The sequence below is a fragment of the Pseudomonas sp. NEEL19 genome (genome assembly GCF_028751975.1).
Lineage (GTDB): Bacteria > Pseudomonadota > Gammaproteobacteria > Pseudomonadales > Pseudomonadaceae > Aquipseudomonas > Aquipseudomonas juntendi.
In genome coordinates, this window is sequence record NZ_CP081491.1 from 3,355,001 (window position 1) to 3,411,667 (window position 56,667).

50 protein-coding genes, 1 rRNA gene and 1 pseudogene (2 of these 52 only partly in view) are annotated in these 56,667 nt (G+C 64.0%); 20 read left to right on the plus strand and 32 right to left on the minus strand.

The features are described 5' to 3' along the window. Window positions 1-778 (minus strand): 16S ribosomal RNA (locus K4A76_RS14935) (it extends 759 nt beyond the left edge of the window). A 539-nt stretch (window positions 779-1,317) separates the two neighbouring features. On the opposite strand from K4A76_RS14935, the gene rhtA reads away from it, so the two are divergent. Then, window positions 1,318-2,205: a threonine/homoserine exporter RhtA gene (rhtA, locus tag K4A76_RS14940; protein WP_054911752.1), complete on the plus strand. Its 888-nt coding sequence runs from the start codon at window positions 1,318-1,320 to the stop codon at window positions 2,203-2,205. Window positions 2,206-2,394: 189 nt separating this feature from the next. Continuing rightward, the gene (locus K4A76_RS14945; RefSeq protein ID WP_009684158.1) at window positions 2,395-2,676 is read left to right on the plus strand and encodes a hypothetical protein; all 282 of its coding nucleotides are present in this window, start codon (window positions 2,395-2,397) and stop codon (window positions 2,674-2,676) included. A 39-nt stretch (window positions 2,677-2,715) separates the two neighbouring features. Here the strand turns inward: K4A76_RS14945 and K4A76_RS14950 are convergent, their stop codons facing one another. Then, window positions 2,716-4,524: an aminopeptidase P family protein gene (locus K4A76_RS14950; protein ID WP_274410593.1), complete on the minus strand. Its 1,809-nt coding sequence runs from the start codon at window positions 4,522-4,524 to the stop codon at window positions 2,716-2,718. Window positions 4,525-4,710: 186 nt separating this feature from the next. Between K4A76_RS14950 and K4A76_RS14955 the strand changes: the two genes are divergently transcribed. Further along, window positions 4,711-5,823 (plus strand): DUF3182 family protein, encoded by a 1,113-nt coding sequence (locus K4A76_RS14955; RefSeq protein ID WP_274410594.1) that lies wholly within the window; start codon window positions 4,711-4,713, stop codon window positions 5,821-5,823. Then, on the plus strand, window positions 5,807-6,577 hold the full coding sequence (locus K4A76_RS14960) for an alpha/beta hydrolase family protein (RefSeq protein ID WP_009684161.1): 771 nt from the start codon (window positions 5,807-5,809) through the stop codon (window positions 6,575-6,577). The genes K4A76_RS14955 and K4A76_RS14960 overlap by 17 nt, the downstream gene beginning before the upstream one ends. Here K4A76_RS14960 and K4A76_RS14965 read toward each other — a convergent pair. Continuing rightward, the gene (locus K4A76_RS14965; protein ID WP_274410595.1) at window positions 6,556-6,936 is read right to left on the minus strand and encodes an antibiotic biosynthesis monooxygenase; all 381 of its coding nucleotides are present in this window, start codon (window positions 6,934-6,936) and stop codon (window positions 6,556-6,558) included. The two genes, K4A76_RS14960 and K4A76_RS14965, sit on opposite strands and share 22 nt — an antisense overlap. 74 nt (window positions 6,937-7,010) lie before the next feature. Between K4A76_RS14965 and K4A76_RS14970 the strand changes: the two are divergent. Next, window positions 7,011-7,199, plus strand: a pseudogene (locus K4A76_RS14970) (cysteine hydrolase); the annotation flags it as partial. A gap of 78 nt (window positions 7,200-7,277) precedes the next feature. Here the strand turns inward: K4A76_RS14970 and K4A76_RS14975 are convergent. Further along, window positions 7,278-7,841: a helix-turn-helix domain-containing protein gene (locus K4A76_RS14975; protein ID WP_009684164.1), complete on the minus strand. Its 564-nt coding sequence runs from the start codon at window positions 7,839-7,841 to the stop codon at window positions 7,278-7,280. An 84-nt stretch (window positions 7,842-7,925) separates the two neighbouring features. Here K4A76_RS14975 and K4A76_RS14980 point away from each other — a divergent pair, with 84 nt between their 5' ends. The 7 genes from K4A76_RS14980 (at window position 7,926) to K4A76_RS15010 (ending at window position 15,083) form a co-directional block, all read left to right on the plus strand. Further along, window positions 7,926-8,876, plus strand: a complete 951-nt coding sequence (locus K4A76_RS14980) for a DMT family transporter (protein ID WP_009684165.1) — start codon at window positions 7,926-7,928, stop codon at window positions 8,874-8,876. 149 nt (window positions 8,877-9,025) lie between these two features. Continuing rightward, window positions 9,026-11,941 (plus strand): monovalent cation/H+ antiporter subunit A, encoded by a 2,916-nt coding sequence (locus K4A76_RS14985; protein WP_047149842.1) that lies wholly within the window; start codon window positions 9,026-9,028, stop codon window positions 11,939-11,941. Further along, window positions 11,941-12,285 (plus strand): Na+/H+ antiporter subunit C, encoded by a 345-nt coding sequence (locus K4A76_RS14990; protein WP_003250128.1) that lies wholly within the window; start codon window positions 11,941-11,943, stop codon window positions 12,283-12,285. The genes K4A76_RS14985 and K4A76_RS14990 overlap by 1 nt, the downstream gene beginning before the upstream one ends. Beyond that, window positions 12,282-13,961: a monovalent cation/H+ antiporter subunit D gene (locus K4A76_RS14995; RefSeq protein ID WP_009684168.1), complete on the plus strand. Its 1,680-nt coding sequence runs from the start codon at window positions 12,282-12,284 to the stop codon at window positions 13,959-13,961. Before K4A76_RS14990 ends, K4A76_RS14995 begins: the two co-directional genes overlap by 4 nt. Further along, window positions 13,958-14,446 (plus strand): Na+/H+ antiporter subunit E, encoded by a 489-nt coding sequence (locus K4A76_RS15000; RefSeq protein WP_009684169.1) that lies wholly within the window; start codon window positions 13,958-13,960, stop codon window positions 14,444-14,446. The genes K4A76_RS14995 and K4A76_RS15000 overlap by 4 nt, the downstream gene beginning before the upstream one ends. Beyond that, window positions 14,443-14,721, plus strand: a complete 279-nt coding sequence (locus K4A76_RS15005) for a K+/H+ antiporter subunit F (protein WP_009684170.1) — start codon at window positions 14,443-14,445, stop codon at window positions 14,719-14,721. Before K4A76_RS15000 ends, K4A76_RS15005 begins: the two co-directional genes overlap by 4 nt. Next, entirely contained in the window at window positions 14,718-15,083 is a 366-nt protein-coding gene (locus K4A76_RS15010; protein WP_009684171.1) for a Na+/H+ antiporter subunit G, read from the plus strand. Before K4A76_RS15005 ends, K4A76_RS15010 begins: the two co-directional genes overlap by 4 nt. Before the next feature lie 12 nt (window positions 15,084-15,095). On the opposite strand, the gene K4A76_RS15015 is transcribed toward K4A76_RS15010, so the two are convergent. The 13 genes from K4A76_RS15015 to K4A76_RS15075 form a co-directional block, all read right to left on the minus strand. After that, a complete protein-coding gene (locus K4A76_RS15015; RefSeq protein WP_274410596.1) occupies window positions 15,096-15,308 on the minus strand; it encodes a hypothetical protein in 213 nt (70 codons plus the stop codon). Next, window positions 15,305-15,775 (minus strand): hypothetical protein, encoded by a 471-nt coding sequence (locus K4A76_RS15020; RefSeq protein WP_033744322.1) that lies wholly within the window; start codon window positions 15,773-15,775, stop codon window positions 15,305-15,307. The genes K4A76_RS15015 and K4A76_RS15020 overlap by 4 nt, the downstream gene beginning before the upstream one ends. 336 nt (window positions 15,776-16,111) lie before the next feature. Continuing rightward, window positions 16,112-16,306 (minus strand): hypothetical protein, encoded by a 195-nt coding sequence (locus tag K4A76_RS15025; RefSeq protein WP_054904896.1) that lies wholly within the window; start codon window positions 16,304-16,306, stop codon window positions 16,112-16,114. Window positions 16,307-16,483: 177 nt separating this feature from the next. Then, window positions 16,484-16,888, minus strand: coding sequence for a TraR/DksA family transcriptional regulator (locus tag K4A76_RS15030; RefSeq protein WP_003250099.1), 405 nt, complete (start codon window positions 16,886-16,888; stop codon window positions 16,484-16,486). Window positions 16,889-17,170: 282 nt separating this feature from the next. Further along, window positions 17,171-17,944, minus strand: a complete 774-nt coding sequence (locus K4A76_RS15035; protein WP_009684175.1) for an enoyl-CoA hydratase — start codon at window positions 17,942-17,944, stop codon at window positions 17,171-17,173. Between the two features lie 13 nt (window positions 17,945-17,957). After that, window positions 17,958-19,085, minus strand: coding sequence for an acyl-CoA dehydrogenase (locus K4A76_RS15040; protein ID WP_274410597.1), 1,128 nt, complete (start codon window positions 19,083-19,085; stop codon window positions 17,958-17,960). Window positions 19,086-19,093: 8 nt separating this feature from the next. Beyond that, a complete protein-coding gene (locus tag K4A76_RS15045) occupies window positions 19,094-20,287 on the minus strand; it encodes an acetyl-CoA C-acyltransferase (protein ID WP_274410598.1) in 1,194 nt (397 codons plus the stop codon). 11 nt (window positions 20,288-20,298) lie between these two features. Continuing rightward, entirely contained in the window at window positions 20,299-21,066 is a 768-nt protein-coding gene (locus K4A76_RS15050) for an SDR family NAD(P)-dependent oxidoreductase (RefSeq protein ID WP_054911762.1), read from the minus strand. Between the two features lie 14 nt (window positions 21,067-21,080). Further along, a complete protein-coding gene (locus tag K4A76_RS15055; protein WP_274410599.1) occupies window positions 21,081-22,727 on the minus strand; it encodes an AMP-binding protein in 1,647 nt (548 codons plus the stop codon). A gap of 157 nt (window positions 22,728-22,884) precedes the next feature. Further along, window positions 22,885-27,378: an NEL-type E3 ubiquitin ligase domain-containing protein gene (locus K4A76_RS15060; RefSeq protein WP_274410600.1), complete on the minus strand. Its 4,494-nt coding sequence runs from the start codon at window positions 27,376-27,378 to the stop codon at window positions 22,885-22,887. A 98-nt stretch (window positions 27,379-27,476) separates the two neighbouring features. Further along, on the minus strand, window positions 27,477-31,976 hold the full coding sequence (locus K4A76_RS15065) for an NEL-type E3 ubiquitin ligase domain-containing protein (RefSeq protein WP_274410601.1): 4,500 nt from the start codon (window positions 31,974-31,976) through the stop codon (window positions 27,477-27,479). Window positions 31,977-32,043: 67 nt separating this feature from the next. Further along, window positions 32,044-33,066, minus strand: a complete 1,023-nt coding sequence (locus tag K4A76_RS15070) for an AraC family transcriptional regulator (protein WP_236185863.1) — start codon at window positions 33,064-33,066, stop codon at window positions 32,044-32,046. A gap of 92 nt (window positions 33,067-33,158) precedes the next feature. Continuing rightward, entirely contained in the window at window positions 33,159-34,223 is a 1,065-nt protein-coding gene (locus tag K4A76_RS15075) for an AI-2E family transporter (protein WP_009684185.1), read from the minus strand. A 135-nt stretch (window positions 34,224-34,358) separates the two neighbouring features. Between K4A76_RS15075 and trhP the strand changes: the two genes are divergently transcribed. From trhP to K4A76_RS15095, 4 genes are all read left to right on the plus strand, one after another. Then, window positions 34,359-35,693, plus strand: coding sequence for a prephenate-dependent tRNA uridine(34) hydroxylase TrhP (gene trhP, locus K4A76_RS15080; protein WP_274410602.1), 1,335 nt, complete (start codon window positions 34,359-34,361; stop codon window positions 35,691-35,693). A 45-nt stretch (window positions 35,694-35,738) separates the two neighbouring features. Then, window positions 35,739-36,167 (plus strand): DUF411 domain-containing protein, encoded by a 429-nt coding sequence (locus K4A76_RS15085; protein ID WP_274410603.1) that lies wholly within the window; start codon window positions 35,739-35,741, stop codon window positions 36,165-36,167. Beyond that, a complete protein-coding gene (locus K4A76_RS15090; protein WP_009684188.1) occupies window positions 36,167-36,604 on the plus strand; it encodes a YqaA family protein in 438 nt (145 codons plus the stop codon). Before K4A76_RS15085 ends, K4A76_RS15090 begins: the two co-directional genes overlap by 1 nt. A 75-nt stretch (window positions 36,605-36,679) precedes the next feature. Continuing rightward, the gene (locus K4A76_RS15095) at window positions 36,680-37,678 is read left to right on the plus strand and encodes an alpha/beta fold hydrolase (RefSeq protein WP_009684189.1); all 999 of its coding nucleotides are present in this window, start codon (window positions 36,680-36,682) and stop codon (window positions 37,676-37,678) included. A gap of 13 nt (window positions 37,679-37,691) precedes the next feature. Here K4A76_RS15095 and zapE read toward each other — a convergent pair whose 3' ends face one another. The 5 genes from zapE to K4A76_RS15120 all read right to left on the minus strand — a co-directional run bounded on the left by zapE (window position 37,692) and on the right by K4A76_RS15120 (window position 42,546). Continuing rightward, entirely contained in the window at window positions 37,692-38,804 is a 1,113-nt protein-coding gene (zapE, locus tag K4A76_RS15100; protein ID WP_274410604.1) for a cell division protein ZapE, read from the minus strand. Between the two features lie 33 nt (window positions 38,805-38,837). Continuing rightward, window positions 38,838-39,989 carry a PQQ-dependent sugar dehydrogenase gene (locus K4A76_RS15105; protein WP_274410605.1) on the minus strand — a complete coding sequence of 384 codons (1,152 nt, stop codon included), beginning with the start codon at window positions 39,987-39,989 and terminating at the stop codon, window positions 38,838-38,840. 22 nt (window positions 39,990-40,011) lie between these two features. After that, window positions 40,012-40,329: a hypothetical protein gene (locus tag K4A76_RS15110; RefSeq protein WP_009684192.1), complete on the minus strand. Its 318-nt coding sequence runs from the start codon at window positions 40,327-40,329 to the stop codon at window positions 40,012-40,014. A gap of 147 nt (window positions 40,330-40,476) precedes the next feature. Next, window positions 40,477-41,442 carry an agmatinase gene (gene speB / locus K4A76_RS15115; RefSeq protein WP_274410606.1) on the minus strand — a complete coding sequence of 322 codons (966 nt, stop codon included), beginning with the start codon at window positions 41,440-41,442 and terminating at the stop codon, window positions 40,477-40,479. A gap of 24 nt (window positions 41,443-41,466) precedes the next feature. After that, the gene (locus tag K4A76_RS15120; RefSeq protein WP_274410607.1) at window positions 41,467-42,546 is read right to left on the minus strand and encodes an extracellular solute-binding protein; all 1,080 of its coding nucleotides are present in this window, start codon (window positions 42,544-42,546) and stop codon (window positions 41,467-41,469) included. A 102-nt stretch (window positions 42,547-42,648) separates the two neighbouring features. Here K4A76_RS15120 and K4A76_RS15125 point away from each other — a divergent pair, with 102 nt between their 5' ends. Beyond that, window positions 42,649-43,539 carry a LysR family transcriptional regulator gene (locus K4A76_RS15125; RefSeq protein ID WP_274410608.1) on the plus strand — a complete coding sequence of 297 codons (891 nt, stop codon included), beginning with the start codon at window positions 42,649-42,651 and terminating at the stop codon, window positions 43,537-43,539. Between the two features lie 121 nt (window positions 43,540-43,660). On the opposite strand, the gene K4A76_RS15130 is transcribed toward K4A76_RS15125, so the two are convergent. Continuing rightward, window positions 43,661-46,087, minus strand: coding sequence for a TonB-dependent receptor (locus tag K4A76_RS15130; protein ID WP_274412302.1), 2,427 nt, complete (start codon window positions 46,085-46,087; stop codon window positions 43,661-43,663). A gap of 124 nt (window positions 46,088-46,211) precedes the next feature. Then, a complete protein-coding gene (locus K4A76_RS15135) occupies window positions 46,212-47,336 on the minus strand; it encodes a sigma-70 family RNA polymerase sigma factor (protein WP_274410609.1) in 1,125 nt (374 codons plus the stop codon). Window positions 47,337-47,470: 134 nt separating this feature from the next. Between K4A76_RS15135 and K4A76_RS15140 the strand changes: the two genes are divergently transcribed. Next, window positions 47,471-47,953 (plus strand): LEA type 2 family protein, encoded by a 483-nt coding sequence (locus tag K4A76_RS15140; RefSeq protein ID WP_009684200.1) that lies wholly within the window; start codon window positions 47,471-47,473, stop codon window positions 47,951-47,953. 11 nt (window positions 47,954-47,964) lie between these two features. Here K4A76_RS15140 and K4A76_RS15145 read toward each other — a convergent pair whose 3' ends face one another. Further along, window positions 47,965-48,228, minus strand: coding sequence for a hypothetical protein (locus K4A76_RS15145; protein WP_009684201.1), 264 nt, complete (start codon window positions 48,226-48,228; stop codon window positions 47,965-47,967). A 122-nt stretch (window positions 48,229-48,350) separates the two neighbouring features. On the opposite strand from K4A76_RS15145, the gene K4A76_RS15150 reads away from it, so the two are divergent. Further along, the gene (locus tag K4A76_RS15150; protein ID WP_047149846.1) at window positions 48,351-48,671 is read left to right on the plus strand and encodes a DUF883 family protein; all 321 of its coding nucleotides are present in this window, start codon (window positions 48,351-48,353) and stop codon (window positions 48,669-48,671) included. Between the two features lie 26 nt (window positions 48,672-48,697). Here K4A76_RS15150 and K4A76_RS15155 read toward each other — a convergent pair whose 3' ends face one another. After that, window positions 48,698-49,315 (minus strand): tRNA-(ms[2]io[6]A)-hydroxylase, encoded by a 618-nt coding sequence (locus K4A76_RS15155; protein WP_009684203.1) that lies wholly within the window; start codon window positions 49,313-49,315, stop codon window positions 48,698-48,700. Between the two features lie 154 nt (window positions 49,316-49,469). Here K4A76_RS15155 and K4A76_RS15160 point away from each other — a divergent pair, with 154 nt between their 5' ends. Next, window positions 49,470-50,333 (plus strand): universal stress protein, encoded by an 864-nt coding sequence (locus K4A76_RS15160; RefSeq protein ID WP_274410610.1) that lies wholly within the window; start codon window positions 49,470-49,472, stop codon window positions 50,331-50,333. A 54-nt stretch (window positions 50,334-50,387) separates the two neighbouring features. On the opposite strand, the gene K4A76_RS15165 is transcribed toward K4A76_RS15160, so the two are convergent. The 6 genes from K4A76_RS15165 to K4A76_RS15190 all read right to left on the minus strand — a co-directional run. Then, entirely contained in the window at window positions 50,388-50,591 is a 204-nt protein-coding gene (locus tag K4A76_RS15165; protein ID WP_009684206.1) for a formate dehydrogenase subunit delta, read from the minus strand. Then, entirely contained in the window at window positions 50,588-53,458 is a 2,871-nt protein-coding gene (gene fdhF / locus K4A76_RS15170; protein WP_274410611.1) for a formate dehydrogenase subunit alpha, read from the minus strand. Before fdhF ends, K4A76_RS15165 begins: the two co-directional genes overlap by 4 nt. Beyond that, a complete protein-coding gene (locus tag K4A76_RS15175; protein WP_274410612.1) occupies window positions 53,455-55,014 on the minus strand; it encodes a formate dehydrogenase beta subunit in 1,560 nt (519 codons plus the stop codon). The genes fdhF and K4A76_RS15175 overlap by 4 nt, the downstream gene beginning before the upstream one ends. After that, entirely contained in the window at window positions 55,008-55,490 is a 483-nt protein-coding gene (locus K4A76_RS15180) for a formate dehydrogenase subunit gamma (RefSeq protein WP_029885286.1), read from the minus strand. The genes K4A76_RS15175 and K4A76_RS15180 overlap by 7 nt, the downstream gene beginning before the upstream one ends. A gap of 228 nt (window positions 55,491-55,718) precedes the next feature. Further along, window positions 55,719-56,216 carry a PaaI family thioesterase gene (locus K4A76_RS15185; RefSeq protein ID WP_029885287.1) on the minus strand — a complete coding sequence of 166 codons (498 nt, stop codon included), beginning with the start codon at window positions 56,214-56,216 and terminating at the stop codon, window positions 55,719-55,721. A 57-nt stretch (window positions 56,217-56,273) separates the two neighbouring features. Then, on the minus strand, window positions 56,274-56,667 hold the final stretch of the coding sequence (locus K4A76_RS15190) for an amino acid permease (RefSeq protein ID WP_110676809.1). 989 nt of this gene lie beyond the right edge of the window; 394 of the gene's 1,383 nt are visible here — the last part of the coding sequence; the start codon falls outside the window, past its right edge; it ends in the stop codon at window positions 56,274-56,276.

Here is a 56,667-nt window from a genome sequence, read left to right on the forward strand (position 1 = left end):
TGTTTGCTCCCCACGCTTTCGCACCTCAGTGTCAGTATCAGTCCAGGTGGTCGCCTTCGCCACTGGTGTTCCTTCCTATATCTACGCATTTCACCGCTACACAGGAAATTCCACCACCCTCTACCGTACTCTAGCTTGCCAGTTTTGGATGCAGTTCCCAGGTTGAGCCCGGGGCTTTCACATCCAACTTAACAAACCACCTACGCGCGCTTTACGCCCAGTAATTCCGATTAACGCTTGCACCCTCTGTATTACCGCGGCTGCTGGCACAGAGTTAGCCGGTGCTTATTCTGTCGGTAACGTCAAAACAGCAAGGTATTAACTTACTGCCCTTCCTCCCAACTTAAAGTGCTTTACAATCCGAAGACCTTCTTCACACACGCGGCATGGCTGGATCAGGCTTTCGCCCATTGTCCAATATTCCCCACTGCTGCCTCCCGTAGGAGTCTGGACCGTGTCTCAGTTCCAGTGTGACTGATCATCCTCTCAGACCAGTTACGGATCGTCGCCTTGGTGAGCCATTACCTCACCAACAAGCTAATCCGACCTAGGCTCATCTGATAGCGCAAGGCCCGAAGGTCCCCTGCTTTCTCCCGTAGGACGTATGCGGTATTAGCGTTCCTTTCGAAACGTTGTCCCCCACTACCAGGCAGATTCCTAGGCATTACTCACCCGTCCGCCGCTGAATCAAGGAGCAAGCTCCCGTCATCCGCTCGACTTGCATGTGTTAGGCCTGCCGCCAGCGTTCAATCTGAGCCATGATCAAACTCTTCAGTTCAATACTGCTTGGGTTTTTAAGAAACCCTAAACTTGGCTCAGCAATCTCAAATGACTATGTGATTTCTCGCATGGTCACTTGTGATGCTGATAATCTTTTTGACTATCAGTCCGTACTCACAAGCACCCACACGAATTGCTTGATTCGATTTGTTAAAGAGCGGTTGGTTAAGAGTGTTTTGTCTCAACCGAGGCGCGCATTCTACGCTTTCCTCATTTGCTGTCAAGCGTTTATTTTGAAGTTTTTTGCGAGAAACTCGTTTAGCTTCAAACACTTGACTCAACACAGTGGCTGGCAATGCCTGCTACCGCGTTGGAATGGTGCGCATTATAGGGCGGCGTTTTTGTAGGTCAACCTTTAATTTCAATAATTTAGGTTTTCCGCAGAATCCCGGCAGCCGAGCAACAGCGTGCTCGGCCTGCACCCTGCCCTGCACGCTAGCCAGCGCTACAAAACCTCTGTAGGGCACCTTGCCCACTACCCAGCTAATTGCGCACTATATTGCTCACCCCTCCCTCTCCAAGGAATGCCGCCCTTAAATGAACACCCAGCCCCGCAGCCTGGCCGCCACCCTCTTCCCGATAGGCTTGCTGCTGATTGCCATGGCATCGATCCAGTCAGGCGCTTCCTTGGCCAAGAGCATGTTCCCCATCGTTGGCGCACAAGGCACCACCACCCTGCGGCTGATCTTCGCCAGCATCATCATGCTGCTGATACTGCGCCCCTGGCGGGTTCGCCTGACCGCCAAAACCCTGCGCAACGTCATCATTTATGGCATGGCCCTGGGCGGCATGAATTTCCTCTTTTATATGGCACTGCAAACGGTGCCCATTGGCATTGCCGTGGCCCTTGAGTTCACCGGTCCGCTAGCCGTGGCGCTGCTGTCGTCGCGTCGACCCACCGACTTCCTTTGGATCGCATTGGCCATTGTTGGCTTGCTGCTCTTGCTGCCAGCCGGCCATGGCGGGCAAGCACTTGACCCTGTGGGCGCAGCCTATGCCCTGGGGGCGGGTGTATGCTGGGCACTGTATATCCTGTTCGGGCAACGCGCCGGCGCCGAGCATGGCATCCAGAGTGCCGCCCTGGGCGTTGTGGTAGCCGCCCTGTTCGTCGCACCTATCGGCATCGCCCATGCCGGCAGCGCACTGCTCACCCCGGCACTGATTCCCGTAGCGCTCGCCGTTGCAGTGCTGTCCACCGCCCTGCCCTACAGCCTGGAGATGGTTGCCCTGACGCGCATTCCGGCGCGCACTTTCGGCACCCTCATGAGCATCGAGCCTGCATTCGGGGCGCTGTCGGGCCTTTTGTTCCTTGGCGAAGTTCTGACAGTCACCCAATGGCTGGCGATCCTGGCGATCATTGCGGCCTCTGTGGGCACCACGCTGTCGATGCGAAAAGAAACCAGCCCACCCATCGCCGCCGACTGATATGAGAAATATTTTCATTTGAGACCGTATTAATGATTGTCGCGATCGGCCCCGCTGATTAAGCTGTCACAGCATCACGATCTTCACGCGCTCTACTGAAGCGAACATTGGCGCTGAGGAAATTCAGGAAGAACCGAAGCGATAACGACAGGGTCTGACATCGGATTCGCCCTGCATATAAGGACAGGAATGAAACGTATTTTTCTCATCCTGGCCATCTTGGCTATTGCTGGATGTGCCGCCACGGCCAAGACCGAGGTCAAGAAGGGCAAAAAGGGCCTGCATATCAATTGCTCCGGCCTTTCATCCTCGTGGGACAAGTGTTACAGCAAGGCGGCAAGCGCTTGCAGCACCCGCGGTTACCGGGTGGTCGCACGGTCTGGTGACAGCGACGAAGAAGACGGTGACTATTTGTTCGGCATCAACCCAGCGGGCTACACCAGCCGCAGCATGATCGTCATCTGCAAATAGCAGCAAGGGCAGCGCATCGGCTGCCCTCTTTGCCGCGCTTTATAGCGGCGCGGTGCGCGCTTCGAGCCAGCCAAGCGCCTCCCCTTTCAACAACGGGGCCAAACGCTCGCGCACGTGGGCATGATAGCCATTGAGCCACTCCAGTTCGCATTGGGTCAGTCGTTCGGGCAGGAGGCAGCGGGTGTCGATCGGGCACAGCGTCAAGGTCTCGAAGTTCAGGAAGTCACCGAAGGCGCTCGTGCCTGCTTCGCGGTTGACCACCAGATTCTCGATGCGTACCCCCCATTGCCCAGGCCTGTAGGTGCCCGGCTCGATCGAGCTGATCATGCCCGGCTGCATGGCCGTATGGGGCGCCGGTGCCGCCTGGTAGGCAATCACTTGCGGCCCCTCATGCACATTGAGGAAATAGCCCACCCCGTGCCCGGTCCCATGCCCGTAGTCGACCTGGTCAGCCCAGATCGGCGCGCGCGCAATGGCATCGAGCAGGGGCGACAGGATGCCACGGGGAAACGTGGCCCGCGACAGGGCGATCATGCCTTTGAGCACGCGGGTGCAGTCTTCCTTCTGCGCGTGGCTGGGAACACCCACCGGCACCATGCGAGTGATGTCAGTAGTCCCCCCCAGGTACTGCCCACCCGAATCGATCAGCAACAGCCCGTTGCCTTCGATGCGTGCATGCGACTGCTCGGTGGCGCGGTAATGCGGCATCGCACCATTGGCATTGAAGGCTGCAATGGTCGAAAAGCTCAGCGACACGAAATTCGCCCGCCGTGCACGTGCGGCACTCAATTGCTCGTCCACGGTCAGCTCGGTGACGACCTCTCGACCAAGGTTGGCTTCCAGCCAGGCGAAGAATTCGCACAATGCCGCCCCGTCTTCCTCCATGACCTGACGGATGTAGGGGAGATCAGCGTCACCCTTGCAGGCCTTGCTCAGGGTGGTGGGGTTCAGCCCCTCGACCAGCTCCATACCCACCGGCAAATTGGCCAACAGGCTGCAGGTGACGCGTGCCGGGTCCAGCAGCAGCCGGCTGCCTGCCGCCACGGCAGCCAGCGCCTGCCCTGCTTCGCTGTAGTCGCGCACTTCGACACCGTCGCTCGCCAGTACCTGGCGCAGGTGCGCATCCACCTTGCCCTGGCCAACGAACAGCATGGCCTGCTGCTGGCTGATCAAGGCGAAGGCCAGAAACACCGGGTTGTATGAGACGTCGCTACCGCGCAGATTGAACAGCCAAGCGATGTCATCGAGGGTGGCAATGAAGTGCCAATCGGCCCCCTTGGCCTGCATGGCCTGGCGCAACTGCGCGAGCTTTTGCGCCAGGCTCGTCGTGGCGTGCGGCTGCAAATGCTGATAGACCGGATTGCCAGGCAGCGCCGGGCGCCCGTCCCACACCTCGCCCAGCAGGTCCTGGTCGGTCACCAGCCGCGCCCCGCGCGCCTTCAGGCGCTCTGCCAATTGCCGCGCCGAGGCCAATGCCATGACGGCACCGTCGACTGCCACGGTGCCGTTGGGCTCAGCGTGCTCTCCCAGCCACTCCAGCGCGCCAGGCTTGCCCGGCGACAGCTTCATCAGCTCGATACCACTGCCGGCCAATTCATGCTCGGCCTGTTCCCAGTAGCGGCTATCGACCCATAGCCCGGCAAACGCCGAGGTCACCACCAGTGTACCCACCGAGCCATGAAACCCCGACAGCCACTGGCGCCCTTGCCAATAGCCGGGCAGGTATTCGGAGAGGTGCGGGTCGGATGAAGGCACCAGCAAGGCATCGATGTGCCTTGCCGCCATGGCCTGGCGCAGACGCATCAGGCGCTGTGGCACGCTGTATTCAAAGGGGGTCTGCACGTTCATGCGCTCTCCTGCGGCTACATCACGGTTGATCCAATAGGCGGATAATGGAGCAGGCGCCAAAGCCCTGCAATCGCCCAGGCGCGAACCGGAACCGTCCTACACAAGGACCGCCGATCAAGTATTGCTGAACTTCCCCAGGGTCACGGCTTCACACACTGTACATTCGCCACACACAGGCAGCAGACCATGCCCAGTGCCTGCCCCGCTAAAACTGCCGTCGTGCTGCTCGACACTCGGGAACATACACCCGAGCATGAGCGGGCCGTGCACCTGAAGCTCGCCGAGGGCCTGGCACGCTTGCTGGGCTGCCCCCATGTGCAGCCCACGCGACTGCCTGTCGCCACCGACAACTACTATTGCATCCCGACCGAAACCCTGACCGACACCGAGCAGGCTGCCAGCCTGGGCATTGTCAGTGAGTCCGATCTATTCGGCGGCTTGGTACCCTGCCCCTACATGGCCACCAAAGCCATTTCCCACCCGCTGCCTGCGGGAGCCTCCGGCCCTGAGGGCTGGACCGATGGCTTCGCCCGCCAGGCCGGCGACGCCTTGCTGCGCGGTTTTACGGTGTTCAGCAAACCCGATGCCCGCCATGCTGCAGGCTTGCTGTTGCGCGCTGGTCCTGTGCGGGTCAAGCCAGTACGGGCCAGAGCAGGCCGCGGGCAACAGGTGATCACAGAACTGGATCAGCTGACCCCTTTGCTGAACGGTATGGACGACCAGCAGTTGGCGGTATGGGGACTGGTGCTGGAAGAAGACCTGAGCCAAGTGCAGACCTTCAGCGTTGGTCAGGTCAGGGTGGCCGGCCTCACCTGCAGCTACCATGGCACCCAGCAACTCACCCGTGACCATCAGGGCTGCGAGGTGTACGGGGGATCTGACCTGATCGTAGTCCGTGGCGACTATCAGGCCCTGTTGCAACGCCCCCTTGAAGACCACCTGCGGCTGGCCGTGAACCAGGCCATGGTCTACGAACAGGCTGCCGAACGGCATTTTCCGGGCTTTGTGGCGTCGCGGCGCAACTACGATATCGCCCGCGGCACCACTGCCTCTGGCCAGCCATGCAGCGGGGTACTCGAACAATCCTGGCGCCTGGGCGGTGCCAGCAGCGCCGAGCTGCTGGCCCTGCAGGCATTTGCCGACGACCCGGCACTGCAGCAGGTACGAGCGTCCACCCATGAAGTGTTCGGCAGCGCCGACCTGCCCGCGGATGCCACCCTTTTCTACCAAGGAAACGACAGTGAACTCGGACAACTCAGTAAATTTGCGCGGATTCGCGAGCATGACCATTCAGAGTGAAACCGTCGAACTGCAGGTCGAGAACGACCGCATCGCCGGGACCTTGGTCAGCCCTGGCAGCAAGATGCCAGGTATTCTCTTCGTCCACGGCTGGGGTGGCAGCCAGCAACGTGACCTGGCTCGCGCCCGACACATCACCGGCCTGGGCTGCGTGTGCATGACCTTCGACCTGCGCGGCCATGAAAAAACCCAAAGCCAGCGCCTGACCGTCACCCGTGAGCAGAACCTGCAAGACCTGCTGGTGGCTTACGACCGCCTGATCAGCCACCCGGCGGTCGACAGCAACGCCATCGCCATCATCGGCAGCAGCTATGGCGGCTACCTGGCCACCTTGCTGACCCGCGAACGCCCGGTGAAATGGCTGGCCCTGCGGGTACCGGCCATGTACTGGGACGAAGAATGGGACAGCCCCAAGCAAGCCCTTGATCGTCAGCGCTTGAACGCCTACCGCCAGCGCCCCCTGGGGCCGGCCGACAACCGCGCCCTGGCCGCCTGCGCCGAGTTCGTCGGTGATGTGCTGCTGGTGGAGTCCGAACAGGACGACTATGTACCGCATAGCACCCTGATGAGCTACCGCTCGGCATTTGTCAGCGCCCACTCCCTGACCCACCGCATGGTCGACGGCGCCGACCACGCGTTATCCAGTGAAGAAAGCCAGAAAGCCTACAGCTCGATTCTGGCGGCATGGATCAGCGAAATGGTCATCGGTGCCCGCCTGGACCGGTACCCACACTACGCACCGTGGTACGCCTGACCCTCCCCTACCTGGCAATGCAGGCCGCCATCGGCGCTGCGCACCAGGCTGCGCAAGGTCTGGTAGGCCGCAAAATTGACACCCCGTGCCTGGTGCCGGCGCAACAGGTCGAGGAAGGGTTCCTCATTGAAATACTCGGCCGCCGCCGACCAGGCCTGGCGTGACTGCCATTGCAGGTACTGCAGCACCCGGCTGCCATCGTCGCTTGCCTGAATGCTGACGCCTTGCAGGCCTTCGCAGCGCGCTGCCAACACTTCGCTGCGCACCACCAGCGCTTGAGCCAACGCCTGCTGGCACGGGCTTGGCACTTCATATTCGATCATCTGGGTGAACCACAGGGCTTGAGGGTTTGCCGACATCGACAGTCTCCTGGCTACGGGCGCATGCAGCGCGATGCCGAGCAGGGTAAAACCTCAAGTTAAGTCAAGGTCAAGCGGTTTGTGCACGCGCCGACCTGGGCTTTGAAGTGACCTTGGTGCACGATGCCTGCGCGACCCTGGCACTGATGTTCGACGGCAAGCAGGTGCCAGCGGCCCAGGTACAGGATGCGACCATGGCAGCGTTGGCCTTCGCCTACGCCAAAGTCGTGAAGACGAGCGAAATGGTGGCCGCACAGGCTTGAGGTGCTCGGGGCGCTTTGCGCCCCATCCCGCCGGCAGATCACTTGCAAACCACCACGGGGCGTCGAACCTGCGGGGCCTCAGATCACCACATTACGCACAAACCGCACCGGCACGGCGCCATCGTTCCGGTAGGCGTACCGGCAATTGCTGGGGAATACCTGGAACTGCCCCACTTGCAAGCGATGTTCCATCCCCTCGATGATCAGGGTAAGTTGCCCTGCGCATACATAGATCTGCTCACTCCAACCCTCGGCATCGGCCTCGCTGGCATAACGCTCGCCCGGCGCCAGCGTCCACTCCCACAGCTCGACCTCGCGCCGCGCCGCGCTGGTGCCCAGCAAAACCGCCCGGCTCTGGGGGTGCTCGCCCGCCCAGGCCAGCTCTTCGATACGCCCTGGATCACGCAGGTCCGGCGCTTGGATCAACGTACTGAAGGCCACCCCCAACGCCTCGGCGATCAAATCCAGGGTGGTCAGGCTGACGTTCTTTTCCCCCGCCTCGATGGCCACCAGCATGCGCCGGCTAACCCCCGAGCGTTCAGCCAGCACCGCCTGGCTCATACCAGCGGCGTTGCGCAGGCTGCGAACATTGAGGCTGACGTGTTGCAGCACCGAAGCACGGTGCGCAGATTCTTTGTGCACTATATTGCTCACCGTTGTGTATTGCGCAGTATACTGCCCACTTTGCGGCGATTGTGCGCCGCCTGACGCCGAGTGTGCAAGACCATGATCCAGCCCAGCAGCAAGCCAACCCCCACCGTTACCTTTCGCCTGAGCAAGGCAGAAGTCGTGCTGGTGTTCATTACCATGTTGTGGGGCGGCACCTTTCTGCTTGTCCATAACGTGATGAGCGTCAGCGGCCCGATGTTCTTCGTCGGCCTGCGCTTTGCGGCAGCGGCGTTGTTCGTGGGCGTGGTGTCAGCGCGGGCGCTGCCTGGGCTTACCTTCACCGAGCTCAAGGCCGGCATGCTGATCGGTGTCACGATCATGCTCGGCTATGGTTTGCAGACCATGGGCCTGCAGACCATCAGCAGCAGCCAGTCGGCGTTCATCACTGCGCTGTATGTGCCGTTCGTGCCCCTGTTGCAGTGGCTGGTACTCGGCCGCCGGCCAGGCCTGATGCCCAGCATCGGCATTTGCCTGGCGTTCGCCGGCCTGATGCTGCTGGCCGGCCCGGAAGGCGGCAGCCTGCATTTCAGTGAAGGCGAAATGGTGACCCTGGTCAGCGCTGTGGCGATCGCTGGCGAGATCATCCTGATCAGCCGCTACGCCGGCCAGGTCGATGTGCGTCGGGTCACCGTTGTCCAGTTGGCGACCGCGTCGGTGTTGGCGTTTTTGATGATCGTCCCGACCCAGGAGCGCATCCCTGACTTTTCCTGGCTGCTGCTGGTCAGCGCTATCGGCCTGGGCGCGATGAGTGCGGTAATTCAGGTGGCGATGAACTGGGCGCAGAAGTCGGTCTCGCCCACCCGGGCAACGCTTATTTATGCTGGTGAGCCGGTGTGGGCTGGTATCGTCGGGCGTATCGCCGGCGAACGGCTCCCCGGCGTGGCGCTGCTGGGCGGCCTGCTGATCGTGATCGCGGTGGTAGTCAGCGAACTCAAGGTACGGCGGCGCAGCGAATGCGCCACAGGGGACGGCGAGCAGGTACCGGGTGAGCGGCAGGCAGGCCTATGAAGCAGCCAACTGCAGCTATGCTTTGTAAAAAACTGTTATAAAAAAATCACTTGTCACAGTCTATTTGTAGGATTCTGCGACAGCTTGCGTGTTGGTGATCACCCCCCCGGCACGTATGATCCTTGCAAACTTCTCCAGAATAGGCCGCTATGTCTTTGATAGTGCTATTGCTTCTGCCGTTCGTGGGCAGTTGCCTGGCAGCCGTGCTGCCGCACAACGCACGAAACGCCGAGTCCATCCTTGCCGGGCTCGTAGCCCTGGTCGGTACCGTCCAGGTAGCACTGCTTTACCCTCAGGTCGCCCACGGGGGCGTGATTCGCGAAGAGTTCCTGTGGCTGCCCAGCCTGGGCCTGAACCTGGTGCTGCGCATGGACGGCTTCGCCTGGCTGTTCTCGCTGCTGGTGCTAGGCATCGGCACGCTGGTCTCGCTGTACGCGCGCTACTACATGTCACCCCAAGACCCGGTGCCGCGCTTCTTCGCCTTTTTCCTGGCGTTCATGGGCGCCATGCTGGGCCTGGTGATCTCCGGCAACCTGATCCAGCTGGTGTTCTTCTGGGAGCTCACCAGCCTGTTCTCTTTCCTGCTTATCGGCTACTGGCACCACCGTGCAGACGCCCGCCGCGGCGCCTACATGGCACTGATGGTAACGGGCGCAGGCGGCCTGTGCCTGCTGGTGGGGGCGCTGCTGCTCGGCCATGTGGTCGGCAGCTACGACCTGGACAAGGTCCTGGCTGCCGGCGACACCATCCGCCAGCACGCGCTGTATCCGGTGCTGCTGCCCCTCATCCTGATCGGCGCCCTGAGCAAGAGCGCCCAGTTCCCCTTCCAATTCTGGCTGCCCCACGCCATGGCTGCGCCAACGCCGGTATCGGCCTACCTGCACTCCGCAACCATGGTCAAGGCCGGGGTATTCCTGCTGGCCCGCCTGTGGCCAGTGCTCTCTGGCAGCGAGGAGTGGTTCTGGATCGTCGGCGGCGCCGGCGCCATCACTCTGTTGCTCGGCGCCTTCGCCGCGATGTTCCAGAATGACCTGAAGGGCCTTCTGGCCTACTCGACCATCAGCCATCTCGGCCTGATTACCCTGCTGCTCGGCCTGAACAGCCCGCTGGCCGCGGTCGCCGCGGTGTTCCACATCCTCAACCATGCCACCTTCAAAGCCTCGCTGTTCATGGCCGCCGGCATCATCGACCACGAAAGCGGCACCCGCGACATCCGCCGCCTCAGTGGCCTGATCCGCCTGGTGCCGTACACCGCCACCCTGGCCATGGTGGCCAGTGCCTCGATGGCTGGCGTGCCCTTGATGAACGGCTTCCTGTCGAAGGAAATGTTCTTCGCTGAAACGGTGTTCATCAGCTCCACCGCCTGGGTCGAAGCCGCCCTGCCAGTAGTCGCCACCCTCGCCGGCACGTTCAGCGTGGCGTATGCGCTGCGCTTTACCGTCGATGTGTTCTTCGGCCCTACGGCCCAGGACCTGCCGCACACCCCGCATGAACCGCCGCGCTGGATGCGTGCACCGGTGGAGCTGCTGGTACTCACCTGCCTGGTCGTGGGCATTTTCCCCGCGCAGTCGGTCGGGCCGCTGCTGGCTGCCGCGGCATTGCCGGTGGTCGGCGGCACCCTGCCGGAATACAGCCTGGCGATCTGGCATGGCTGGAATGCGCCGCTGCTCATGAGCCTGCTCGCCATGAGCGGCGGTATCGTCTTGTACCTCATGTTGCGCAAGCAGCTGCGGCGGGGCCGCTTCCCTTCCCCACCGGTGATCGAGCGGTTCAACGGCAAGCGCCTGTTCGAATACGGCCAGGTGCAGTTGATGCTGCTTGCCCGGCGCATCGAGCGCCTGCTCACCAGCCGGCGTTTGCAGTCGCAGCTGTTCATGCTGGTGGTCGCCGCATTCCTGGCCGGCCTCACGCCCATGCTCTACAGCGGCCTGAGCTGGGGCGAGCGGCCGAAAATTCCCGGGTCCGGGGTATTCGTCGCGCTGTGGCTGATCGCAATCGCCTGCGCCATCGGCGCTGCCTACCAGGCCAAGTACCATCGCCTGGCAGCCCTGACCATGGTCAGCGTCTGCGGCCTGATGACCTGCATCACCTTCGTCTGGTTCTCCGCACCCGACCTGGCCCTGACCCAGCTGGTGGTGGAAGTCGTCACCACCGTGCTTATCCTGCTCGGCTTGCGCTGGTTGCCTCGGCGTATCGAAGGTGTCTCGCCATCGCCCGGCAGCCTGGAGCGTGCGCGCATACGCCGCTTGCGCGACCTGCTGCTGGCGGTACTGGTTGGTGGCGGCATGGCCTTGTTGTCGTATGCCATGCTGACGCGGCCGACACCCAATGACATTTCCTCGTTCTACCTCAGCCGCGCACTGCCGCAGGGCGGTGGCACCAATGTGGTCAACGTCATGCTGGTCGACTTCCGCGGTTTCGACACCCTCGGTGAAATCACCGTGCTGGTGGCCGTGGCGCTGACCGTATTCGCCCTGCTGCGGCGCTTCCGCCCACCCAAGGAGAGCATGCAGTTGCCGGCCCAGCAGCGCCAGCTGGCGCCTGACGTGGTCACCGACCTGATCAACCCGCGGCATGCCACCGATACCGCACTGGGCTTCATGATGGTGCCAGCGGTGCTGGTGCGCCTGCTGCTGCCCATCGCCCTGCTGGTCTCGATGTACCTGTTCATGCGGGGGCACAACCAGCCAGGGGGCGGTTTTGTCGCTGGCCTGGTAATGTCGGTGGCGTTCATCCTGCAGTACATGGTGGCGGGCACCCAATGGGTCGAGGCGCAGATGAGCCTGCGGCCGCTGCGCTGGATGGGCACCGGCCTGCTTTGCGCAACCCTCACCGGGGGCGGCGCCATGCTGCTCGGCTACCCGTTCCTGACCACCCATACCGCCCACCTGCACTTGCCCTTGCTGGGCGACGTGCACGTGGCCAGTGCGCTGTTCTTCGATGTCGGCGTGTACACCGTGGTGGTCGGTTCGACCCTGTTGATCCTCACGGCGCTGGCGCACCAGTCGGTGCGTGCCTACCGCCCGGGTAACCCGGCGAAAACCAACCAAGCAGGAGCCGCCTGATGGAAGAAGTCATTGCAGTCGCCATCGGAGTGTTGGCCGCCTCGGGCGTATGGCTGATCCTGCGCCCGCGTACCTACCAGGTCATCATGGGCCTGTGCCTGCTGTCGTACGGCGTCAACCTGTTCATCTTCAGCATGGGCAGCCTGTTCATTGGCAAAGAGCCAATTATCAAGGACGGCGTGACCCAGGACTTGCTGCATTACACCGACCCGCTGCCGCAAGCCCTGGTGTTGACCGCCATCGTGATCAGCTTTGCCATGACCGCGCTGTTCCTGGTGGTGCTGCTGGCCTCGCGGGGCCTGACCGGGACCGACCACGTCGATGGCCGGGAGCGTGACGAATGAGCGACATGAGTCAACTGATCGTCGCGCCCATCCTGCTACCGTTGGTCACGGCGGCCATGATGCTGCTGCTGGGCGAAAAACACCGCCGCATCAAAGCCCGCCTGAACCTGCTGTCGACCCTCACCGGCCTGGCCATCGCCGTCAGCCTGCTGCTGTGGGTACGCACCCAGGGCCAGGCAGAATCGATCGGCGTGTACCTGCCGGGTAACTGGCCAGCGCCATTCGGTATCGTGCTGGTGCTGGACCACTTGTCTGCGCTGCTGCTGACCCTGACCGGGGTCATCGGTTTCAGTGCCCTGTTGTTTGCCCGCGCCCGCTGGGACAGTGCCGGGGCCAGCTTTCACGCCCTGTTCCAGATCCAGCTGATGGGCCTGTACGGCGCGTTCCTCACAGCCGACCTGTTCAACCTGTTCGTGTTCTTCGAAGTGCTGCTGGCCGCTTCCTACGGCCTGTTGCTGCATGGTTCGGGGCGCGCGCGCGTGCGTGCCGGCCTGCACTACATCGCCATCAACCTGTTTGCCTCGTCGCTCTTCCTGATTGGCGCGGCGATGCTGTACGGCGTGACCGGCACCCTGAACATGGCTGACCTGGCCCTGAAGATTCCCCTGGTGCCAGAAGCTGACCGTGGCCTGCTGCACGCCGGTGCAGCCATCCTGGCCATGGCCTTCCTGGTCAAGGCCGGCATCTGGCCGCTCAACTTCTGGTTGGTACCGGCCTATGCATCGGCCAGTGCGCCGGTGGCTGCGCTGTTCGCCATCATGACCAAGGTCGGCCTGTACGCCGTGTTGCGCCTGTGGACGCTGCTGTTCTCCGGCCAGGCCGGCGCTTCGGCCCATTTCGGCGGCCAATGGCTGGTGTACGGTGGCCTGGTGACCCTGGCGGTGGCCGCAGTGTGCATTCTCGCAGCACAGCGCCTGGAACGCATGGCAGCGCTGAGCATCCTGGTTTCGGCCGGCACCCTGCTCGGCGCGGTCGGCTTTGCCCAGCCCGCGCTGACCGGTGCGGCACTGTTCTATCTGGTCAACTCGACCCTGGCACTGTGCGCCCTGTTCCTGCTCGCCGAGCTGGTCGAACGTTCGCGCTCGGCCAATGAGGCGCCGCTGGACGAAGAAGAAGATGTGATGCCGCCCCCGCTGGAGTCCCTGCACCCCCCCAAAGGTATCAACCTCGATGACGAGCAGAAGGCGGTGATCGGCCAGATCATCCCTTGGACCATGGCTTTCCTGGGCCTGAGTTTCATCGCCTGCGCCTTGCTGATCATCGGCATGCCGCCCCTCTCGGGCTTCGTCGGCAAGCTCAACCTGATCAGCGCCTTGTTCAACCCAAACGGCCTGGGCGGCCCCGTCGAGCAGCCCCTGAGTGCGGCCGGCTGGGGGCTGGTAGCGTTGCTGATACTCTCGGGCATGGCCTCGCTGATCGCCTTCGGCCGGGTTGGCATCCAACGCTTCTGGAAGCCCGAAGAGCGCCCGTCACCCGTACTGCGCCGGTTCGAATGCCTGCCGATCGTCATCTTGCTCGGCCTGTGCATCTTTCTCAGCCTCAAGGCCGAGCCATTGCTGCGCTACACCCAGGACACGGCCGCCAGCCTGCAGGCGCCAGATGCCTATATCGATGCCGTAATGGCCGCCCGGCCGATCCCTGGCCCGACTTCGCCCAGCGCCGAGGTGCTGCCATGAGCCGCATGTTCCCCGCCCCGCTCCTCTCGGTCTCGCTGTTCGGCCTGTGGCTGCTGCTCAACCTCTCGGTCAGCCCCGGTAACCTGCTGCTGGGCGCCGCCCTTGGCGTGCTGGCGCCACTGCTGATGGCCCCCTTGCGGCCGCAGCACGCACACGTCAAGCGGCCGCTGGTCGTCGCCCGGCTTATCGGCCGGGTCGGCGTCGATGTCATCATGTCCAACCTGCTGGTTGCCCGCGGCGTGCTGCGGGCCGGCAAGCAGCCGCCACGCTCGGCGTTCGTGCATATACCGCTGGCCCTGCGCGACCCGCACGGCCTGGCGGCCCTGGCGATGATTACCACGGTGGTGCCTGGCACAGTCTGGTCGGAACTGGCTCTGGACCGCAGCGTATTGCTGCTGCATGTGTTCGACCTGGACGATGAAGCGGCCTTCGTCCAGCACTTCAAGGACACGTATGAACGCCCACTGATGGAGATTTTTCAATGACAGGCCTGCTCGCCAACGCTGTCCTCGCCAGCCTGTTCATTTTCGCCCTGGCCATGGCCCTGGCGCTGTTCAGGCTGTTCCGTGGCCCGTCTGCCCAGGACCGGGTCCTGGCGCTGGACTACCTGTATATCCTGGCCATGCTGACCATGCTGGTGCTGGGTATCCGTTATGCCAGTGACACCTACTTCGAAGGTGCCCTGTTGATTGCGCTGTTCGGCTTCGTCGGCTCGTTTGCCCTGGCCAAGTTCCTGCTGCGCGGTGAGGTGATCGAATGACTGAAACCTTGGTACTGCCATTCTGGCTGGAACTGATCACGGCGGTGCTGCTGATCACCGGCAGCCTGTTCGCCCTGGTAGGTGCAGTGGGCCTGGTGCGCCTGAAAGACTACTTCCAGCGCATGCACCCACCGGCACTGGCCTCGACCATCGGCGCCTGGTGCGTGGCACTGGCCTCGATCATCTATTTTTCGTGGTTGAAGGACGCGGCGGTGCTGCACGCCTGGCTGATCCCCATTCTGCTGTCGATCACTGTGCCGGTGACCACGTTGCTGCTCGCACGGGCAGCGCTGTTCCGCAAGCGGGTGGCGAAAGAGCCAGTGCCTGAAGAGGTCAGCAGCGGCTGCGACAGTGGCAACTGAAGGTCTGCCGCCTCACACCTGGCTCAGGCGCTGCAACTCGCGGCGCACCATGGCGGCGTAAGGGGGCGGGCCGAGCCTGTACAGCTCTGCCGCCACCCAGTTCAACCAGGCCCCTTGCAGTGCCTCGCGCCGGGCCAGCATACGCCGCGCCTCGGCTACGGCAGCCGCATGATGCTGCCGATGAAACTCCGCCCGGCTGGCGGGCGCATCATCAGTTGCAGTCATTCACTGGCCTTGAAGGTGGTCAGCTCGCCCTTGCGCCATTTGGCAACTTTGCCGGTTACCGCCTTCAGCAACTTGCCCAGGCCTTCCTGTATCTGCTGCTGCGCGGCGAATACCAACATGACCCCTTGGCCTTCGCGAAACACGATGCCCTCGCCTTCCGGCACGGAAACGAAAGCGTAATCACCCACGCCATAGACATTCAACTTGATTTCCCGAAAGCGCATTTCCAACTTGCCGCCCTCGCGGCTGGGCAATACGGCAGCGCGGAAATGGTCGCCAACTTTCAGTTCCAGGCGCTGTTTATCGTCTACCACCAACGCACTTTCTGTGTCGATTTCGGCCATGTAGAGGCCTTCGGGATTCTGTTCGGTTACATAAATGAAGCGGCCCTGGAACAGTTGGGCCAATTTACCGCGCAAGTCGCCGAGGGCGAACAACGCATGGGTATCAAGTGTGCTGACTGCCAATGAAGTAATCCTCAACCGGTTACAACCCGCCCTCACCCAAGCTCGGGGAGGCACGGCCCTGTCTTATCGATAGGCGAAAAGAGTAATAAAGCGATATACGAAATGTCTGTGCCCGCCGACGATGCAGCGCGCAGGAAACTTTACTCTGGTTTGCCAGATTCGCCTTCAACCGAAGGCGTTTGGCCCATTCCCGGCACGGGAAACGTGATGCCTGAGATCACTCGCCAGAAAACACGGCCAGGGCGTGAGCCTGCAAGAAGGCAAACCCTGGTGCGCATTACTGTAGGACAAATATGCCCGAAAACACTGAAACCCGTCGAGAGGCAAACAACATTTTCAGGCGGCGAGCCCTTTCTTCAGTTGTTGCTGCCAGGCAGCCTGGCACTCCAACGCTTCCTCGCGCGTGGCAAAAGCGGTACCGCGCCGCTCACCGTTGACCAGCACCACCCAGCAGACACGCCTGCCCAGTGCCTGCATTGTGGCGGGCACACTTGAACCGATCATCACGGCCACATCGACTCGGCTATGCATCATTCCCTCCGGAATTTAAGTAGCACCCTAACGATATAGCCATGATACGCCTGCGCCCAAGGATGAAACAGCGCCGCCCGGTACAGCTGTGTTACGCCTGCAGCAACAAAAACGGGGCGACAACAAACGCAAAAAGCCCCAGGGATCGCTCCGTGGGGCTCGGCACCGCGCGAGGGGTTACACCTGGCGCTGGTGGCGGTCGAGCTGCTCGTGGCGCTCTTGGGCTTCGATGCAGTATTTGGTGGTCGGGCTGATCAGCAGACGCTTCAGGCCGATGGGCTCACCGCTGTCGTCGCACCAGCCGAAGCTTTCGTCGGCAATACGGTCCAGGGCCATTTCCAGCTGAGGCAGCAGGCGCTGGTCGCGGTCGATGGCATTCACCAGCCAGCTGCGCTCTTCTTCGACCGAAGCCACGTCGGCTGGGTCCGACGGCGTGTCCAGGCCTTCGATGGTGGTGCGGCTGAGCTCGATGCGTTCATGGGTTTCGACTTTCATCGCCTGCAGCAGCTCAGTGAAGAAGGCGAGCTGGTCGGCGTTCATGTAGTCATCGGCCGACATGGCCAGCAACTGTTCCTTGGTCATCGATTTCTCTATGAAAAAATGTGCATTTGGGCGATTCAGGTGCCGCCGACGCCTCGGCATCGGCAACGGAATTCTTCAAGCGCCAATCGGCACTCTTTTACAGGGGGCGGCAGTCTAAGGCGCCACGTCGCGTGGAGCAACTGCAAAAGGCTGCGAATTTGCTTTCCGGCACCAGAATCCGCTGGTCGGTGTCGAGCTGGCAGCTGGGGCCAGCGCCCAGATGGGTTGCGCGCCGAGCGGGTCGGAGCCGCCCAGGCGCGAACAGTTGGTCACACACTTCAATCAACGGTCGTTGAACTGTGCCTCACGCTTGGCAATGAAAGCGGCCATGCCTTCTTTCTGGTCCTCGGTGGCGAAAGCCGCGTGGAATACACGGCGTTCAAACCGCACACCCTCGCTGAGGGTAACTTCAAACGCCCGGTTGACGCTTTCCTTCACCATCATGCTCACCGGAATCGACTTGCTGGCGATGGTCGCCGCAACTTTCAGTGCCTCCTCCACTAGGTCGGCCTGCGGCACGATCCGCGCCACCAGCCCGGCCCGCTCCGCCTCTTCAGCGCCCATCAGGCGACCGGTCAGGCACAGCTCCATCGCCTTGGCCTTGCCCACCGCCCGTGTCAGGCGCTGCGTGCCGCCCATGCCCGGCAGTACGCCAAGGTTGATTTCCGGTTGGCCGAATTTGGCATTGTCGGCGGCGAGGATGAAATCGCACATCATCGCCAGCTCACAGCCGCCGCCCAGGGCAAAGCCGGACACCGCAGCAATGATCGGTTTGCGGCGGTTGGCGATACGGTCGGCATCGCTGAACAGGTCATCGACGTAGATCTGCGGGTATTGCAGCTCGGCCATTTCCTTGATGTCGGCACCCGCGGCAAACGCCTTCGCCGAGCCGGTCAGCACCACGCAGCCAATATTGGCATCGCGCTCCAGCTGATCGAGGGCCTGGTTGATTTCGCCGACGATCTGCGCGTTCAGCGCGTTCAGCGCCTGCGGCCGGTTGAGGGTGATCAGGCCGACCTTGCCGTGGATATCCAACAGGATGGTTTCGAATGCCATGCAATCTGCTCCTTCATAGGTTGCGCGCAATGACCATGCGCTGAATGTCGCTGGTGCCTTCGTAAATCTGGCAAACCCGAACGTCGCGGTAAATCCGCTCCAGGGGGAAGTCGCTCAGATAGCCATAACCGCCCAGGGTCTGCAAGGCGTGCGAACAGACCTTTTCGGCCATTTCCGAGGCAAACAGTTTGGCCATTGATGCTTCCACCAGGGCTGGGCGCCCGGCATCGCGTAGCGCAGCGGCGTGCAACACCATCTGCCGGGCCACCGCGATCTGGGTCGCCATATCAGCCAGGCGGAACGCCACCGCCTGGTGCTCGACCAACGCCTTGCCGAAGCTTTGCCGCTCGTTGGCGTACTCACGCGCCACTTCAAACGCGGCCCGGGCCATGCCCACCGCCTGGGAAGCAATACCGATACGGCCACCTTCAAGGTTGGCCAGGGCGATCTTGTAGCCCTCACCCTCGGCACCCAGCCGGTTGGCCACCGGCACCCGCACATTGTCGAAGACGATCTGGCAGGTGTCGGAAGCGTGCTGGCCGAGTTTGTCCTCTACCCGTGCCACCTGGTAGCCGGGTGAATCGGTGGGCACGATGAAGGCGCTGATGCCGCGCTTGCCGGCATCCGGGTCGGTTACGGCAAACACGATCACTACCCCGGCGTTCTGGCCGGAAGTGATGAATTGCTTGCTGCCACTGAGCACGTAATGGTCGCCATCCAGACGGGCGCGGGTCTTCAGGCTGCTGGCGTCAGAACCCGCCTGTGGTTCGGTCAGGGCAAAGGCACCGAGCATCGCGCCGCTGGCCAGCGGCGTCAGGAACTGCGCTTTCTGTTGCTCGCTGCCAAAGTGCAGGATCGGCACGCAGCCCACCGAGTTGTGTACGCTCATGATGGTCGAGCACGCGCCATCACCTGCAGCAATCTCCTCCAGGGCCATGGCATAGGCCACGTAGCCGGTGTCGCTGCCACCCCAGGCTTCCGGCACCAGCATGCCGAACAGGCCCAGCTCGGCCATTTCGTCGATCGCCTCCTTGGGGAAGCGGTGCGCCTTGTCCCACTGCTCTGCAAACGGCTTGAGGCGCTCCTGGGCGAAAGCACGGACCGCGTCGCAAATCTGTTGTTGCTCGTCAGTTACCAGCATGGTTCACCTCAGTACAGGCATTCGACCGCCATGGCCGTGGCTTCGCCACCACCGATGCAGATGGCCGCTATACCCCGGCGCAGGTTGTTCTGGCGCAGGGCCGACAGCAAGGTCACCAGGATGCGTGCCCCGGATGCCCCGATCGGGTGGCCGAGGGCACAGGCGCCACCGTGGATGTTGACCTTGTCATGGGGCAGGTCGAGGTGTTTCATGGCCGCCAGGGTGACCACGGCAAAGGCTTCGTTGACCTCGAACAGGTCGACCTCGGCCAGTTTCCAGCCCGTGCGCACAAGCAGCTTGTCGATAGCACCGATGGGCGCAGTGGGGAACAAGGCCGGGGTATCGGCGAAGGCCGAATGCCCGTGAATCACCGCCAAAGGCTTGAGCCCTCGCTTGGAGGCTTGGGAGCGGCGCATCAGCACCAGCGCCGCAGCCCCATCGGAGATCGAGCTGGCGTTGGCCGCGGTCACCGTACCGCCTTCACGGAAGGCCGGTTTGAGCTGTGCAATCTTGTCCAGCCGCGCCTTTGGCGGCTGTTCGTCGTCCTTGATGATCCGCGTTTGCTTACCCTCGGTGACCTCCACCGGAATGATCTCGGCGGCAAAACGGCCACTCTTGATCGCGTCCTGGGCGCGGGTCAGCGAGGCAATGGCAAACTGGTCCTGGGCCTCGCGGCTGAAGCCGTTGGCCTGGGCACAGTCTTCAGCAAAGGTGCCCATCAGGCGGCCCTTGTCGTAGGCATCTTCCAGGCCATCCATGAACATGTGGTCGATGATCTTGCCATGGCCCATGCGGTAACCACCGCGGGCCTTGTCCAGCAGGTAGGGGGCGTTGGTCATGCTTTCCATACCACCGGCCACCACCACCTCGGCGGTGCCGGCCAGCAGCAGGTCATGGGCCATGATCGCGGCCTGCATGCCCGAACCGCACATCTTGTTCAGGGTGGTGCAGGTGGTGTGCTTGTCCAACCCGGCACCCAGCGCCGCCTGACGCGCCGGGGCCTGGCCCTGGCCGGCCGGCAGGACGCAGCCGAACAGCACCTGCTCGACACTGGCGGCATCGATGCCGGCGCGCTCGACTGCGCCACGGATGGCGGCACTGCCCAGTTGCGGCGCGGTCAGGCTCTTGAGGTCGCCTTGCAGGCCGCCCATGGGCGTGCGCACGGCGCTGACGATCACAATCGGGTCATTGCTGAGGGTCATGGTCATCCTCCTTATTTGGCAGCCATGCGCAACGCACCGTCGAGGCGGATCACCTCACCGTTGAGCATGCTGTTCTCGATGATGTGCCGCGCCAGCGCGGCATACTCCTGCGGGCGGCCCAGGCGTGGCGGGAACGGCACCCCAGCGGCGAGGGAAGCACGTACGTCTTCGCTCATGCCGGCCATCATCGGTGTTTCGAAGATGCCCGGGGCGATCGTCATCACACGGATACCGAAGCGGGCCAGTTCACGGGCTACCGGCAAGGTCAGGCTGGCAATGGCGCCCTTGGACGCGGCATAGGCCGCCTGGCCGATCTGGCCATCATACGCCGCGATGGAGGCGGTGTTGATGATCACGCCACGCTCGCCATCCCCGCCGGCAACGCCTTCAGCCATGGCGGCGGCAGCCAGGCGCAGCAGGTTGAAGCTGCCGACCAGGTTGACGTTGATCACCTTGGCGAAGCTGGCGAGGCCATGCGGCCCCTGTTTGCCCAGCACTTTCTCGGCGCCTACGATACCGGCGCAGTTGATCAGCCCGTGGAGGCTACCGAACGCACTGACGGTTGCATCGACTGCTGCCTGGGCAGCCTGCTCGTCGCTGATGTCAGCCACCGCGAAACGGGCATGCTCGCCCAGTTCACGCGCCTTGGCCTCAACGGCCTGGGCATTGAGGTCAACCAGCATGACCTTGGCACCCGCCTCCACCAGCATCTGCGCAGTGGCAGCGCCCAGCCCGGATGCCGCGCCGCTGACGATGAAGTGTTTGTTCGCTATCTGCATGGTCGGTTTTCCTTTCAGGCGCTGGCAGGTGTTGCCTGCGGCGCTTGTTGTTTGGCGACTTCCTGGTTACGCAGGATGAAGCGTTGCAGCTTGCCGCTCGGGGTCTTGGGCAGGTCGCTGACGAATTCGATTTCGCGGGGGTAGGCGTGCGCGTACAGGCGCTGACGCACATGCTGACGCAATGCCTCTTCAAGTTCGGCATTGCCGTGATAGCCGCTGGCCAACACCACGAACGCCTTGATCAACTCGGTGCGCTCCGGATCCGGCTTGCCGATCACCGCAGCCTCGATCACTGCCGGGTGCTCGATCAACGCGCTTTCCACGTCGAAAGGGCCAACACGGTAACCAGAGGTGGTGATCACATCGTCACTACGCCCGACGAAGCTGATGCTGCCGTTCTGGTTCAACTCGACGGTATCGCCGCTCAGGTAGTACTTGCCGACGAAGGCCTTGGTCGGCAAACCCTGGTAGCCAGCGAACCAGCATAGCGGCGACCGCTCGCGGTCGACCGCGAGAATGCCCGGCTCGCCGGCCGGCAGCTCGCGCCCCTGCTCGTCCAGCACCACGATCCGATGGCCTGGAACGGCGAAGCCGGCCGAGCCCGGGTGCACCGGGTGCTGCAGGCCATGATGGTTGCACAGCACCATGCCCAGTTCGGTCTGCCCGTAGTGGTCGTGGATGGTCACCCCCAATTCGTCGGCAAACCAGCGAATCACTTCCGGGTTCAGCGGCTCACCGGCACTGCTGACAACGCGCAGGCGGCCCTTGATCGGTGCCGCGAAGGCATCGCCGGCCGCGATCAGCAAACGGTAAGCGGTGGGCGACCCGGCCAGGTTGGTGATGCCCAGCGTTTCGATCACCCGCACACAGCTTTCGACACTGAACGGGCCATCGTAGAAGGTGGTGGCATGCCCAAGGGACAGCGGCCCGGTCACGGCGTAATACAAGCCATAGGCCCAGCCGGGGTCGGCCAGGTTCCAGAAGTTGTCTTCGCGGCGCAGATCGATGGCATCGCGCATGTAGCCCTGGAAGGCGACGATGGCGCGCAACGGTACTTCCAGCGGCTTGGCCGGGCCGGTGGTACCGGACGTGAACATCAGCAGGAACGGGTCGTCGCCCGAGCGCATCACAGGCTCGCATTCAGGCGCGGCGCCGGCCAGGCACTGCTGGAAATCCAGTTCGCCACTGCGGGCGTTCACCGTGATGACCGTCGGGCAGGCGTGCACATCGTCCAGCTTGCCCCGGTTGACGCTGTCTGTGACAACGACACGGGCGCGTGACTGTTCAAGACGGTGCTCGATGGCCTTGGGCCCGAAGGCGGTGAACAAGGGCTGGTACACCGCCCCGATACGCCAGGTGGCCAGGATGCTGACCAGCAACTCGGGGGTGCGTGGCAACAGCCCCGCCACCCTGTCGCCCGCCTGCACGCCTTGCGCCTTGAGCACATTGGCGAACCGGGCGGCCAGCATGTGCAATTGCTCGAAGCTGTAGCGGGAAGTGTGGCCATCGCGATCGACATGCAGCAGTGCCACCTTGCCACCGCCTACATGGCGGTCACAGCACTCGACACACGCGTTAAGGGTTTCGAGGTTGCCGTGCAGTGCCCCAGCTACGGTGTTGCCAAGCTCGAACAGGCGAACAGCCTCGGCGTAATCACGCATCATCGGACTCCTGGTTTGTTGTTTTTGGAGTTAACCATCGGTCCGACGATGTTCGCGCCGCGCGTCACCCGCGGCAATGGCCAAAGCTGTCAATCTGGGTGACCGGTTTGGCCGTGCGCAGGCAGTGCAATGCGCTCGCGCGCTACCCTACGACGGGTCAAGCCCTGTTCAGACGTTCCCGGGTCAAGCGCAGGGCCAAGGCTTCCAGCGCCTCCTGGCGGTCGCGCATCAGTGTTCGGGCCTGGGCGTCGTAGGCACCACTGCCCAACTGCTGCATACGCTCTTCCAGCGCCTCCATGGCCTGCTCGAATTGCTGCTGGATCAGGGCGAAGTCCTGTGGGTGTTCGGCGCGCAACACCTCAATCCAGAAGTCCCGCTGGCTGATGTAGCGCGTGATGTCTTCACTCGCCTCCCCTGCCAGCACTGCGTTGCAGGCACGCTCCAGGTCGGCTTCAGAGACCACGGCCAACGCACCGAACAGCATGTACCGTGGCTGGCCGATCAGGTTCAAGCGTTCAGCCAGCCCTGTGCGGTAGGCCAGGCTGACCTCGACTTCCTCTTCGGCATGATCGCCGCGCTGCCAACGGCCATCCGCGTAGCGGCTGTTGATGTCCGCCCTGGCCAGTGCCAGTACGCTGTCAAGGCGGTACAGGCGCCGTGCCAGCAACAGCCGCGCATCACGGGTAGCCACAGGCTCACCGCCCTGGGTGGCATGCAGTACCTGGTACCGGACCTCCAGGTTGCTGAAGCAATTGGCGAGATTGTCGGCGCAGGCACGTGGTTCGTCGGCCAGCGCGAACAAGGCTTCGCGCAGGTCGCGGTCCACCGACAGCGCCTCGACCAAGGTCCACACCCTGGCGCCCAGTTGTTCAGGCGCAAGGCGGAACTCGGCACTCTGGGTCATGCCCACCAGCAGTTCGAAGAATGCATCACTGCCCGGTTCACTGCGCAAGGCCTGCCACTGCTCGCGGCCTAGGGCCTGGTCAGCCTCTGCGCGCGTGCCCAGCCATGCGTGCATGGCCTGCGCTTCTGCACCTTCGCCAAGCATGAGCGGGACGGGCACGATTTCAGGTGCATACAGTTGCTCGCGCAACGCAGTGGGCAGCGCGTTGCCTTCCACGTCCACGACTTGCCTCACCGCGGCCGGGGCGTCGAGCAATGCCTGGGGCAGCTCGGCAATCTGGTTGTCGCGCAGATCGGCATACTCCAGGCGCGCACACCATTGCAGGCCTGAAGGCATGCTGGTCAGCCCGGTACGCCGCAAGCGCAGCCGCTGCAGCCGGTACAGCCCCGATACATCCAGCTGCAGAGCGCCCAGCGGGTTTTCGTTCAGGTCCAGCCGGCGTAAATTGACGCAGCGCAACAACGCAGCCACTTGCCCGGCGCTGGGGCGGATGCGGTTGTTGCGGAGTATCAGCTGGTTCAGCTCGGGCATCCCTTCAAGGCCCTCGGGTAGCTCACGCAGGGCATTGTCGCTCAGGTCGAGCGTGCGCAGGTGCCGGAAGCAGCCTAGGAAACCAGGGGGCAGCGCAGGAACGCGCAAACCTCTCAGCGTCAGTTCCGCCACATGGCCAAAGCTGCTGCCCTGCGGCAATGTCGGCAACTCCCCTACCGCCATGTCAGCCACGTGCAGCCGCAGGCCGACCGGGTTGTTTTGCGCATCGAACACCCGCTCACCTTCCAGCCGCCAGGCACGGAGCAATGCAGAGGCCAACCGCCGGCGCGCATGCCGGGCCGGGCCCATGACGCGGAACATCCAGCGCTGCAGCTCTTCGTTAAGGCGCCGGAATTCCTGTTCCTGCAACAACAGGCTGTCGAAGGGCGAGCCGTCGATCTCCGCCATGATCCCCAGGTAACGCTCGACATCGTCATCACTGAACGACGGGTAAAGCCCACGCAGGCGGTTGCGCAACATCTGCTCGATTGACGATGCGGAAGGTAGCCTGCTGGCGCCGCCGCCGAGCAGGTAACCCAGGCGCCCGTCAGGCAAGCGTCGCATCGAGGTGCCCAGCGCCCGCGCTTCACGCCACCCAAGCAGCTTCAGCAGGTCCGAGGAACGCTCGGGTATCGCGCCTTGCAGGGCCAGGCGCAAGCTGTCGGCAGCAGACCCTCCTGTGGTACCCAGGCGCTGGCGAGACGCGCTCGGCAGGCACGCCGCCAGGACCTCGAACAGCCCAGCGGGTTCTGCCACCTCCCGTTCGGCAGGCAGGCCCTGTTCGTCATACAGGGTAAAGGCCCCGTCGCGCCAGACCATGACCAGCGTCTGCTGGCTGCCCGCCTGGGGCAGCAACCGTTCCTGCAAAGGGCCGAACACTGAGCGGTCCCGCAACTCAAGGTTGAGCATGCTTTGCGCAAACCCCTGCCGACGCAGCAGGGCAAACGCCAGCGCGACCGCATCGGGGTGATAGCTGCAGCGCAGGTAGAACGCCTCGCGCGCCCTTGTCAGGCGGGCCAGTTGCAACGAGGCACGGGCCTGTTGCGCCAAGCCCAGGGGGACCCGGCCGGTGCTTTCCATCTGCGCCCGCATGGCATCGCTGGCGTGGCTCAGCACGTCGAGCGTGTAGGCGTGCGGCAAGCCGGGATAGTCGCGCGCCAGCAGGCTTTGCAAAGTGTCTGCTCCGAGGTGGCAACACGAGAAGTACTCGAACATCCCTTCGCGCAGGCTCTGCGCATGCAACGCGATCTGCGCGAGCTGGGCAGGCAGCGTATCCGCGTCGATATCCAGCTCATGCACGCACCACTGCAACAGCTCGGTATCGTTCACGGTGGTATCGAGCTGCTGGAAAAACGTCTCTATCCTGGCATCCACCGCGAACCGCTCGAGGGTGTCGCGCAGCTGAACCGGAAGGGGCCGCTCCTCAACCAGCAAACCGCGCAGAAAAGCCTCGTCGACATCGGCCACTTTCAGTATCTGCGTCAATCGCTCTGGGGCAAGTGACTGTGCGGCCGGCCACAATCGCGCCAGCAGACGTGCAGTGCCCTGCCACTCCAATGGCCGTTCGGTCACCAGGCGCCAGGCGCGCTCGCCATTGGTTTGCAAGGCTGGCCCGTAAACATCGGGACCCTCCCGGTGCAACAACCGCCAGGTACCGTTGCGATCCTCGCGCACGCTGTACAATGCCTCATCGCAACGCCACCAATGGCCGCTGCCATCGGTCAACAGACCGTTCTCCAGCGTGGTCAATGGCGCTGCTGGCAGCGCCTGGCGGTAAGGGGCCAGGTCATCGTGCCACAAGCGTGCCTGGCCCGCCTCGTTGGTCACCGGGTGCAGTTGCCCGACAAAGGCGCTGTGCAAGGCATAGGCGCCGCCAAGCACAGCGCCGTTGACCGCCAGCGAGGTGGCCACCTGCATCATGTGCTGCAAGGCCTCGTGCTGATGGCCCTGGCTCCAGTCACTGAAACTTTCGAACACCTGCCCCAGCAGTTGCCTTGCCATGTCGGCCATCAACAGCGTGCCGACCACCGGCACGAACAACCCGGCCAGGTTGAGCAACACCTCGCCGACGCCCTCCAGGGCACGCAACCGCTCAGCCGCAGCATCGCTATCGGCCTGTTCGGTGGGCACCGCCAGGTATCGGGCATCGGCCTTGATGCGCTGAATGTGCCAGGCGGCCATCTGCTCGAAGATGGGCGTCGACGTCGAGAGCCTGCGCGGTTGCAGATCAGGCTCGTCGTCTTGCAGGCGTGTGGCGAGCAACGCCTGGTAGCCGGCACGCTCGCTGAGCGCAATCCGCCGTGCAAACGCGCTGCGGTAATGGGGAGCAGCCATTGCCGCGACCAATGCGCGGTTGGCGGTGGGCCAATCAGGGTAGTACTGCAGTGGCCGAGCCTGATCATCCGGCAGGTACAACAGCACCCCCTTGAGCAGCAGCAACCTCCCTGTCCCACCGACGGCAATCGACCACGAGTCGAGCAATTCGATGACCAAGGCGCCGTCCACCCGGCAACCCAGCACCTGCAGCCCGCCCACCCGAACATAATGGCTGCCGGGGTTCGTCGGGGTCTCGCCACGACCCAGTTGGCGCAGCATGCGCACTTCATTGATCTTGAGCTGCCCCTTGAGGGTGGCAATTTCTGTAGCCAGCGCCAGTTCAAGGCGCTTGTCCAAGGCCAGGTCGCGTTCGAAGGCCGCGTTCATGATCGCTGCCAGATGCCCCTGGTAGGCCTTGCCGACATCGGCTTCCCGGCAGGCGGCCACGACCGCGTCGATAGTTGCAGGCAGGGCTTGTTCTTCACGCTCGGGCGCAATGGGCGGCCGTACCAGCGCGGTCTGCTCGAAGAACGACTCCCTGGGCTTGAAGTTCTGTAACAGCTTTTCCAGCGCAGGCACCCTGACGAAGTACGATTCGAACTGGCGGATGCCGCCAAGGTCCACACGCAGGCGCCGGCGCTCTTCACGCCAGGTCAGCCGATCGAGCGGTACAGCAAGGCCCAGGGCGCCGTTCAGGCGCTCCTCGGCAAATGCCATCAGTGGCTGCAGGTGTTCGGTAACGCTGCTGAGTGTGCGCTGGCTGGCAAGGTGCGCATCCAATGCAGACTGCAGCGCAGCAAGGCCAACAGGGCTGGCCTTGCTTAGCCAATCAGGCAAGCGGTTGGCAATGAAGCGCTCTACCGGGTGTTGGAGCCAGGGTTTTACAGGTTGCGAGGGCATGTCAGTGTTCCTTGACGGGGATCATGACCCCCGACTGTGCCGCCTTCCCCAGCGGCGATGGCAGCAGGAAACGATCGCCTGCCGCCAACGCCCGGCAGTCACCCCGAAGCGCGCTCAGTCCTGCTGCCCGACCCCGTGGGCAGGTCCATCGCCTCGCGGGTCAAACGCATCAACAACGCCTCGATCGCCGCCTTGCGCTCTTCCGCCAGCCTGTCGAAATCGCGCAGGTAGGCGCCTTCATTGGCCGCCTCCGCGCTCAGCCCCTCCATGCGGCCCCAGAAAGGCGCTTCCACGGCATTGAACGCTGCTGGTTCTTCGCGCCGCAGGTACTCCTGCCAGAAATCACGTTGCGCGATGAAGCGGGGCAACTGCTCGGTAGCCTCCGCTTCACGCACCGTTGCAGCCGCTGCAGCCAGTTGCTGCCGGCTGACGGCGGCGATGGTCTCGAACTGCATCGTTCTCGGCTGCCCTGGCAGGTCCAGCTCTTCAGCCAGGCCGGTGCGATACGCCAGGCTGACCTCGACTTCATCGACATGCTGCCCTTGCGCCAGGCGCACCTTCACATCCTCTCGGGCCAGGCGCTCCACCTGTTCCAGACGAAACAGCTGCCTCGCCACACGCAAACGGGTGAGCCGTGCGGCCACGGGTTCAGCCTGTTGCAATGACTGGCGCAGATACAAGCGCACTTCCAAGGCACTGAAACAGCTCGCGACGCTGTCGGCACAGGTTCGCGGGTCGGCAGCCAGGTTGAACAGTTCTTCGCGCAACACCGTGTCGTTCTGCATCGCCTCCAGCATGCGCCACACACGCCGCCCCAGGTCATCGGGAATGACCTGATAATCGCGCGTGTCGGTCAGCTCCGTCAGCAACCGGAAGAACGCATCGCTACCTTCTTCACGCTGAACGCCATCCCACCGGGCCTCACTGAAACCCCGCTGCGGCGCCGCGACCAATGCCAGCCAACGCTCGCGTGCGGTGTCGATGGCCAGCAAAGGCTCGTCAACGGCAGCCTCCACTGCCCCCGCGGCAAGCATGCGCTGCCTGACGGCATTCGACAGCGGGTTACCCGATAATTGCACCGCCAGCCGCAACGCCTCAGGCGCTTCCAGCAGCGGCTCTGGCAGTGCACCGATATGGTTGTCGCGCAAATCCGCGAGCTCCAGCAACCGGCAGCGGTGCAACTGCGCAGGTACCGTCTGCAAGTTGGCGCCGCGCATGTGCAGCTCGCGCAGGCGCCCCAAGGTATCCAACTGCAGCGCAATGGCGCCCAGGGGGTTGTGATTCAGATCGAGGACACGCAGGCGCGTCAGGCTGCCGAGGGTTGCAACACCCGCCGCCGTCATGCGGATCTGGTTGCCAGCCAGGCTGAGGTTGGTCAGGTGCGACAGGTGCCTGAGGTCGGCAGGCACCTCGCTCAGGCGATTGCCACTCATGTTCAACCAGCGCAGTTGGGTGAAACAGCGCAGGAAGCTGGCCGGCACATGCTCCACGGCCAGGTCGCTGAGTATCAGTTCAGCAAGATGGTTGAAATCGGTGCCTGCGGGCAGCTCCGGCAGGCTGCGCAAGGGTACGCCCGTCAGGCTCAGGCGCATGCCCTGAGACTCGCCGTGCTGGTCGACGATCCGCTCGCCGATCAGGCGCCAGCTGCGTCGCAGTTCGCCTGCAGCAGATAGCCGCGCCGCCTGGCTGGCACTGTTGCGGGTACCCTCCACCCACCGTGTCAACGCGTCGCTGAACCTGCGGTACTGTTGTTCCTGCAGCAACAGATTGCAGAACGCCGAACCTGGCCGCTCCAGCAGCAGCTCCAGAAAGGTCTCCACTTCCTCTTCATTGAAACCTGGATAGAGGCTTCGAATGCGGGTACGCAACACGCGCTGGCTGAAGTTACCCGCTGTGCCCCTGCCGCTGAGCACGTAGCCGACTCGGCCATCGGGCAGGCGCCGAACAGGGTTTGGCGGCACGCCAACGTCGCTGACACCCAGTAATTTCAACAGCGCACCACGCCCCTGCGGTAGCCAGCGTTGCAGGGCCAGGCGCAGTGCACTGCGCGCCTGGTCGCCCTGCCAACCCAGGCGTTGCCTGTCTGCCGTGGGCAGGCAGGCCAGCAGCGCTTCGTAGAATTCAAGCGGCCGCTGCGCGCTGGCCTGTAGCTCGGTACCGGCCACGTCATACAGGCGGTAGTGGCCCTCCTGCCGGACCATCACCACGTTGGCGGCGGTTTGTTCCGGCCCAGGCAGCTGCGCCAGCCTACGCCCCGCAAGCGACCCCTCACGCAGCTCCACCTGCGCTGTTGCCGGCCACTTGGCATGCTCGCGCAACAGGCAGAACACCAACTCGTCCAGGCCGGGGTGGTGGCTGCCAGCCAGAAACAGCCCTTCACGCATGCGCGTCAGCCTGGCCACTTGCAACAGCTCGCGGGCCTGCTGCGCCACCGCCAACGGCAGGCGCGCCTGCGTGCGCAGGATGACCCGCTGTTCGGTCGAGATATGCCGCAGAACCTCCAACACGTAGGCGTCTGGCAAGCCCGGAAAATCGCGACGTATGAGCCAGGCCTGGGCGTCTGCCTCCAGATAGCGGCCGCCCAGGTAGTCCAACAACCGGGAACGCAGGCTTTCCGCATGCCGGGTAACCTGCACCACCTGCTCATCCCGCGGTAGCGCTTGCAGGCCAAGGGCGTCCAGGCACCATTGCCACAACTGATCGTCCGCACTGCCCACCTGGGCGAAGAAACGCTCCATTCTTTCACCTGCAGCAAAGCGCTCCAACGTGTCACGTAACGCGACCGGCACCGGTCGCTTCTCCACCAGCAAACCGCGCAAGTGCTCCTCGGATACGTCGGCAACCCTGAGCACCTGCGCAACCCGCGCCGAGCCCAATGATGATGATGCAGGCCACAGGCGCTGCAGCAGCCTCTGGGCGCCTTGCCATTCCAGCGGCCGTTCGCTGGCCAGTTGCCAGGAGGCTTCAGCGTTCCACTCCAGGGCAGGGCCGAAGGCCGTATCATCGGTGACGTCCTGCAAGCGCCAAGGGCCATGCTCACCCTGCGCCCGTACCCGCCAGTAGCTACCGTCGTGGTACCACCAGTGCCGAACCCCATCGCTCAGCAGGCCATTTTCCAGTTCGCGCAGCGTTCCGCTCGGCCGCCCGCTCTGGTAACGCGTCAGGTCGTTCGACCAAAGCCGTTGCTGCCCTGCATCGTTGGTGACGGGCTCCAGCCCATCGACAAAAGTGCTGCGTACGAAGCCACGCGCCACCACCGTGGCGCCGCCGGCAACCGCCGCCGTTACCGCCAGGTTCTCCGCCACCCCCAGCAAATGCTCGATAGCCTCATGCTGATGGCCCAGGCTCCAGTGCCTGGCCCCTTCGTAAACCTCCGACAAGGTCTGCACGACCATGTCGGCAAGCAGCAATGCCCCAACCGTCGGCACGAACAACCCCGCCAGGTTGAGCAGTGCCAGCCCTGCCGACGCCAACGCGTGCTCACGTGCCAGCGTCTGGCTGGAATCGGCATCAGCGGTGGGCACCGCCAGGAACCGCGCATCCTCGCGAATCCGTTGCAACTGCTGTACCGCCAGGCCTTCGAACTGCCCCTGCGGCAGGTTGGCGAAGGTCGGCTCCAGATCAGGTTCATCATCGGCCAGCCGCTTGGCCAGGGTGGCGACGAACCCTGCCCGCTCATGTAATGCAATGCGTTCCAGCAGCGCTGCATACCGAGCGGGATCCTTGAACATCTCGACCAGCTCGAAGTTCACCACACGCCAGGAAACCAAGTGCCGGAAGGCAGAGTGGGCATCGTCCGACAGCACCAGTTGCACACTGCCGGCATACCGCTGGTTGTCGTTGGCAACCTCAACCACCAGTGCCCCGTGCACCGTGCAACCCAGCACCTGCAACGGGCCGCAGCGCACGGTGCGGCCGTTTGAAAGGGCAGTTCTGCGGCCTGCCACTATATCGCGCACTATCTGTACATCCTCTGCCGGCAGAAGCCCGCGGGTGGCGGCTATCTCCAGTTGCAAGGCCAGGGTTCGGCGCAGGCTGGTGGCCAGTGTTTGCTCAAAGGCAGGGGTAAACAACCGGGCCAGGTGTTCCTGATAGCGTGCGCCCACATCGGTACTGCGGCAGGCCTCTACAATCCGTGCTGCATCATCGAGGGCCACCCGTTCCGGCACGTCGGTAGCGGGGTCTGCGGGGTATACCAGTGCCGTCTCTAGATAAAAGGATTCGCCGCTGGCAAAGTTTTGCATCAACCTCTGCAACGCCGGCACCCTCACGAAGTAGGACTCATCCGTGGGCAATTTTCCTGGCTCGACCTTGAACCTGCGCCGCTGCTCGCGCCATTCCAAGCGGTCAAGATCCAGCAGCGCGCCGCCCTCCCGGTAAAGGCCCTGGGTCAGCAAGCGGCGGGCAAACGCATCGATCGGCTGCAACTGCCGGAGTACAGCCGACATTTCAGCCTGGCTTTTGAGGTAGGCGCTATAGGCATCGCGCAGCGCCATGATTTGTGAGGCGCTGGCCCGCCTCAACCAATCAGGCAGTATCTGGCTGATGAAATCATCCGTCGCGCGTTCGAGCTTGGGGTGCAGGGGTGCCTGTGGCATGAAGGGGTGCTCCTTTGGCTGGAAACCCCCGACGCTGACGCATTGGCGCTGTGTGCAGCAGACGGAATCAGTTGCCAGCGTGGCGAGCCTGGACCACCGCGCGGTATTGCCCCGGGTTGCAGCCGAACCACTTGCGAAAGGCCTTGTAGAACGAACTGGCATCGGCAAAACCCAGCCGTTCGGCAATTTCGCCCATGGCTGGCTCGGCGCCGACCAGCCAGGTGGTGGCAAGCTCGCGCCGCACACTGTCCTTGAGCCCCTGGTAGGTCTGCCCCTCTTCGGCCAGGCGCCTGCGCAGCGTAGAAGCAGACAGGCACAGCGTTTGCGCCAGGTGCTCCAGCGCTGGCCATTGTGCAGGTGCCTGGCGCAGCAGATCGGTACGAATGCGCCGCGCCAGGCTGGACGGGTCACGGTAACGCACCAGGATGTTGGCGGGCGCTTCGGCAAGAAAACGCTGCAATTCCTGCTCGCTGCGCCGCACTGCCAGGCCTAGGCAATCGGCGGGGATGATCATGCGCGTACGCGGGCGGCCGAACTGCAGGCTTTCGGAAAACATCACCCGGTAATCATCACAGAACGGTGGCTCGGCGCAGCGCAGGTCGATCGCCAGGATGGGGATGCGCCGCCCGGCCAGCCAGCAGGCCACGCCATGCACGATCATCCAGAAGGTGAAGTAGGTGAAGGCACGGCGCGGCTCCGCGCGCGGTTCGTTGATAACGATCTCGGCCAGGCCCGGTTGGCGCACCAGGCACGGCTGCAGGTCTTCGAGCATCAGTGCCAGAAAGCCCAGGGCCGTTTCCAGGCCTTGCCCCAGGGTTGGCTGAGCCATGCTCGCACGGCACATGAACGCCAGGCTGCCAGTGCGCAGCCCGCGAGGGTCCATGGCAAAGAACTCGTCATTGCAGCGCCGGGCCAGCAAGCGCCACAGGCGCGCATAGGATTGCGCGGCAACGCGCGCCTCGGGCAGCTCGAGGCAACTGGCATCGATGCCGGCACGCGCCAGCAGGGCGGCATTGGCTTCGCCCGGTGGGCAGGTCTGCATCAGCGCCTCACGCACCAGTTGCATGGAGATCGTATCTTTCGTGCTCATCGGTTGTTCCGGGCCCAGTCACCGGCCATCTTAGGCCGCTGGCGCGAAAACACCAGCCCTTGGGCACACCGCGCAACTGCCATCGCCGGGCGTCACTGCGGCAATTGCACCTGCGGCTTTGCCTCGGCGAAGATCGCCCAGCTGGACATGAACAGCGCCGCGATCAACGGCCCGATAACGAAGCCGTTGAGCCCGAACACCGTCAACCCACCCAATGTGGATACCAGGATCAGGTAGTCCGGCATGCGCGTGTCCTTGCCTACCAGAATCGGCCGGAGCAGGTTATCCACCAGGCCGATCACCAGCACCCCGAACGCGGTCAGGATGATGCCCGGCAATATCGCCCCGGTCAGCAGGAAGTAGACGGCCACGGGTGCCCAGACAATGCCCGCGCCCACCGCGGGCAGCAGCGACAGCAACGCCATCAGCACCCCCCAGACCAGGGCACTGGGAATATCCAGCACCCAGAAGATGAAGCCACCCAACGCACCTTGGGTCACGGCCACCAGCACGTTGCCCTTGACCGTGGCCCGCACCACCCGGTTGAACTTCAGTTGCAAGCGGCGTTTCTGGTGCTCGGGCAGCGGCACGGCCAGGCGCACACGGCGGGCCACATCGGCGCCTTCACGCAGGAAGAAGAACAGCAGGTACATCATGATGCCAAAGCCGATCAGGAACTCGAACGTACCCTGGCCAAAGCTGAAGGCCTGGCTGGCCAGCACCTGGCTGCCCTGGGTCGCCCACTTGGTGATCTTGTCGCGCAAACCATCGAGGTTGCCCACGCCCAGGTGGTCCAGCCCGTTTTGCGCGAACGCCGGCAGCATGTCCTTGCCCCGTTCGACGTAACCGGCAATGTCCAGCTGCCCGCTTTCGATCCGTTGGTACAGGGTCGCGCCTTCCTGCACCAGCAGCAGGCTGGTGATGATCACCGGCAGCACCGCCACCAGCAGGCAGATCATGGTCGTGGTGATCGCTGCCAGGTTGCGCCGGCGACCAAAACGCATCACCAGGTTGCGCTGCAGCGGGGCAAACAGGATAGCCAGCACAACCGCCCAGAATATCGCGCCGTAGTACGGCAGCAGGATCCACACGAATGCGATGGTCACCAGCGCCAGGAGTACCGCGAGGGCTTTGTTCTGTAGGGCAGTTTCGTTCATTGCAGGTCCTCGAATGGCGTATGCGATATTAGTTCGCGCCGCTTGGCCAAAAGTGCCGCTACATCCGTTGATATATATCAAAACATGCACCAGCCCCGTGCCTTAGCATCCGCGCCCTTTGCCCCGGTGCGCACCATGACCCTGATCAGCAAGCCCGAACTCCTGGCCCCTGCCGGCACCCTCAAGACCATGCGCTATGCCTTTGCCTATGGCGCCGACGCGGTCTATGCCGGCCAGCCGCGCTACAGCTTGCGGGTGCGCAACAACGAGTTCGACCACACCAACCTGGCACTGGGCATTGCCCAGGCCCACGCGCTGGGCAAGCGCTTCTACGTCGTGGTCAACATCGCCCCGCACAACGCCAAGCTGAAGACATTCCTCAAGGACCTGGCACCGGTGATCGCCATGGCGCCGGACGCGCTGATCATGTCCGACCCCGGCTTGATCATGCTGGTGCGCCAGCATTTTCCGGACATGCCGGTGCACCTGTCGGTACAGGCCAACACGGTAAACTGGGCCAGCGTGCAGTTCTGGCAAGGCATGGGCCTTGGCCGGGTGATCCTGTCACGCGAGTTGTCACTGGAAGAAATCGGCGAAATCCGCCAACAGGTGCCGGGCATGGAGCTGGAAGTGTTCGTGCATGGCGCCCTGTGCATGGCCTACTCCGGCCGCTGCCTGTTGTCGGGTTACCTTAACAAGCGTGATGCCAACCAGGGCACCTGCACCAACGCCTGCCGCTGGAAGTACGATGCCACACCCGCCACCGAGAACGCCGTGGGCGACATCGTTCGCCAAGTGCAGCCCACCCTGGGCCTGGGCGCCCCTACCGACCAGGTGTTCCTGCTGCAGGAGAGCAACCGGCCCGGTAGCGAAATGCCGGCGTTCGAAGATGAGCACGGTACCTACATCATGAATGCCAAGGACCTGCGCGCCATCCAGCACGTGGAACGCCTGGTCGGCATGGGCGTGCATTCGCTGAAGATCGAGGGCCGCACCAAGTCGCATTTCTACTGCGCCCGCACCGTGCAGGCGTACCGCCAGGCAATCGATGACGCAGTGGCCGGGCGCCCCTTCGACCGCGCGCTGATGGACAACCTGGAGTCGCTGGCACAACGGGGCTACACCGAAGGTTTTCTGCGCCGCCACGTGCACGACGAGTACCAGAACTACCAGCGTGGCAACTCGGTGTCCGAGCGCCAGCAGTTCGTTGGCGAGCTGACCGGGGTGCGCGTCGACGGCCTGGCCGAGGTCAAGGTGAAGAACCGCTTCAGGGTGGGCGACCACCTCGAGCTGATGACCCCGCGCGGCAACTACCATTTCGACTTGCAGCGCCTGTGCAACGGTCAGCGGCAGGCCATCGAGGTAGCGCCGGGTGATGGCCACGTGGTCTACCTGCCGATTCCGGAACAGGTCGCCCTCGACCACGCGTTGCTGATGCGTGACCTTGCCCCCGAAGCAGCCACCCGCTGAGAATCCTGTACTATGGACCGGTTTGCTCTGAAGGAGTGTTGCGACATGCTGCGTAAACATCTGTTGACCCTGGGCCTGCTGGCCATGAGCGGCCTGGCCCAGGCTGGCGACACCATCGACGTGTACCGCGACCCCAACTGCGGCTGCTGCAAGGCCTGGATCAGCCACCTGCGCGATAACGGTTTCACCGTCAACGACCATGTCGAACCGAACATGAGCGCGGTCAAGCAGCGCCTGGGCGTGGCCCCACGCCTGGCTTCGTGCCATACCGGGGTGATCGACGGCAAGTTCGTCGAAGGCCACGTGCCGGCCGAACAGGTACGCCTGTTGAGCCAGCGCAACGACCTCAAGGGCCTGGCCGTGCCGGGCATGCCGATGGGCTCACCGGGCATGGAAATGGGCGACCACAAGGATGCCTACCAGGTGATCGGGGTGACCCAGGGCGGCCGGGACACCGTGGTCGCCAACTACTGATGCTCGGCCTGTGGGCGCTGTTTTTCAGTGCCTTTGGCGCCGCCACCCTGCTGCCGCTGCAATCGGAAGCCGTGCTGGTCGGGCTGTTGCTGGGCCAGCCCGAGGCCTGGGCCACCCTGCTGCTGGTCGCCACCTTGGGCAACGTGCTCGGTTCGGTGGTGAACTGGCTGTTGGGCCGGGCCATCGAGCACCTGCGCGACAAGCGCTGGTTCCCCTTCAGCACCGCGCAGTTGGCGCGTGCGCAGCAGCGCTACCAGCGCTGGGGCCAATGGTCGCTGCTGCTCAGCTGGATGCCGGTGATTGGCGACCCCTTGACGCTGATTGCCGGGATCATGCGCGAACCGTTCTGGCGCTTCCTGCTGCTGGTGAGCGTGGCCAAAGCAGGGCGCTATGCAGTGCTCACCATGATCACCCTGGGCTGGTTTCACGCTCGGTAACACCTTTCGCCCTCCCCTCGGTCCATGGGCTGTTACAGTGCTTTTTTCCTACAAGCTTCTACAGGGAGTTCCCCCATGCTGCGCGCAACAGCTCTGGCCTTGGCGTGCCTGGCCGGCGGTTCGGCCGTCGCTGCCGAATCGCCCACCTTCGGCCCCCAACTCGAAGGTTTCCGCTACCCGCATCCGCTCCAGCATTTCGACTTCAAGTCCCAGGGCCAGGCCCTGCAGATGGGCTACATGGACGTGCCTGCACAAGGCCAGGCCAACGGCCACAGCGTGGTGTTGATGCACGGCAAGAACTTCTGCGCCGCCACCTGGGAAACCACCATCGAGGCGCTGAGCAAGGCCGGCTACCGAGTGATCGCCGTCGACCAGGTCGGCTTCTGCACGTCCAGCAAACCGGCGCACTATCAGTACAGCTTCCAGCAGTTGGCAGACAATACCCATGCCTTGCTGGAGCGCCTGGGAGTCAAGCGTGCCAGCGTGCTCGGCCACTCCACCGGGGGCATGCTCGCCACCCGTTACGCGCTGATGTACCCGCAACAGGTCGAGCGGCTGGCGATGGTCAACCCGATCGGCCTGGAAGACTGGAAGGCGCTTGGCGTGCCCTACCGTACCGTGGACCAGTGGTATGCCCGCGAGCTGAAGCTCAATGCCGAGGGTGTACGCGAGTATGAGCGCAAAACGTATTACGCGGGCCGCTGGAAGCCGGAATACGAGCGCTGGGTGCAGATGCTGGTGGGGCTCAACCAGGGCCCCGGGCATGAAGCGGTGGCATGGAACTCGGCATTGATCTACGACATGATCTTCACCCAGCCGGTGTACCACGAGTTCAAGGACCTGCAGATGCCCACCTTGCTATTGATCGGCGACAAGGACAGCACGGCGATCGGCAGTGATATCGCGCCGCCGCAGGTCAAGGCCAGGCTGGGCAAGTATGCCGAACTGGGGCCGCAGGTGACCAAGCTGATCCCCAAGGGTGAGCTGATCACATTCGAAGGCATGGGGCACGCGCCGCAGATCGAAGAGCCGGTCAGGTTCAACCGCACGCTGATCGAATGGTTGGGGCGCTGAGCGGCTGTCGGGCTTAGCCCCCTCCAAACCGCTGCAGTTGCATCTCCCGTAGCCGGCTCAGGGTGCGTTGAAAAGGGAACGCCAGGTACCCCTGGGTGTAGAGGGCATCCAGCGGTACGTGCGCTTCCAGGTACAATGCCACCCGGCGGTCATAACACTCGTCGACCAGGGCAATGAACCGGCGCACCGCGTCGTCGTTGGGCGACAAGGCGGGTAGCTGGCGATCGCCCGCCGCTACCCGCAGCGCCGCATCCTCGGTGCCACGGGCAATGCGCCCCGCCCGCTGTTCACCGCCCAGCGCCGGCACTGCCGATAACAGAATGGCTGCAAAACGGTCGCACAGAGCCATGAAATCCACGGCTGCCAGGGGTTGCTCGCACAGGTCGGCAAAACGGCACCAGATGGCGTGGTCATTGCGGCGCACCACCTGGACTTGCCGGGTGCCGATCGGCAACGGCCGGTCGGTGCCGCCATCGTCGGGGCCAAGCTGGCGGAACACCTCGCCCAGCCGGCTGGCCTGCCCCGCCTCTACCACCCAGTAGCGCTGCTGCGCTGCGCCGGGGTGCAGGCGGTGATCCTGGCCGCCAGCCACCGGCAGCACCTGCATGTGGAGCTGGATTGCGGCGATAGCCGGCAGGAAGCGCTCGCGGTTGAAACCGTCGCGGTACAGTTGCTCGGGTGGCTGATTGGACGTGGCGACAACCACCACGCCCTCGTCGAACAGCACCTGGAACAGCCGGCCAAGAATGATCGCATCGCCAATGTCATTGACGAACAGTTCGTCGAAGCACAACACCCGAATCTGGCCGGCGAGCTCCCGGGCCAGCGCTTGCAATGGGTCGGCAGTGCCGTTCAGCTGAAACAGGCGCTGGTGCACCCAAGCCATGAAATGGTGGAAATGCTGGCGTCGGCTGGGCACGGTCAGGCAGCGATGGAACTGGTCCATCAGCCAGGTCTTGCCACGGCCGACCGGCCCCCATAGGTAAATACCCTGGGCCGGGCGGCCCTGTTCAAGGGCCTGAAAACAGCCCTGCAAGGCGTCAACGGCGCGCGCCTGGGCAGGGTCGGCGACATAGCCCTGGGTCGCCAGGGCTTGCTGGTAAAGGAATTGCGGGGTCATGGCCATGCCGCATTCTACACGGCCAAGGGCGCGCCAGGTTCAGGGCTCCTTGCTCAGGCCGACCTTGAGCAGCGCGCCATCCTTGTCATCGGTGAGTACGTACACATACCCATCCGGCCCCACCCGTACATCGCGGATGCGCGCTTTCAGATCACCGAGCAGGCGCTCTTCATGCACCACCTTGTCACCCTTCAATTGCAAGCGGATCAGTTCCTGCGTGGCCAGCGCACCAATGAACAGGTTGTGGTCCCACGCCTTGAAGGTGGGGCTGTCATAGAACGCCATCCCGCTGATGCCCGGCGACTTCTCCCAGACATGGTGTGGGTCGACCATACCCTTGACATGCTTGCCCTTGGCCTCGGGAATCGGCATCAGCGAATAATTGATGCCATGGGTGGCGACCGGCCAACCGTAGTTCTTGCCGGCCTCGGGAATGTTGATTTCATCACCACCGCGCGGGCCGTGTTCGTGGGTCCACAGCTTGCCAGTCCAGGGGTTGAGCGCAGCACCTTGCTGGTTGCGGTGGCCATACGACCAGATTTCCGGCCGCACATTGTCCCTGCCGACAAACGGGTTGTCCTTGGGCACCTTGCCATCCGGCCAGATTCGCACGACCTTGCCCTGCAGTTTGTCCAGGTCCTGCGCGGTAGCGCGCTGGTTGTTCTCGCCCAGGGCGATGAACAGGTAGCCATCGCGGTCGAACACAAGCCGCGAGCCGAAATGGTTACCCACCGACAGCTTGGGCCGCTGGCGGAAGATCACGTTGAAGTTCTCCAGCCGGGCGCGGTCTTCGGACAATTGCCCGCGGCCGACCGCCGTGCCGGCCTTGCCGTCACTGCCCTCCTCGGCGAAGGACAGGTAGACCGTGCGGTCTTTGGCAAAGTCTGGCGACAACGCCACATCCAGCAGGCCACCCTGGCCCTCGGCCCACACTTTCGGCACGCCATTGATGGGCGGGCCGACCTTGCCCTCGGCGTTGACCAGGCGCAGGTTGCCGGCACGCTCGGTGACCAGCATGTCCTTGCCACCCGGCAGGAAAGCCAGTGCCCATGGGTTGCGCAGGCCATCGGCCACGGTGCTGACGGTCAGGCTGCCTTCTTCACTGGGAAACTGCTGTTCGGACGCGGCCTGGGCCAGCAGGGGCAGCAGCGCAGCGGCGGTCAGGGTGGCTAGCCAGGGTGCTCGGAGCATGCACAATTCCTTTCAAGTGGGCTTATGGCGCACGCGGGTTGTCGCGCGCTGGCCGGGACGGTTCCAGGTTCGGGGTTTGCTGCTGGCGACGCAGGTTGTCGCCATTGCCGATGCCGCGGTTGTCCAGCGTGGGCACACGCTGTTGCGGCTCGGTAGACGGGCCGCGCACCGGCGGGGTGGCCGGCAGGCTGCCTTGGCGGCTGTTGGGGTTGGCGCGCTGAATCGGGCTGTTGTACGGGTTGCGGTAGTCGGCAGCGAGCTGCAACGGTGGCTGCGGAGCCGCGTGCACGGGCAGGCACAAGGCCAGGCCAAGGGCCAGCGTGGGCAATGTCGGACTCATGCTTCACCTCCTGTACGAAAACGCGGCGCCTGCTGGCTTTGATAGCCTGAGGCGCCAGGGGTTCGCGGCCAGATGTGTGAAAGCAGGTGGAGTTGCATCCTGATGTTTCAGCAGGCGCAGCGGAGGCCGCTGGCGCCCCCCCCCCCCTCATTGGCCGGTATCGACCTTGTGCCGGGCGGCATACAGGCACAGCATCTCCATCGCCAGGGTTGCCCCGGCCAGGGCGGTGATGTCGGCATGGTCGTAAGCCGGTGCCACTTCCACCAAGTCCATGCCTACCAGGTTAATGCCACGCAGCCCGCCGAGAATCTCCAGTGCCTGCACCGTGCTCAAGCCACCACACACCGGCGTGCCGGTGCCAGGCGCATAGGCCGGGTCCAGGCAGTCGATATCGAAGGTCAGGTACACCGGGCGCTCGCCCACGCGCTGGCGAATCTCCGCAATGACCGCCTCGGTGCCTTGCCGGTGCACCTGTCGGGCGTCCAGGATGGCGAAGCCCTGGCTGTCGTCGTTAGTGGTCCGCAGGCCGATCTGCACCGAGTGGGCGGGGTCGACCAGGCCTTCACGGGCGGCATGCCAGAACATGGTGCCATGGTCGATGCGTTTGCCCTCCTCGTCCGGCCAGGTGTCGCTGTGCGCATCGAAATGCACCAGCGCCAGCGGGCCATGGTGGCGGGCATGGGCCTTCAACAGTGGGTAGCTGATGAAATGGTCGCCGCCCAGGGTGAGCATCGCGCAGCCGGCTTGAAGAATGCGTTCGGCATGGGCTTCGATGCTGCCGGGTACCGACTGCGGCGTACCGCTGTCGAAGGCGCAGTCGCCATAGTCGATCACCGCCAGGTGGTCGAAGGGGTCGAACGCCCAGGGCCAGTGGCGGGCCCACGCCTGCTGCACCGAGGCGGCACGAATGGCCCTGGGGCCGAAGCGTGCGCCGGGCCGGTTGCTGGTGGCGGTATCGAACGGTACCCCGCTGACCACCACATCCACCCCACGCAGGTCGCGGCTGTAGCGGCGGCGAGCAAAACTGGTGATGCCGGCATAGGTACTTTCGGCGGCAGTGCCATACAGGCTGTCGCGGGTAATGGCCTGGTCGTTGTTCAAGGCTTGCTCCACGGTCGGGCTCCTCGGTCTGCAGGGTTATTGGCGGCTGCGAAAGGCAGTCCACAGGCGGTTGCGCTGGCGCAGGTCGGCCAGGGCCATGCTGCGGTCGGCGAACAGCCGCTGACGAACTTCGGCCGGTGGGTAGATATCCGGGTCGGTGCGCACGGCTTCATCCACCAGCGGCGTGGCGGCCTGGTTGGCGTTGGCGAAAAACAACGTGTTGGTCAGCGCCGCCACCGACTCGGGCTCGAGCATGAAGGCAATGAACGCCCGCGCCGCCTCCGGGTGAGGTGCATCCTTGGGGATGGCCAGGTTGTCTTGCCACACCAGCGTGCCCTCGCGGGGGATGCGGTAGATCAGCTCGAACGGCTTGCCGGCACGCCGGGCCTGGTCGGCGGCCATGGCGGCATCGCCGTTGTAGGTCAGCGCCAGGCACACGCTGCCGTTGGCCAGGTCGCTGATCTGCCGGCCATTGGCAACGTAGCTGATCGACGGCTGCAATTGGCCCAGCAGCTTCTGGGCAGCTGCCAGGTCATCCTTGCTCTGGCTGTACGGGTCCTTGCCCAGGTAGTTCAGGGCCACGCCGATCACTTCCTGCGGCGAGTCCGGCATGGCAATACCGCAGTCTTTCAGACGGCTGGCGTACTCGGGCTTGAACAGCAGGTCGAGGCTGTCCAGCGGTACCTCGCCCAGGCGCTGGCGCACCGCCTGTACGTTCACCCCCAGGCCCAGCGTGCCCCAGGTGTAAGGCACCGCGTAACGGTTACCGGGGTCGGCCGCGGCGAGCTTGGCCAGCAGGTCGCGGTCGAGGTTGGCATAGCCGGGCATGGCCTGGGCCTGCAACGGCTGCAGGGCATTGGCCTTCAGCGCCCGCGCCAGCACCGTGGCGGACGGCACGACAACGTCGTATCCGCTGCCCCCGGTAAGCAGCTTGGTTTCCAGCACTTCGGTGGTATCGAAGGTGTCGTAGCGGGCCTTGTAGCCGGTCTCCTGCTCGAAGCGCTGGAGGGTCTGCGGGGCGACATAGTCCGCCCAGCTGTAAAGGTTCACGACTTTCTCTTCGGCTTGCAGCGGCAAGGCCAGTACCAGCGACAATAGGCACAACGATGAACGCATGACAGACACCTCGGCAAATGGGTGGATGCCGCGAGCATGTCAGCCGGGTTACATTGAAGAAATGGCAAGTTTGCAAAGCTGACATTCATCAGGAGCAATGCAATGCTCGGACAAGTGCATGACCCCGACCTGCACCTGCTGCGGCTGTTCGTCACTGTAGCCGAGGCCGGTGGTTTCAGCGCTGCACAGGGGCTGCTGGGCTTGAGCCAGCCCACCATCAGCCAACGCATGGCCCAGCTGGAAACACGCCTGGGCTACCGCCTGTGCAGCCGGGGCAAGGGTGGTTTCCGGCTGACCGAGAAAGGCCGGATGCTGTTGGAAGCCACGCGCGCGCTGCTGCTGAACATCGAGCAGTTCCGCCAGCAGGCCAACGGTGTTGCCGGGCGACTGCTGGGCACCGTGCGCATCGGCCTGGCGGAAAACCAGGACAAGCAGGTGAGCCTCAAGCTGGCGGCGGCGATCGCGGCATTTCGCCGCCGCGTCGAGTCGGTGCAACTGGAACTGATCAGTGCGCCACCGGCGGAGCTGGAGCGGTTGTTGCTGGAGCAGCGGCTGGACTACGCCATCAGCTATTTTTCCGGTAAACAGGCAGCGTTTGACTACCAGCCCTTGTTCGAGGAACGGCAGCGGCTGTATTGCGGCAAAGGGCATCCCTTGTTCGGCGTGCCGCAGGTACACCGCCAGCGTTTGCTGGAGCAGGACCAGGTGCGCCACCCGTACCGTTTCATCGAAGGCGACGAGCCGTTCCAGAGCAGGCACGGCATGGCGGTGGCAGAACAGATCGAGAGCGTGCTGACGTTCATTCTGTCGGGCAGGCACATTGGTTATCTGCCGTGTCACAGCGCCCTGGCGTGGGAGGCCGAAGGGCAGCTGTGGGCGCTGGACCCGGGGCTGGATTTTGTCGTGCCGTTTACCCTGGCCCGGCACCGTGCGCAGGTGGCCGGCGAGGCACAGCAGGCATTTGCCGAAGATGTATTGGCGGCCTTCGCCTGAAAGCCAAGCACGGTGCCTGTAGGAGCGGCCTTGCGTCGCGAAGGGCCGCAAAGCGGCCCCGGCAACCAATACTGAATGCTCAACCCAAAGGGCCCCAGGCACCCCTGCCATGCGCCCAGGCTCAGTAAGCCAAGCTCCAGGTCAGCGTATAGGTGCGCCCGCGCCCCTGGTAGTCATACAGGTACGCCGGCCCGTAGGTCGGCGAATAGAACAGCGTCGCGCGCTGCCCCCAGACCGTACTGTACTGCTTGTCCAGCAGGTTCTGGATACCCGCGCTGAAAGTGCCGAAACCGGTGTCCTGGCTGGCCAGCAGGTCGAAGGTGGTGTAGCCGTCGATCTCATGGTCGGCGTCGTCCTTCAGGCTGAAAGCGTGGTTGGCCTGCAGCCGCGCGCTGCGGCCGTCACCCTTCCAGCCAACGAAACCGGTGGCCTTCGACAACGACGCATAGCGGGCATCGCGTTTGATCCAGCCGCCGTCGACCGCCTCTTCCTCGGAGCGGGTCAGGTGCAGCGTGCCGCCCGCTTCCCAACCACTCTGGAAGTGGCGGGTCAATGCCCCTTCAAAGCCGAAGTCACGGCTCTTCTGCTCTTCGACATTGATGGTCAGCGTTTGCGAGTCGACGTTGATGATCTTGTCCGACCAGATGTAGTACAGCGCTGCCTGGGCGTCCCAGTCCAGGTCGGCATAGCGCCAGCCCAGCTCCACCTGACGGCTCTTGATCCCGGCCAGGGGGTTGTCTGCCACGTTCAGGCCCGGCTTGCCGTAGTACTTGGCCGGGTCTGGCAGGTCGAAGCCTTCGCCATAGTTGGCCCACGCCTGATGGCCATTCTTGAAGTCGTAAATGGCGCCGACGTTGAACAGGTTGACCTGGTAATCGTTGCTGCCGCCGGGCACGCCCTTGAAGTCGCTGACATCCACGTCCATCTGCTGGCGCCGGGCGCCGCCAGACAAGGTCAGGTTGTCGGTGGCGCGCCAGTCCAGCTGCCCATACAGCGAAACGCCATCTACCCGATAGCTCGGGTAACGTGCGGCCTTGCTCTCCTTCTCCAGGTCCAGGCCACCGGATTCGGACGAGGTCTGTGCGTTGAAGGTGGTCTGCTCGGCACTGAAGCGCTCGCGGTCCAGGTCCACGCCATAGGTCAGCTTGAGCGTGTCCCATTGCTTGGCGAACAACCCCTTGAGGCTGGAAACCTCGAAGTTCTGCTGCGAGGCAGCAAAGTAAACCCCCCGCGAGCCTGTAGGGGTGGCCCGGTTGTAGTACGGGAACGGGTAGAAGTTGTCGTCTTCCTTGCGGTACGACGCTTGCAGGTAGAAGTCCTGGCCGAGCACGTCGCTGTGGTGGTAGTTGGCGTTGAGCAGCAGGCGCCGGGTGCGCGGCTCCAGGCCGGCTGAATAACCGCTGCGCAGCTCGGCATCTTCCAGGTCGGAGGGCGCGTTGTAGTTCAGGTTGGGGAAGTAGATACCGGTGCTGCCGTGGTTGCCCGAGTCGTAATACTGGGCTAGCAGGTCAAGGCTTTGCTGCTCGTTCAACTGCATGCCCAAGCTGCCGAGCACATCGACCGTGCGGTTGTACTGCAGGTCGGTCTGGGTGTTGTCGATGAATATCTGCTCGCCGGCCCCGTCGTAGAACGCTTCGTTCTGCTCGCCGGAGATACCCAGGCGGGCATTGACCCGCTCGTTGCCGCCGCTGATCGACTGGGCAAAGCGGGTGGCCAGATCGTCGCTGTTGTTGAAGCCGCTGCTGGCACCCAACTGGGTCTCGAAACGGGCCGGCCCGGGTTCGCCCTTCTTGGTGACGATGTTGATGATACCGCCGGTGGCGCCCCCGCCGTAGATGGCGCTGGCACCAGACAGCACTTCGACGCGCTCGACATTGAACGGCGAAATGCTGTCGAACTGGCGTGACAGCCCCCGCGAGCTGTTCTGGCTGACCCCGTCGATCATCACCAGCACATTGCGCCCACGCATGTTCTGGCCGTAGTTGGTGCGCCCTTCCGGTGCCAGGTCCAGGCCCGGCACCAGCTTGCCGATGGCTTCCTTCAGGCTGACGCCACTGTCGATCTGTTCGCGCAGTTGCTGTTGGTCGACCACCCACACGGTCCCGGGGATTTCGCTGATTGCCGTACTGGTACGCGAAGCCACACTGACTTCGATCGGCTTGAGGTTGACCGCCTGCGGCGCAGCCTCGGCCTTGCGCAGGGTCACCGTGCGGGCATCGCTGAATTGCCAGCGCATGCCACTACCGGCCAGCAATTGTTGCAGCGCCTGCTCGACACTGTAGCTGCCGCGCAGGGCCGGGCCGGCCAGGCCGGCGACATCGCCGGTGGTGTACAGCAAGTGCAGGCCGGCCTGGTCGGCAAACGAGGTCAGGGCTTGATCCAGCGGCTGCGCAGGCAGGTCGAGCTGAACCTGCCTGGCCTGCAGCTGGGCGTTTTCGGCGGTGGTCGAAGCAGCCGCATGCAGCGGGCCAGTCAGCATGGCCAGGGCACTGCAAGACAACAGAGCATGGTGAAGTGAACCGCGGCGGCGGGGCAAAGGCTTGGGCATCAGAGACACGTAGGCGCTTCCTGACAAGTCGTAAATGAGAATGAGTTGCTGATCAGTCCCACTACGACGATCTGGCTTGCAGGAACTTGCAGTGGCCACTGCAAATTTTTTCTGCGCTGGCCGCTCAATGCACCACGGCCAACCAAGGCAGGTAGGTCACCTTCAGCCCATACCGCTGCTCCAGGGTGCGCAACAGCGCCTGCGGCTCATCCAGGTCGAAGACCCCACTCACCTCCATCGCCGCCAGGTTGCTGTCGGACAGCACGATGCGCCCGTGCCGGTAACGCTCCAGCTCTTCCAGCACCTGCCCCAACGGCTTGCCATTGAAGATCAGCTTGCCGCGCTGCCAGGCCAACTGGGCACCGGCATCCGCCGCTACTGCCAACGGCTGCTCGCCGACCTTGGCCTCGCCACGTGCCAGTACCACGTGCCCATCACGGCGCACGCTGAAGGTGGCGGCACGGCCCTGCACCGCCGCACCGGCCGTGTCCACCACGAACGGCCGGGCATCATCGGCCATTTCGAACAGTGCCTCACCTGCAGCCAGCACCACGCGCCGCTCATGCTCGCTGAATACCACACGCAAGGCGCTGGCACTGTTCAGGGTGACCCGCGTGCCATCGGCCAACGTCACGACCTGCCGCTCACCCACGCCAGTGTGGTAATCGGCCAACAACACCGGCGCCTGCTGCCAGGCGACCAGGGCAGTGACCAGCAATACCCCGCAGGCTGCTACGCCCGCCTGCTGCAGCCACCGGCGGCAATGGCGCAGGGCCTGGCCAATGTACTTGGCCACCATGCTTTCCGACACGCCAAGGCATTGCGCGACCTGCTTCTGGGTCAGGCCGTCTACGCGGTTCAGCAACAAGGCCTGGCGGGCCTTGCAGGGCAACTGCAACAGCGCCTGATCGAGCAGCTGCAGGCGCTCACGCGCCAGCAACACCGCCTCGGGCGCTGGCGCTGGGCAGGCTAGCTCGCCTGCCCCGTCGCAATCATCGTGGCTGGCCGCGATGCGTTGCTCGCGGCGCAGGGCGTCGATGGCCAGGTTACCCGCCACGCGGAAGATGAAACTGCGCGCGTGCAGCACCGGCAACGCCTGCTCGTCGATGTTCACCAGCTTGAGGTAGGTTTCCTGCGCGACGTCGGCGGCACGCTGGCGGTCGCTCATGCGCCGGGTCAGGAACTGCAGCAAGTCGTCGTAGTGCTCCTGGAAACTCGCCAGCAGGCCCGACACAGGTGAAGTCAGCATGGGTTTGGGAACGACCAGTAAGAGAAGTTATCGACTGTTAATGAGAAACAGTATCTTTCATCTGACCCAACACTTTCAACGCCGGCGCGTATTTGCCACACTGACGGCTCGTTCACTTAGGCAAGGTCGTACCCATGGTTGCCCGACTGCACCGCTACACCCGCCTGCTCATCGCCCTGTGCCTGACCAGCAGCCTGGCGGCCTGCGCGCTCCTGCAGCCACGCGACCCGCTGAACATCAGCGTGATCGGCATAGAACCGCTGCCGGGGCAGGAACTGGAGCTGCGCATGGCCGTGAAAATGCGGGTGCAGAACCCCAACGAAGAGGCAATCGACTACAACGGCATCGCCCTCGACCTGGAGGTGAACGGCCAGCCACTGGCTGCCGGGGTCAGTGACCAGCAGGGGCACATTGGCCGCTACGACGAGGCGGTGATCGTGGTGCCGGTGAGCATCACGGCGTTCTCTTTCCTGCGCCAGGCCTACGGGCTGGGCCAGGTGGGTACCCTGCAGGGCCTGCCCTACAAGCTACGCGGCAAGCTGGCCAGCGGGCCACTGGGCACCGTGCGATTCACCGACGAGGGCAAGCTGGACCTGCCTAAAGGGACCACCTGGTAAACAGCGGGCGCTCAGCGGTTGGCGCTGGCTGCTGCCATCAGCTTGTTGACTTCGCTGCGGACCATGCTGGCGTATTCGGGCGGCGACATGCCCTCCAGCTCAGCGCGTACCCACTCGGCCCATTTGCCTTTGCGCCGTGGCTTCTCGGCGATCAGCCGCGCGGCTTCGCCCTTGGCCTTGCCCAGGTTGGTCTGCCACATTTCGAACAGCCGGGCCTTCTCTGCCTCGATCTGCGCCCGTTCCTCGAAGCTCATGTTGGCCAGATTGAAACTCATGCATCACCTGCTAGACGGTAAATGGCGGCTATCTTACACCAACGCGCCAACCTCACGCCGACGCAACTTTTCCGGCGCGCAAGTATCCATTGTTCAAACCACCCATCGACGAGGACACTTTCATGGCCCGGAAAAAAGCCACGCTGGCCGACAGCGATCAAATCAAGGACCAGGTCTTCAGTGAGTTGCAGGCGCTGATCGAAGAATCGGAGAAGCTGCTCAACGACAGCGCTGCCCTGGTTGGCGAAGAAGCTGACAGCCTGCGCGCGCAGGTCAGCCTGAAGCTGAAACAGGCACGCCAGGCCGCCGCAAACATGCGTGACAAGGCGCAGCCCATGGTCAACGCCACGCAGGACTACATCGGTGGCCACCCGTGGCAAACCGTGGCCATTTCCGCCGGCCTCGGCCTGGTGGTGGGCCTGCTGCTGGGCCGGCGCAACTGACCGGGCAGCCGCGCCGGCGGCACGCTTCAGGCGGCTTGCGCCAGCGGAATCCCGCTGTGGAAGCGCAGCTCCTGGTCGGGTGACTGGATAAGCTCCGCTTCCGCCGCGCGCACCAGTTCTATGCGGCGGGCAATGTCCGCCGCATCCCCATAGTGGTGCGCCAGTTTCAGGTAGCCTTGGTAATGGCGCGCCTCGCTTTTCAGCAGGCCATGGTAGAAACGGCCCAGCTCTTCATCCAGGTGCGGCACCAACGCGGCAAAGCGCTCGCAGCTGCGCGCTTCGATGAACGCCCCGACCACCAGCGTATCCACCAGCTTGACCGGCTCATGGGCGCGCACCAGCCGGCGCAGCCCCGATGCGTAGCGCCCCGCCGACACCGGCCGCAGCGGTACGCCACGGCGTTTCATCAGGCGCAGCACCTGCTCGTGGTGCACCAGTTCCTCGCGCGCCAGGCGCGACATCATGTTGATCAGGTCAAGGTGGGTGTTGTACTTGGCGATCAGGCTCAGGGCAGTGCTGGCGGCCTTGAATTCGCAGTTTTTGTGGTCGATCAGCAAGGTTTCCTGGTCGGCCAGTGCTGCTTCGATCCAGGCGTCTGGCGTCGGGCAGCCCAGGAAGGCATCGATTTCGGGGGTCAGGGACATGAGCATGCAACCACACGGAACAGGCAGGGCTGGCGATTATACCGGCGGTGGCGGTCGGCGCCAGTGGCTATGCTTGATGTGTATCAAGCACCCGCGCGGGCAGCGGGGACTATAGTCAGGCATTGGTCGCCCCCTTTGAGTGGAGTTAATGCCCATGCAAGCCATCCGCAGCATTCTCGTGGTGCTCGACCCCGAACACGCCCACAGCCGGGCACTGACCCGGGCCAAGCTGATTGCAGGCGTCACCGGCGCGCGCCTGCACCTGCTGATGTGCGACAAACGGCATGACCACAGCGCGCTGTTGAGCGTGCTGAGCCGCCAACTGCACGACGACGGTTATGACAATGTCTCCCACGAAGAGGCCTGGCGCGGCAACCTGCACGACACCATCATCTTCGTGCAGCAGGCCGAAGGCTGTGAGCTGGTGATCAAGGAACACCGCCCCGACAACCCGCTGAAAAAGGCCCTGCTCACCCCCGGTGACTGGAAACTGCTGCGCCAATGCCCGTGTGCCGTGCTGATGGTCAAGAGCGAGCGGCCGTGGACTGGCGGCAGGATTCTGGCCGCGGTGGACGTTGGCAACCAGGACGAGGATCACCGCCGCCTGCACGCCAGCATCATCGACCATGGCCATGACATCGCCGCGCTGGCCAAGGGCGAGCTGCATGTCATCAGCGCACACCCGTCGCCCATGCTGTCGGCGGCCGACCCGGTCTACCAGTTGAGCGAAACCATCGAGGCACGCTACCGTGAAGCGTGCGAGGCGTTCCAGGCCAAGTACGACATCAGCGAGGAACGCCTGCACGTGGCTGAAGGACCGGCAGATGTGCTTATCCCCCATACCGAGCAGCGGTTGGATGCGGTGGTGACCGTGATCGGTACGGTGTGCCGCACAGGGATTACCGGGGCGTTGATTGGCAATACTGCAGAGGTGGTACTCGATGAGCTGAAGGGCGACGTGCTGGTGCTCAAGCTTGAAGAAACCAGCACCAAGCTGGCCGAACGGGTCCGGGGTTGACGCCCCCTGCAGGCGCGCCACGGGGGCGCGCCTGCACAAGGGCGCAGGTAGCCGTCAGCCCAATGCTTCACGCACCTTCGGGTCCAGCCCCTCCCCGTCGTTGGCTGCAATCCACTCCAGCAGCTGCCTGCGCATGGCCGGCGTCCAGAAGCTTTGCAGATGCTGGCGTACCCCTTGCACGGCCAGCGCTCGGTTAGGCTCGCTGTCGAAATAATGGGCAATCTGGTTGGCCATCTTGACCAGGCTGGCGCTGCTCATTGGCGTACCTCGGCTTTCTCCGCTGTGCGGCGCTCCTGCAGCAGGCGCCGCTGTTCATCACTGAAGTCCTGATAGCGCTGCTGCCATTGCGAAGGCTGGAACACTTTGACCACCTCCACCGCCGTGACCTTGTACTCAGGGCAGTTGGTAGCCCAGTCGGAGTTGTCGGTGGTGATCACGTTGGCCCCCGACTCGGGGAAGTGGAACGTGGTGTACACCACTCCCGCGGCCACCCGCGCACTGACCTTGGCGCGCAGCACCGTCTGCCCGGCACGGCTGCCAATGCCGACCCAGTCGCCGTCCTGGATACCCCGGCTTTCGGCATCGGTGGGGTGGATTTCCAGGCGGTCGGCGTCGTGCCAGGCCACGTTGCCGGTGCGCCGCGTCTGCGCGCCGACGTTGTACTGGCTGAGGATGCGCCCGGTGGTCAGCAACAACGGGTAACGGCTGTTGACCTTTTCGTCAGTCGGCACATAGCCGGTGAGCATGAAGCGGCCCTTGCCCCGCACGAACTGGTCGATGTGCATGGTTGGCGTGCCATCCGGCGCGGCCTCGTTGCAGGGCCATTGCAGGCTGCCATGGCGTTCGATTTCGGCGTAGCTGACCCGGCGGAAGGTCGGGGTCAGGCGGGCGATTTCATCCATGATCTCGGACGGGTGGCGGTAGTGCATCGGGTAGCCCAGGGCGTCGGCCAGGGCGATGGTAGCTTCCCAGTCAGCCTTGCCCGCGAGCGGTTCCATGACTTTGCGCACCCGTGAAATTCGCCGCTCGGCGTTGGTGAAGGTGCCGTCTTTTTCCAGGAACGAACTGCCCGGCAGGAACACGTGGGCGAACTTGGCGGTTTCGTTGAGGAAGATGTCCTGTACCACCACGCACTCCATCGCGAGCAAGGCGGCGGTAACGTGCTGGGTGTTGGGGTCACTTTGGGCAATGTCTTCACCCTGGCAGTACAGCGCCTTGAAGCTGCCGTCCAGCGCTGCCTCGAACATGTTGGGAATACGCAGGCCCGGGTCGGGCTGCAAGGTCACGCCCCAGGCCTGCTCGAACTCTTCACGCACCGCCTGGTTGGAAATATGCCGGTAACCGGGCAACTCATGGGGGAACGAACCCATGTCGCACGAACCCTGCACGTTGTTCTGGCCGCGCAGTGGGTTGACCCCTACCCCCTCACGGCCGATGTTGCCGGTGGCCATGGCCAGGTTGGCGATGGCCATCACCGCGGTGCTGCCCTGGCTGTGCTCGGTCACCCCAAGGCCGTAATAGATGGCCGCATTACCGCCGGTGGCGTACAGCCGGGCGGCGGCGCGGATCTGCTCTGGCGCTACGCCACACACCGGGCCAAGCACTTGCGGGGCGTTCTCGGCACGGCTGACGAAGTCGCGCCAGCGGGCGAAGTCTTCGGTTTCGCAGCGGGCATCGATGAAGCCCTGGTCCAGCAGGCCCTCGGTGACGATTACATGGGCCAAGGCGTTGAGCATGGCCACGTTGGTGCCAGGGCGCAGTTGCAGGTGCAGCTCGGCACGGGCGTGCGGCGCGTCGACCAGGTCGATACGCCGTGGGTCGATCACGATCAGCCGCGCGCCCTGGCGCAGGCGGCGCTTTAGCTGCGAGCCGAACACCGGGTGGGCGTCGGTAGGGTTGGCACCGATCACCAGTATCACGTCGGCCTGCATCACCGAGTCGAAGCTTTGCGTACCTGCCGACTCGCCGAGGGTCTGCTTCAGGCCATAACCGGTCGGTGAATGGCAGACCCGGGCACAGGTGTCGACGTTGTTGTTGCCGAACGCCGTACGCACCAGTTTCTGCACCAGGTACGCTTCTTCGTTGGTGCAGCGGCTGGAGGTAATGCCGCCAATGGAGTCACGCCCATACTTGAGCTGGATACGGCGCAATTCGCTGGCGGCGTAGTTCACCGCCTCGTCCCAGCTGACCTCTTGCCACGGGTCCTCCAGGCGCTTGCGGATCATCGGCTTGGTGATGCGGTCCGGGTGGGTCGCGTAGCCCCAGGCGAAACGCCCTTTGACGCAGGCGTGGCCATGGTTGGCACCACCGTTCTTGTCCGGGACCATGCGCACCAGCTTGTCCCCTTTCATTTCTGCGCGGAACGAGCAACCCACACCGCAGTAGGCACAGGTGGTGACCACCGAACGCTCGGGCTGGCCCAGTTGCACCAGGCTTTTTTCCGTCAGGGTCGCGGTTGGGCAGGCCTGCACACAGGCGCCGCACGACACGCACTCCGAAGCCAGGAAATTGTCCCCGCCGGCCGCCGCCACCCGCGACTCGAAACCACGCCCGGTGATGGTCAGGGCGAAGGTGCCCTGGATGTCCTCGCAGGCGCGCACGCAGCGGCTGCAGACAATGCACTTGCTCGGTTCATAGTCGAAATACGGGTTGGAAACGTCCTTTTTCTCAGCCAGGTGGTTGGCGCCTTCATAGCCATAGCGCACCTCGCGCAGGCCAACCTGGCCGGCCACGGTCTGCAGCTCGCAGTTGCCGTTGGCCGAACAGGTCAGGCAGTCCAGCGGGTGGTCGGAGATGTACAGCTCCATCACGTTGCGGCGCAAGCCGGCCAGGCGCGGGGTTTCGGTGCGCACTACCATGCCTTCGCTGACCGGCGTGGTGCACGATGCCGGGTAGCCGCGCATGCCTTCGATTTCCACCATGCACATGCGGCACGAGCCAAAGGCTTCAAGGCTGTCGGTGGCACACAGTTTGGGGATGCTGGTGCCGAGCAAGGCCGCGGCGCGCATCACCGAGGTGCCGGCCGGCACGCTGATGGCACGGCCATCGATGCTCAGGCTGACCTGCACGTCGCTGTCGCGAGCCGGGGTGCCCAGGTCGGTTTGCGGGTCGAAGAAGTTGATCACTGTGCGGCCTCCGTGGTGGTCAGCCCGAAATCGGCGGGGAAGTACTTGAGGGCGCTGGCGACCGGGTAGGCGGTCATGCCACCCATGGCGCACAGCGAACCGTACTGCATGGTGTCGCACAGGTCGCGCAGCAACAGGGCGTGGTCATGGCGCTCGCCAGTTTCGCTGCTGGCGATCAAGCGGTCGACCACCTCCATGCCCCGTGTCGAGCCGATGCGGCACGGGGTGCACTTGCCGCACGACTCCTCGGCGCAGAACTGCAGGGCAAAACGCGCCATGCTGGCCATGTTCAGGGTGTCGTCGGCGACCACCACACCGCCATGGCCAAGCATCGCGCCCATGGCGGCGAAGGCTTCATAGTCCAGCGGCGTGTCGAAGTGGCTGGGTGGCACCCAGGCGCCAAGCGGGCCGCCGACCTGCGCAGCTTTCAGCGGCCGGCCACTGGCCGTGCCGCCCCCGTAGCCCTCTACCAGCTCGCGCAGGGTCAGGCCAAAAGCCCGCTCCACCAGGCCGCCGTGGCGCACATTGCCGGCCAGCTGGAACGGCATGGTCCCCAGTGAGCGGCCCATGCCGAAGTCACGGTAGAACGCGGCGCCCTTGGCCAGGATGATCGGCACCGAGGCCAGGGTGAGCACGTTGTGGACCAATGTCGGCAAGCCGAACAGGCCTTGCAGCGCGGGCAGTGGCGGCTTGGCGCGGACGATGCCGCGCTTGCCCTCGATCGATTCGAGCAGTGCGGTTTCTTCACCACAGATGTAGGCGCCGGCCCCCACCCGTACCTGCAGCTCGAAAGCCCGGCCGCTACCGGCTACGTTGGCCCCCAGGTAACCGGCCGCACGGGCGATGGCAAACGCCTGCTCGAGCACACGGATGGCATCGGGGTATTCCGAGCGCACATAGATGTAGCCCATGTCGGCGCCCACGGCGAGGCCGGCAATGATCATGCCTTCGATCAGCAGGAACGGGTCGCCCTCCATCAGCATGCGGTCGGCAAAGGTGCCGGAGTCGCCCTCGTCGGCATTGCACACCACGTACTTCTGGCCTGCGCCAGCGTCCCGCACGGTGCGCCACTTGATACCCGCCGGGAAGGCCGCACCACCGCGGCCGCGCAAGCCAGAGTCCAGCACGGCAGCGACCACTTCGGCGCCGTCCAGCGCTACCGCGGCTTCAAGGCCGGCGAAACCGCCGTGCGCCCGGTAGTCGTCCAGCGACAACGGGCGGGTAATGCCGGCGCGGGCAAACAGCAGCCGTTGCTGGGTCTTGAGGTAGGGGATGGCCTCGACCGGCCCAAGCGCCAGCGGGTGCTCGGCGGGCTCACCGGCCAGGGCATCGAGCAGCGCCGGCACGTCTTGTGCGGTAACCGGGCCAAAGCCGAGGCGGCCTTGCGCACTGTCGCACTCGACCAGCGGCTCCAGCCAGTACAGCCCACGCGAGCTGGTGCGCTGGATTTCTAGCGGCAACTGGCGCCGCTCGGCTTCGCGCTGGAAGGCCTCGGCGACCTGGTCGGCGCCCACGGCGCGGGCGACCGAATCACAGGCAATGAACAGCTTCAGCATGCTGCATCCTCCTGGCAGGCATTGACCAAGGCGCGCAAGCGCTCGGGGGTGAGCCGTGCATGCACCTGGCCGTCGAGTTCCAGCGCGGGTGAGCAGGCGCAGGCGCCCAGGCAATACACCGGGCGCAGGCTGATGGCGCCGTCGGCACTGGTGCCATGGTCGTCGAGTGCCAGCTGTTCACGCAGCTGCGCCGCGAGTGCCTCGGCGCCACGGCTCTGGCACGACTCGGCGCGGCACAGGCGCAAGGTATGGCGTGCCGGCGGCGCAGTGCGGAAGTCATGATAGAAACTGATTACCCCACGCACCTCGGCCAGGCTGAGGTTGAGGGCATGGGCCAGTTCGGGAACGGCGGCATCGGGGATGTAGCCCAGGTCATGCTGGATAGCATGCAGCATCGGCAACAGGGCGCCGGGGGTGTCTTTGTCGCGCGCCAGAATGCGCTGGATAACGGGCAGGTGGAGCAATTCATCAGGCATACAGCGGACCTCGGCATCACGGACCCTGCCTGTTTTGTTGTAATGGCAGGTATCCAGCGTGTTCTGCTGCGGCACGCCGGCAACGTCACGGTTGCGCGATGGCGGCGGCCTCCTCGCTGACGGCCGCGCATCTGCGTGCGCTGGTCCGACGGCATCCTGCAAGCATGGCACTTATGCCGCCGAAGGGTTGCGTACGAGCGACCAGGCGCATTCTGAAACCGACGCTGCTCAGCCCTGGCCGTGGGCCTTGAGCTTGAGTTTTTCGGTATCGACGCGGACGAACACCGAGTCCGCCGTCACGGTCAGTACATCGCCAGCCCAGACTTCACAGATCACCCGGCTTTTGCGACCTACTTCACCTTCTACCCGGGCCTTGAGCAGCAATTCGATGCCCATCGGGGTGGGTTTCAGGTAGGTCAGGTTGAGCGTACCGGTCACGCAGTCGATGCGCGGCAAGCTGCCCGGCGCGCGGCCTTCGTGCCGGTAGTGGTAGGCCATGGCGGTCCAGTTGGAATGGCAATCCACCAGCATCGCCAGCAGGCCGCCGTACACCAGGCCCGGCCAACCGCTGAAGGTGCTGTCCGGGGCATGCCTGCAGACCAGGTGGATACCATCGGCATGCCAATGGCTTTGCAGGTGCAACCCGCTGGGGTGGGAACAACCGCAGCCGTAGCAGGTACCGTCTGGTGCCGCCATGGCCTGGAGGGAAAGGGGCTGGTCGTTCATACGCTTCCTGTGCTGATGAAAAAGGGGGCGCGCAACGCCCCCATTAAAGCAGAAACATCAGGCGGCCTGCGCAACCACGCGGCCACGCCGCTGGGTCAGCGACACCAGCAGGATGAACAGGGTCACCCCGGCGGTCATCAGTGTTTCATAACGGTAGGCATCGCTGAACAGCATGTAGCCCAGCACCATGACAATGGTGCCAATCACCAGCCACGTGAGGTAAGGGAACAGCCACATTTTCAGCTCCAGCGGGCGCCCTTCGCGTTCGGCGCGGGCCCGCATGCGCAGCTGCGACACGGCGATCACCAGGTACACCAGCAACGCGATGGCACCGGTGGTAGACAACAGGAAGCCAAACACCTTGCCAGGGAAAACATAGTTGACCAGGCAACCGGCGAAGCCTGCCAAGGTGGAGAACAGCACGGCCACGGTCGGCACCCCGGAGCCGGCA

What these genes read in the sequence shown, in the direction of transcription:
- rhtA (WP_054911752.1), top strand. Translation starts at nt 1,318, where the DNA reads ATGAACACCCAGCCCCGCAGCCTGGCCGCCACCCTCTTCCCGATAGGC.
- K4A76_RS14945 (WP_009684158.1), top strand. Translation starts at nt 2,395, where the DNA reads ATGAAACGTATTTTTCTCATCCTGGCCATCTTGGCTATTGCTGGATGT.
- K4A76_RS14950 (WP_274410593.1), bottom strand. Translation starts at nt 4,524, where the DNA reads ATGAACGTGCAGACCCCCTTTGAATACAGCGTGCCACAGCGCCTGATG.
- K4A76_RS14955 (WP_274410594.1), top strand. Translation starts at nt 4,711, where the DNA reads ATGCCCAGTGCCTGCCCCGCTAAAACTGCCGTCGTGCTGCTCGACACT.
- K4A76_RS14960 (WP_009684161.1), top strand. Translation starts at nt 5,807, where the DNA reads ATGACCATTCAGAGTGAAACCGTCGAACTGCAGGTCGAGAACGACCGC.
- K4A76_RS14965 (WP_274410595.1), bottom strand. Translation starts at nt 6,936, where the DNA reads ATGTCGGCAAACCCTCAAGCCCTGTGGTTCACCCAGATGATCGAATAT.
- K4A76_RS14980 (WP_009684165.1), top strand. Translation starts at nt 7,926, where the DNA reads ATGATCCAGCCCAGCAGCAAGCCAACCCCCACCGTTACCTTTCGCCTG.
- K4A76_RS14985 (WP_047149842.1), top strand. Translation starts at nt 9,026, where the DNA reads ATGTCTTTGATAGTGCTATTGCTTCTGCCGTTCGTGGGCAGTTGCCTG.
- K4A76_RS14990 (WP_003250128.1), top strand. Translation starts at nt 11,941, where the DNA reads ATGGAAGAAGTCATTGCAGTCGCCATCGGAGTGTTGGCCGCCTCGGGC.
- K4A76_RS14995 (WP_009684168.1), top strand. Translation starts at nt 12,282, where the DNA reads ATGAGCGACATGAGTCAACTGATCGTCGCGCCCATCCTGCTACCGTTG.
- K4A76_RS15000 (WP_009684169.1), top strand. Translation starts at nt 13,958, where the DNA reads ATGAGCCGCATGTTCCCCGCCCCGCTCCTCTCGGTCTCGCTGTTCGGC.
- K4A76_RS15005 (WP_009684170.1), top strand. Translation starts at nt 14,443, where the DNA reads ATGACAGGCCTGCTCGCCAACGCTGTCCTCGCCAGCCTGTTCATTTTC.
- K4A76_RS15010 (WP_009684171.1), top strand. Translation starts at nt 14,718, where the DNA reads ATGACTGAAACCTTGGTACTGCCATTCTGGCTGGAACTGATCACGGCG.
- K4A76_RS15015 (WP_274410596.1), bottom strand. Translation starts at nt 15,308, where the DNA reads ATGACTGCAACTGATGATGCGCCCGCCAGCCGGGCGGAGTTTCATCGG.
- K4A76_RS15025 (WP_054904896.1), bottom strand. Translation starts at nt 16,306, where the DNA reads ATGCATAGCCGAGTCGATGTGGCCGTGATGATCGGTTCAAGTGTGCCC.
- K4A76_RS15030 (WP_003250099.1), bottom strand. Translation starts at nt 16,888, where the DNA reads ATGACCAAGGAACAGTTGCTGGCCATGTCGGCCGATGACTACATGAAC.
- K4A76_RS15035 (WP_009684175.1), bottom strand. Translation starts at nt 17,944, where the DNA reads ATGGCATTCGAAACCATCCTGTTGGATATCCACGGCAAGGTCGGCCTG.
- K4A76_RS15040 (WP_274410597.1), bottom strand. Translation starts at nt 19,085, where the DNA reads ATGCTGGTAACTGACGAGCAACAACAGATTTGCGACGCGGTCCGTGCT.
- K4A76_RS15045 (WP_274410598.1), bottom strand. Translation starts at nt 20,287, where the DNA reads ATGACCCTCAGCAATGACCCGATTGTGATCGTCAGCGCCGTGCGCACG.
- K4A76_RS15050 (WP_054911762.1), bottom strand. Translation starts at nt 21,066, where the DNA reads ATGCAGATAGCGAACAAACACTTCATCGTCAGCGGCGCGGCATCCGGG.
- K4A76_RS15055 (WP_274410599.1), bottom strand. Translation starts at nt 22,727, where the DNA reads ATGCGTGATTACGCCGAGGCTGTTCGCCTGTTCGAGCTTGGCAACACC.
- K4A76_RS15060 (WP_274410600.1), bottom strand. Translation starts at nt 27,378, where the DNA reads ATGCCCTCGCAACCTGTAAAACCCTGGCTCCAACACCCGGTAGAGCGC.
- K4A76_RS15065 (WP_274410601.1), bottom strand. Translation starts at nt 31,976, where the DNA reads ATGCCACAGGCACCCCTGCACCCCAAGCTCGAACGCGCGACGGATGAT.
- K4A76_RS15070 (WP_236185863.1), bottom strand. Translation starts at nt 33,066, where the DNA reads ATGAGCACGAAAGATACGATCTCCATGCAACTGGTGCGTGAGGCGCTG.
- K4A76_RS15075 (WP_009684185.1), bottom strand. Translation starts at nt 34,223, where the DNA reads ATGAACGAAACTGCCCTACAGAACAAAGCCCTCGCGGTACTCCTGGCG.
- trhP (WP_274410602.1), top strand. Translation starts at nt 34,359, where the DNA reads ATGACCCTGATCAGCAAGCCCGAACTCCTGGCCCCTGCCGGCACCCTC.
- K4A76_RS15085 (WP_274410603.1), top strand. Translation starts at nt 35,739, where the DNA reads ATGCTGCGTAAACATCTGTTGACCCTGGGCCTGCTGGCCATGAGCGGC.
- K4A76_RS15090 (WP_009684188.1), top strand. Translation starts at nt 36,167, where the DNA reads ATGCTCGGCCTGTGGGCGCTGTTTTTCAGTGCCTTTGGCGCCGCCACC.
- K4A76_RS15095 (WP_009684189.1), top strand. Translation starts at nt 36,680, where the DNA reads ATGCTGCGCGCAACAGCTCTGGCCTTGGCGTGCCTGGCCGGCGGTTCG.
- zapE (WP_274410604.1), bottom strand. Translation starts at nt 38,804, where the DNA reads ATGGCCATGACCCCGCAATTCCTTTACCAGCAAGCCCTGGCGACCCAG.
- K4A76_RS15105 (WP_274410605.1), bottom strand. Translation starts at nt 39,989, where the DNA reads ATGCTCCGAGCACCCTGGCTAGCCACCCTGACCGCCGCTGCGCTGCTG.
- K4A76_RS15110 (WP_009684192.1), bottom strand. Translation starts at nt 40,329, where the DNA reads ATGAGTCCGACATTGCCCACGCTGGCCCTTGGCCTGGCCTTGTGCCTG.
- K4A76_RS15120 (WP_274410607.1), bottom strand. Translation starts at nt 42,546, where the DNA reads ATGCGTTCATCGTTGTGCCTATTGTCGCTGGTACTGGCCTTGCCGCTG.
- K4A76_RS15125 (WP_274410608.1), top strand. Translation starts at nt 42,649, where the DNA reads ATGCTCGGACAAGTGCATGACCCCGACCTGCACCTGCTGCGGCTGTTC.
- K4A76_RS15130 (WP_274412302.1), bottom strand. Translation starts at nt 46,087, where the DNA reads ATGCCCAAGCCTTTGCCCCGCCGCCGCGGTTCACTTCACCATGCTCTG.
- K4A76_RS15135 (WP_274410609.1), bottom strand. Translation starts at nt 47,336, where the DNA reads ATGCTGACTTCACCTGTGTCGGGCCTGCTGGCGAGTTTCCAGGAGCAC.
- K4A76_RS15140 (WP_009684200.1), top strand. Translation starts at nt 47,471, where the DNA reads ATGGTTGCCCGACTGCACCGCTACACCCGCCTGCTCATCGCCCTGTGC.
- K4A76_RS15145 (WP_009684201.1), bottom strand. Translation starts at nt 48,228, where the DNA reads ATGAGTTTCAATCTGGCCAACATGAGCTTCGAGGAACGGGCGCAGATC.
- K4A76_RS15150 (WP_047149846.1), top strand. Translation starts at nt 48,351, where the DNA reads ATGGCCCGGAAAAAAGCCACGCTGGCCGACAGCGATCAAATCAAGGAC.
- K4A76_RS15155 (WP_009684203.1), bottom strand. Translation starts at nt 49,315, where the DNA reads ATGTCCCTGACCCCCGAAATCGATGCCTTCCTGGGCTGCCCGACGCCA.
- K4A76_RS15160 (WP_274410610.1), top strand. Translation starts at nt 49,470, where the DNA reads ATGCAAGCCATCCGCAGCATTCTCGTGGTGCTCGACCCCGAACACGCC.
- K4A76_RS15165 (WP_009684206.1), bottom strand. Translation starts at nt 50,591, where the DNA reads ATGAGCAGCGCCAGCCTGGTCAAGATGGCCAACCAGATTGCCCATTAT.
- K4A76_RS15175 (WP_274410612.1), bottom strand. Translation starts at nt 55,014, where the DNA reads ATGCTGAAGCTGTTCATTGCCTGTGATTCGGTCGCCCGCGCCGTGGGC.
- K4A76_RS15180 (WP_029885286.1), bottom strand. Translation starts at nt 55,490, where the DNA reads ATGCCTGATGAATTGCTCCACCTGCCCGTTATCCAGCGCATTCTGGCG.
- K4A76_RS15185 (WP_029885287.1), bottom strand. Translation starts at nt 56,216, where the DNA reads ATGAACGACCAGCCCCTTTCCCTCCAGGCCATGGCGGCACCAGACGGT.